Annotated in this window: 53 protein-coding genes; 24 read left to right on the top strand and 29 right to left on the bottom strand. The window is 68.3% G+C overall.

Going from position 1 to position 52,515, the window contains the following annotated elements; translation table 11 throughout:
• From INR38_RS25245 to INR38_RS25235, 3 genes are all read right to left on the bottom strand, one after another.
• On the bottom strand, positions 1 to 719 hold a 719-nt coding region (locus tag INR38_RS25245), incomplete at its 3' end, for an ABC transporter permease (RefSeq protein ID WP_207476003.1).
• Positions 709 to 1,509: an ABC transporter ATP-binding protein gene (locus tag INR38_RS25240; RefSeq protein ID WP_099735002.1), complete on the bottom strand. Its 801-nt coding sequence runs from the start codon at positions 1,507 to 1,509 to the stop codon at positions 709 to 711. The genes INR38_RS25240 and INR38_RS25245, both read right to left, overlap by 11 nt.
• Before the next feature lie 14 nt (positions 1,510 to 1,523).
• Complete coding sequence (locus INR38_RS25235) at positions 1,524 to 2,519, bottom strand: ABC transporter substrate-binding protein (protein ID WP_207444055.1); 996 nt, start codon at positions 2,517 to 2,519, stop codon at positions 1,524 to 1,526.
• An 84-nt stretch (positions 2,520 to 2,603) separates the two neighbouring features.
• On the opposite strand from INR38_RS25235, the gene INR38_RS25230 reads away from it, so the two are divergent.
• The gene (locus tag INR38_RS25230) at positions 2,604 to 3,290 is read left to right on the top strand and encodes a Crp/Fnr family transcriptional regulator (protein WP_013800207.1); all 687 of its coding nucleotides are present in this window, start codon (positions 2,604 to 2,606) and stop codon (positions 3,288 to 3,290) included.
• Between the two features lie 13 nt (positions 3,291 to 3,303).
• On the opposite strand, the gene INR38_RS25225 is transcribed toward INR38_RS25230, so the two are convergent.
• Both INR38_RS25225 and INR38_RS25220 read right to left on the bottom strand, forming a co-directional pair.
• The gene (locus tag INR38_RS25225; RefSeq protein WP_012202273.1) at positions 3,304 to 3,942 is read right to left on the bottom strand and encodes an MBL fold metallo-hydrolase; all 639 of its coding nucleotides are present in this window, start codon (positions 3,940 to 3,942) and stop codon (positions 3,304 to 3,306) included.
• An 86-nt stretch (positions 3,943 to 4,028) separates the two neighbouring features.
• Positions 4,029 to 4,268: a zinc ribbon domain-containing protein gene (locus tag INR38_RS25220; RefSeq protein ID WP_013800208.1), complete on the bottom strand. Its 240-nt coding sequence runs from the start codon at positions 4,266 to 4,268 to the stop codon at positions 4,029 to 4,031.
• Between the two features lie 320 nt (positions 4,269 to 4,588).
• Between INR38_RS25220 and INR38_RS25215 the strand changes: the two genes are divergently transcribed.
• The 3 genes from INR38_RS25215 to INR38_RS25205 are packed head-to-tail and all read left to right on the top strand — an operon-like array spanning position 4,589 to position 7,471.
• Entirely contained in the window at positions 4,589 to 5,704 is a 1,116-nt protein-coding gene (locus INR38_RS25215; RefSeq protein ID WP_012202275.1) for a Re/Si-specific NAD(P)(+) transhydrogenase subunit alpha, read from the top strand.
• Between the two features lies 1 nt (position 5,705).
• On the top strand, positions 5,706 to 6,050 hold the full coding sequence (locus tag INR38_RS25210; RefSeq protein WP_012202276.1) for an NAD(P) transhydrogenase subunit alpha: 345 nt from the start codon (positions 5,706 to 5,708) through the stop codon (positions 6,048 to 6,050).
• A complete protein-coding gene (locus INR38_RS25205; RefSeq protein ID WP_012202277.1) occupies positions 6,047 to 7,471 on the top strand; it encodes an NAD(P)(+) transhydrogenase (Re/Si-specific) subunit beta in 1,425 nt (474 codons plus the stop codon). The genes INR38_RS25210 and INR38_RS25205 overlap by 4 nt, the downstream gene beginning before the upstream one ends.
• Before the next feature lie 70 nt (positions 7,472 to 7,541).
• On the opposite strand, the gene INR38_RS25200 is transcribed toward INR38_RS25205, so the two are convergent.
• The 3 genes from INR38_RS25200 to INR38_RS25190 all read right to left on the bottom strand — a co-directional run bounded on the left by INR38_RS25200 (position 7,542) and on the right by INR38_RS25190 (position 9,015).
• Positions 7,542 to 7,871 (bottom strand): CcdB family protein, encoded by a 330-nt coding sequence (locus INR38_RS25200; protein ID WP_043791081.1) that lies wholly within the window; start codon positions 7,869 to 7,871, stop codon positions 7,542 to 7,544.
• Positions 7,871 to 8,119: a type II toxin-antitoxin system CcdA family antitoxin gene (locus INR38_RS25195; RefSeq protein WP_043791083.1), complete on the bottom strand. Its 249-nt coding sequence runs from the start codon at positions 8,117 to 8,119 to the stop codon at positions 7,871 to 7,873. The genes INR38_RS25200 and INR38_RS25195 overlap by 1 nt, the downstream gene beginning before the upstream one ends.
• Positions 8,120 to 8,211: 92 nt before the next feature.
• Entirely contained in the window at positions 8,212 to 9,015 is an 804-nt protein-coding gene (locus INR38_RS25190) for an exodeoxyribonuclease III (protein ID WP_013800210.1), read from the bottom strand.
• Between the two features lie 10 nt (positions 9,016 to 9,025).
• On the opposite strand from INR38_RS25190, the gene pyrE reads away from it, so the two are divergent.
• The 3 genes from pyrE to INR38_RS25175 all read left to right on the top strand — a co-directional run bounded on the left by pyrE (position 9,026) and on the right by INR38_RS25175 (position 13,221).
• A complete protein-coding gene (gene pyrE, locus INR38_RS25185) occupies positions 9,026 to 9,727 on the top strand; it encodes an orotate phosphoribosyltransferase (protein WP_013800211.1) in 702 nt (233 codons plus the stop codon).
• Positions 9,728 to 9,734: 7 nt separating this feature from the next.
• The gene (locus INR38_RS25180) at positions 9,735 to 10,403 is read left to right on the top strand and encodes a DUF4124 domain-containing protein (RefSeq protein ID WP_088166585.1); all 669 of its coding nucleotides are present in this window, start codon (positions 9,735 to 9,737) and stop codon (positions 10,401 to 10,403) included.
• Between the two features lie 211 nt (positions 10,404 to 10,614).
• A complete protein-coding gene (locus tag INR38_RS25175; RefSeq protein ID WP_207444057.1) occupies positions 10,615 to 13,221 on the top strand; it encodes a membrane-bound PQQ-dependent dehydrogenase, glucose/quinate/shikimate family in 2,607 nt (868 codons plus the stop codon).
• Positions 13,222 to 13,249: 28 nt separating this feature from the next.
• Here the strand turns inward: INR38_RS25175 and INR38_RS25170 are convergent, their stop codons facing one another.
• From INR38_RS25170 to INR38_RS25155, 4 genes are all read right to left on the bottom strand, one after another.
• On the bottom strand, positions 13,250 to 13,603 hold the full coding sequence (locus tag INR38_RS25170; RefSeq protein ID WP_207444059.1) for a hypothetical protein: 354 nt from the start codon (positions 13,601 to 13,603) through the stop codon (positions 13,250 to 13,252).
• Positions 13,604 to 13,679: 76 nt separating this feature from the next.
• The gene (locus INR38_RS25165; protein WP_013800215.1) at positions 13,680 to 13,916 is read right to left on the bottom strand and encodes a hypothetical protein; all 237 of its coding nucleotides are present in this window, start codon (positions 13,914 to 13,916) and stop codon (positions 13,680 to 13,682) included.
• A 122-nt stretch (positions 13,917 to 14,038) separates the two neighbouring features.
• A complete protein-coding gene (locus INR38_RS25160; protein WP_207444061.1) occupies positions 14,039 to 14,602 on the bottom strand; it encodes a nitroreductase family protein in 564 nt (187 codons plus the stop codon).
• A 49-nt stretch (positions 14,603 to 14,651) separates the two neighbouring features.
• On the bottom strand, positions 14,652 to 15,629 hold the full coding sequence (locus INR38_RS25155; protein ID WP_065347695.1) for a hypothetical protein: 978 nt from the start codon (positions 15,627 to 15,629) through the stop codon (positions 14,652 to 14,654).
• Positions 15,630 to 15,987: 358 nt separating this feature from the next.
• Between INR38_RS25155 and serA the strand changes: the two genes are divergently transcribed.
• Entirely contained in the window at positions 15,988 to 17,217 is a 1,230-nt protein-coding gene (gene serA / locus INR38_RS25150; RefSeq protein ID WP_012202286.1) for a phosphoglycerate dehydrogenase, read from the top strand.
• A 64-nt stretch (positions 17,218 to 17,281) separates the two neighbouring features.
• Here serA and INR38_RS25145 read toward each other — a convergent pair whose 3' ends face one another.
• Together INR38_RS25145 and INR38_RS25140 are read right to left on the bottom strand one after the other, a co-directional pair.
• Positions 17,282 to 18,448 carry an HPP family protein gene (locus tag INR38_RS25145; RefSeq protein ID WP_207444063.1) on the bottom strand — a complete coding sequence of 389 codons (1,167 nt, stop codon included), beginning with the start codon at positions 18,446 to 18,448 and terminating at the stop codon, positions 17,282 to 17,284.
• Between the two features lie 131 nt (positions 18,449 to 18,579).
• Positions 18,580 to 19,803: a serine hydrolase domain-containing protein gene (locus INR38_RS25140; RefSeq protein WP_207444065.1), complete on the bottom strand. Its 1,224-nt coding sequence runs from the start codon at positions 19,801 to 19,803 to the stop codon at positions 18,580 to 18,582.
• A 127-nt stretch (positions 19,804 to 19,930) separates the two neighbouring features.
• On the opposite strand from INR38_RS25140, the gene INR38_RS25135 reads away from it, so the two are divergent.
• Positions 19,931 to 20,902: a tripartite tricarboxylate transporter substrate binding protein gene (locus INR38_RS25135; protein ID WP_063327707.1), complete on the top strand. Its 972-nt coding sequence runs from the start codon at positions 19,931 to 19,933 to the stop codon at positions 20,900 to 20,902.
• 44 nt (positions 20,903 to 20,946) lie between these two features.
• Here INR38_RS25135 and gatB read toward each other — a convergent pair whose 3' ends face one another.
• Genes gatB through gatC form a run of 3 tightly spaced genes read right to left on the bottom strand, consistent with a single transcriptional unit; the run spans position 20,947 to position 24,247 of the window.
• Positions 20,947 to 22,392 carry an Asp-tRNA(Asn)/Glu-tRNA(Gln) amidotransferase subunit GatB gene (gene gatB / locus INR38_RS25130; protein WP_012202290.1) on the bottom strand — a complete coding sequence of 482 codons (1,446 nt, stop codon included), beginning with the start codon at positions 22,390 to 22,392 and terminating at the stop codon, positions 20,947 to 20,949.
• 6 nt (positions 22,393 to 22,398) lie between these two features.
• Positions 22,399 to 23,895: an Asp-tRNA(Asn)/Glu-tRNA(Gln) amidotransferase subunit GatA gene (gene gatA, locus INR38_RS25125; RefSeq protein WP_207444067.1), complete on the bottom strand. Its 1,497-nt coding sequence runs from the start codon at positions 23,893 to 23,895 to the stop codon at positions 22,399 to 22,401.
• A gap of 52 nt (positions 23,896 to 23,947) precedes the next feature.
• Positions 23,948 to 24,247 (bottom strand): Asp-tRNA(Asn)/Glu-tRNA(Gln) amidotransferase subunit GatC, encoded by a 300-nt coding sequence (gene gatC, locus INR38_RS25120; RefSeq protein WP_012202292.1) that lies wholly within the window; start codon positions 24,245 to 24,247, stop codon positions 23,948 to 23,950.
• Between the two features lie 212 nt (positions 24,248 to 24,459).
• Here gatC and INR38_RS25115 point away from each other — a divergent pair, with 212 nt between their 5' ends.
• From INR38_RS25115 to mrdA, 4 genes are all read left to right on the top strand, one after another.
• A complete protein-coding gene (locus INR38_RS25115; RefSeq protein WP_012202293.1) occupies positions 24,460 to 25,503 on the top strand; it encodes a rod shape-determining protein in 1,044 nt (347 codons plus the stop codon).
• 184 nt (positions 25,504 to 25,687) lie between these two features.
• Positions 25,688 to 26,761 (top strand): rod shape-determining protein MreC, encoded by a 1,074-nt coding sequence (gene mreC / locus INR38_RS25110; protein ID WP_043821860.1) that lies wholly within the window; start codon positions 25,688 to 25,690, stop codon positions 26,759 to 26,761.
• Positions 26,758 to 27,276, top strand: a complete 519-nt coding sequence (mreD, locus tag INR38_RS25105) for a rod shape-determining protein MreD (protein WP_013800223.1) — start codon at positions 26,758 to 26,760, stop codon at positions 27,274 to 27,276. Before mreC ends, mreD begins: the two co-directional genes overlap by 4 nt.
• A 13-nt stretch (positions 27,277 to 27,289) precedes the next feature.
• Entirely contained in the window at positions 27,290 to 29,335 is a 2,046-nt protein-coding gene (gene mrdA / locus INR38_RS25100) for a penicillin-binding protein 2 (protein ID WP_043821858.1), read from the top strand.
• A 68-nt stretch (positions 29,336 to 29,403) separates the two neighbouring features.
• Here mrdA and INR38_RS25095 read toward each other — a convergent pair whose 3' ends face one another.
• The 5 genes from INR38_RS25095 to INR38_RS25075 form a co-directional block, all read right to left on the bottom strand.
• Complete coding sequence (locus INR38_RS25095) at positions 29,404 to 30,162, bottom strand: amino acid ABC transporter ATP-binding protein (protein WP_012202297.1); 759 nt, start codon at positions 30,160 to 30,162, stop codon at positions 29,404 to 29,406.
• Complete coding sequence (locus INR38_RS25090; protein ID WP_012202298.1) at positions 30,159 to 30,941, bottom strand: amino acid ABC transporter permease; 783 nt, start codon at positions 30,939 to 30,941, stop codon at positions 30,159 to 30,161. Before INR38_RS25090 ends, INR38_RS25095 begins: the two co-directional genes overlap by 4 nt.
• Positions 30,942 to 31,006: 65 nt before the next feature.
• Complete coding sequence (locus INR38_RS25085; RefSeq protein ID WP_202759960.1) at positions 31,007 to 31,777, bottom strand: ABC transporter substrate-binding protein; 771 nt, start codon at positions 31,775 to 31,777, stop codon at positions 31,007 to 31,009.
• A 251-nt stretch (positions 31,778 to 32,028) separates the two neighbouring features.
• Positions 32,029 to 32,787 carry a TSUP family transporter gene (locus tag INR38_RS25080; protein WP_013800226.1) on the bottom strand — a complete coding sequence of 253 codons (759 nt, stop codon included), beginning with the start codon at positions 32,785 to 32,787 and terminating at the stop codon, positions 32,029 to 32,031.
• A gap of 371 nt (positions 32,788 to 33,158) precedes the next feature.
• Positions 33,159 to 34,904 carry a GMC family oxidoreductase N-terminal domain-containing protein gene (locus INR38_RS25075; RefSeq protein ID WP_207444069.1) on the bottom strand — a complete coding sequence of 582 codons (1,746 nt, stop codon included), beginning with the start codon at positions 34,902 to 34,904 and terminating at the stop codon, positions 33,159 to 33,161.
• A gap of 321 nt (positions 34,905 to 35,225) precedes the next feature.
• On the opposite strand from INR38_RS25075, the gene INR38_RS25070 reads away from it, so the two are divergent.
• The 4 genes from INR38_RS25070 (at position 35,226) to INR38_RS25055 (ending at position 39,010) form a co-directional block, all read left to right on the top strand.
• A complete protein-coding gene (locus tag INR38_RS25070; protein ID WP_034397875.1) occupies positions 35,226 to 36,356 on the top strand; it encodes an ABC transporter permease in 1,131 nt (376 codons plus the stop codon).
• Positions 36,356 to 37,159: an ATP-binding cassette domain-containing protein gene (locus tag INR38_RS25065; RefSeq protein ID WP_012202305.1), complete on the top strand. Its 804-nt coding sequence runs from the start codon at positions 36,356 to 36,358 to the stop codon at positions 37,157 to 37,159. Before INR38_RS25070 ends, INR38_RS25065 begins: the two co-directional genes overlap by 1 nt.
• 205 nt (positions 37,160 to 37,364) lie before the next feature.
• The gene (locus tag INR38_RS25060) at positions 37,365 to 38,327 is read left to right on the top strand and encodes an MlaD family protein (protein ID WP_013800229.1); all 963 of its coding nucleotides are present in this window, start codon (positions 37,365 to 37,367) and stop codon (positions 38,325 to 38,327) included.
• A 14-nt stretch (positions 38,328 to 38,341) separates the two neighbouring features.
• Positions 38,342 to 39,010 carry an ABC-type transport auxiliary lipoprotein family protein gene (locus INR38_RS25055; protein ID WP_043825538.1) on the top strand — a complete coding sequence of 223 codons (669 nt, stop codon included), beginning with the start codon at positions 38,342 to 38,344 and terminating at the stop codon, positions 39,008 to 39,010.
• Between the two features lie 240 nt (positions 39,011 to 39,250).
• Here the strand turns inward: INR38_RS25055 and INR38_RS25050 are convergent, their stop codons facing one another.
• Positions 39,251 to 39,424, bottom strand: a complete 174-nt coding sequence (locus INR38_RS25050) for a hypothetical protein (protein ID WP_207444071.1) — start codon at positions 39,422 to 39,424, stop codon at positions 39,251 to 39,253.
• Positions 39,425 to 39,812: 388 nt separating this feature from the next.
• Here INR38_RS25050 and INR38_RS25045 point away from each other — a divergent pair, with 388 nt between their 5' ends.
• The 3 genes from INR38_RS25045 to INR38_RS25035 all read left to right on the top strand — a co-directional run bounded on the left by INR38_RS25045 (position 39,813) and on the right by INR38_RS25035 (position 41,510).
• A complete protein-coding gene (locus INR38_RS25045) occupies positions 39,813 to 40,031 on the top strand; it encodes a CsbD family protein (protein WP_012202308.1) in 219 nt (72 codons plus the stop codon).
• Positions 40,032 to 40,174: 143 nt separating this feature from the next.
• Positions 40,175 to 40,762, top strand: a complete 588-nt coding sequence (locus tag INR38_RS25040; RefSeq protein WP_013800231.1) for a hypothetical protein — start codon at positions 40,175 to 40,177, stop codon at positions 40,760 to 40,762.
• A gap of 247 nt (positions 40,763 to 41,009) precedes the next feature.
• On the top strand, positions 41,010 to 41,510 hold the full coding sequence (locus tag INR38_RS25035; protein WP_013800232.1) for a hemerythrin domain-containing protein: 501 nt from the start codon (positions 41,010 to 41,012) through the stop codon (positions 41,508 to 41,510).
• Positions 41,511 to 41,563: 53 nt separating this feature from the next.
• Here INR38_RS25035 and INR38_RS25030 read toward each other — a convergent pair whose 3' ends face one another.
• Complete coding sequence (locus tag INR38_RS25030; RefSeq protein WP_012202311.1) at positions 41,564 to 42,211, bottom strand: MarC family protein; 648 nt, start codon at positions 42,209 to 42,211, stop codon at positions 41,564 to 41,566.
• 189 nt (positions 42,212 to 42,400) lie between these two features.
• On the opposite strand from INR38_RS25030, the gene INR38_RS25025 reads away from it, so the two are divergent.
• Both INR38_RS25025 and INR38_RS25020 read left to right on the top strand, forming a co-directional pair.
• Complete coding sequence (locus tag INR38_RS25025) at positions 42,401 to 43,093, top strand: dienelactone hydrolase family protein (protein ID WP_013800233.1); 693 nt, start codon at positions 42,401 to 42,403, stop codon at positions 43,091 to 43,093.
• A gap of 122 nt (positions 43,094 to 43,215) precedes the next feature.
• Positions 43,216 to 43,506: a nucleotidyltransferase gene (locus INR38_RS25020; RefSeq protein WP_013800234.1), complete on the top strand. Its 291-nt coding sequence runs from the start codon at positions 43,216 to 43,218 to the stop codon at positions 43,504 to 43,506.
• Positions 43,507 to 43,583: 77 nt separating this feature from the next.
• Here INR38_RS25020 and INR38_RS25015 read toward each other — a convergent pair whose 3' ends face one another.
• The 3 genes from INR38_RS25015 to INR38_RS28930 all read right to left on the bottom strand — a co-directional run bounded on the left by INR38_RS25015 (position 43,584) and on the right by INR38_RS28930 (position 47,457).
• A complete protein-coding gene (locus INR38_RS25015) occupies positions 43,584 to 43,898 on the bottom strand; it encodes a hypothetical protein (protein ID WP_207444073.1) in 315 nt (104 codons plus the stop codon).
• A 296-nt stretch (positions 43,899 to 44,194) separates the two neighbouring features.
• Positions 44,195 to 44,839 (bottom strand): molybdopterin-dependent oxidoreductase, encoded by a 645-nt coding sequence (locus INR38_RS25010; RefSeq protein ID WP_207444075.1) that lies wholly within the window; start codon positions 44,837 to 44,839, stop codon positions 44,195 to 44,197.
• Positions 44,836 to 47,457, bottom strand: a complete 2,622-nt coding sequence (locus INR38_RS28930) for a choice-of-anchor Q domain-containing protein (protein WP_207444077.1) — start codon at positions 47,455 to 47,457, stop codon at positions 44,836 to 44,838. The genes INR38_RS25010 and INR38_RS28930 overlap by 4 nt, the downstream gene beginning before the upstream one ends.
• 218 nt (positions 47,458 to 47,675) lie before the next feature.
• Between INR38_RS28930 and INR38_RS25000 the strand changes: the two genes are divergently transcribed.
• Positions 47,676 to 48,413, top strand: coding sequence for a response regulator transcription factor (locus tag INR38_RS25000; RefSeq protein ID WP_013800239.1), 738 nt, complete (start codon positions 47,676 to 47,678; stop codon positions 48,411 to 48,413).
• A gap of 19 nt (positions 48,414 to 48,432) precedes the next feature.
• Complete coding sequence (locus INR38_RS24995) at positions 48,433 to 50,391, top strand: ATP-binding protein (protein WP_207444079.1); 1,959 nt, start codon at positions 48,433 to 48,435, stop codon at positions 50,389 to 50,391.
• Here INR38_RS24995 and INR38_RS24990 read toward each other — a convergent pair.
• Together INR38_RS24990 and hemB are read right to left on the bottom strand one after the other, a co-directional pair.
• Positions 50,388 to 51,590: a magnesium transporter CorA family protein gene (locus tag INR38_RS24990; protein WP_192368714.1), complete on the bottom strand. Its 1,203-nt coding sequence runs from the start codon at positions 51,588 to 51,590 to the stop codon at positions 50,388 to 50,390. The two genes, INR38_RS24995 and INR38_RS24990, sit on opposite strands and share 4 nt — an antisense overlap.
• 4 nt (positions 51,591 to 51,594) lie before the next feature.
• Positions 51,595 to 52,515, bottom strand: a 921-nt coding sequence (hemB, locus tag INR38_RS24985; protein ID WP_043825525.1) for a porphobilinogen synthase, incomplete at its 5' end; no start/stop codon positions are given.

Below are 52,515 nucleotides of genomic sequence, written 5' to 3'. Positions count from 1 at the left end.
ATGAAGCGCACCATGCCCACGCCCAGCAGGGCCAGCACCAGCAGCAGCGCCATGACGCCATTGATGTCGAAGGTGGAGCCCAGGTAGGCCAGGGTCTGGCCCAGGCCCTTTTCGCTGGCGATGATCTCGGTGCCCACCACGCCCAGCAGGGCATAGATCAATCCCAGGCGCAGGCCCGAGAAGATCACTGGGACGGCGCCGGGCAGCGTGACCTCGAAGAAGGTGGTGGCGGCGCTGGCGCCCAGCGTGCGGCACAGCGTCACATGGTCCTGGCTGACGCCCCGCATGCCTGCCACCGTGGCCGACAGCACGATGAAGAAGGTCAGCGAGCAGCCCACGGCGATCTTGCTGCCCAGCCCCAGCCCGAACCACAGGATGAACAGGGGCGCCAGCGCGATGCGCGGCATCACGTTCAGCGCGTTGAAGTAGGGCTCCGCAAAGCGCTCGATGGCCGGCCAGCGCACGAAGGCCAGCCCCGTGGCAAAGGCGGCCACGCTGCCCAGAACGAAGGAGCAGGCCACGGCCGCCAGCGTCCAGCCCAGGTCGGACCAGAACCGGGCCGTGCCCGCATGGTTCCAGAGATAGGCGGCCACGCCGCTGGGCTGGCCGAAGAAGGTGGGGTCCAGCCAGCGGCGCGCGGCGGCCCATTCGGCCAGTCCCAGCACGAGACAGATGAACAGCGCATGCAGCGCCAGCCATTGCAGACGGTCAGCCTTCATGGTGCACCCATCCCGATTCAAGCTGCGACCACAGGGCCGCGTAGAGTTCATGGAAGCGCGGCGACTTCTGCAGGTCGCGGATGGAGCGCGGGCGCGGCAGGTCTATGGGCAGGTCGGCGATGATGCGGCCCGGGCGCGAGGACATCACCACCACGCGGTCGGAGACGGCCACGGCCTCGGCCAGGTCATGGGTCACGAACAGCACGCTGTGGCGGTGCTGCTGGCACAGGCGCAGCAGCAGGTCCTGCAGCTGCAGCTTGGTCTGCGCGTCCAGGGCGCCGAAGGGCTCGTCCATCAGCAGCAGCTGCGCGTCCAGCGCAAAGGTGCGCGCCAGCGCCGTGCGCTGGCGCATGCCGTGCGACAAGGCCTTGGGCAGGGCCTGCGCATGGTCGGCCAGGCCTACCTCCTGCAGCATGCGCAGTGCGCGCTCCGTGCTGTCGGCCGTGCCGACGCCGCGCACGCGCGCGCCGAAGGCGGCGTTCTCCAGCGCCGTGCACCAGGGCAGCAGGCTGTCGCGCGCCAGCATGTAGCCCACGCGGGAACTGCCCAGGCGCGGTGCCTCGCCCAGCACGCGCAGCGTGCCGGCGCCGGTGTGGGCCACAAGGCCTGCGCAGAGGTTGAGCAGGCTGGTCTTGCCGCAGCCGCTGGGCCCGACCAGCGAGACGAATTCGCCCTCGGCCACCTGCAGCGCAATGTTGTCCAGCACCTGCGTGCGGCCGTCGAAGCTCAGGTGCAGGCCGTCGGCGGCAATGGCCTGCGGGGGCGGAAGGCGTGATCCATTGGGAGTCATGGCGAGCGCCTCCTTCACTGCACCAGCAGGGGCGCGGTGTCGATCAGCCGGCTGATCTGCCCCGTGCGCTGCAGGTAGCGGGCGGCGTGCTGCAATGCCCCGGGGTCCACTGCGAACTGCATGGAAGGAATGGCGTTGCGCAGCGCCACTTCCAGGATCCGGTCGCCGCCGGGCGTGTTGATCCTGAAGCTGTCCTGCGCGACTTTGAGCAATGCATCGAAATGGGCCGGTTCGCGGGCATAGTCAGCCGCCTCGTTCATGGCGCGGCGCAAGCCCTCCACGGCCGGGGCGTTCTTGCGCAGGAAGTCGGCGCGCACCACCTGCAGCACGCCGGCGCCGTTGGTGTCCAACACCTCGGCGGGACCCTGGCCCCTGCGCGGATCGACCACGATGCGACAGGCCTGGCTGACCTCGCAAAAGCCGTCCATGGGCGAGAACAGCATCAGGCCATCGACCTGCTTTTGCGCAATCGCCGGAAAGGCGGTGTTGGGCGAGCCCACGGCGACGATGGTCACATCGTCCGCCTTCATGCCCGCACCCTGCAGCAGGCTCACGAGCTGGAACTCGGCCGCGCTGCCACGCGCCGTCACGCCGATGCGCCGGCCCTTGAAGTCCTGCATCACGGCGGGATAGCCCTGGGCGGCACGCGGGGTGGGCAGGGCCGACGAGGCCATGAGGAAGAACGTCGGCGCGCTCGCGCCGCTGCCGATCACCTTGAGGTCGGCGCCCTTGTTGACCGCCTGAAGCAGCACCTCGGGCGGCGTAAACGCCACTTCGAGGTCACCGGCCAGCAAGGTCTGCAGCGCCAGCGGCGCCTGCGGGATGGGACGCAGTTCGCAGCGTATGCCGTGCTTCTCGCACAGTCCCCGCGCGTTGGCCACGCGCACCAGGAAATTGCCGATGCCGGGGTAGTCCTGGATACGCAGCGTGGGCGTCTGTGCCAGGGCTGCCTGGGTCGAGAGCAGGGCGAACACGAAGGCGGATACCAGGGCGAGCGTGGTGCGGATCATGGGGCGGGCTCCATACGTGTGGGTATGGGGCCGATTACAAGGATGGTGCTATGCGCCAATTGCCGCGAAAGGGACAATGGGCGGGTGAACACCAAGCTCGGTTCCCCCAACACGTCTTTGGCGCAGGCGCGCAGCGAGCGCTATCGCGTGGACCTGCTGGCCGAATTGCCGGCCGCATCGGCACGCGGGCTGCGGGCCATAGGCTCCAGGCGCCGCTACCGCGATGGACAGTTCGTGCAAAAGCGCGGCGATGCGGCCGACCATGCGCTGGTGCTGCTGTCAGGGCGCTTTCGTGTCGTGGCCTTCACCGTGGGCGGCACCGAGCGCATGACGCGCTGGCTGGAGGCCGGGGAGATCACCGGCATCAGCTCGGTGCTGGGCAATGCGCCCGTGCCCGTGGACCTGGTGGCCGATGGCGATGTCGAGGTGCTGGTTCTGCCGCGCCAGCCGCTGCTGGACTTCCTGGAGCGCGATGCACCCGCATGCCTGGCTGTGGCGCGCCTGCTGAGCCTGCGCGTGAACGGGCTGCTGGACACCATCTTCATCAGTTCGGAGGACACGCTGCATGCCCGGGTCTGGGCCACCTTGCAGGTTCTGGCGGCAGAGAACGGCCAGCCCCTGCCCGGCGGCCGCACCCTGCTGCGCATATCGCAGGGTGATCTGTCGCATGTGGTGGGCGCCTCGCGCCAGCGCGTGAACGAGGAGCTGCGCAAGCTGCAGGCGGGCGGCAGCGTGCGTCTGGGCTATCGGTGGATCGAGGTGCTGGGCTGAGACAGCTGCAGGTTCAGGTCCCGCCCACGTAGGGGTTGCTCTTGCGCTCGCGGCCGAAGCTGCTTTCGGGGCCGTGGCCTGGGATGAACACGGTCTGGTCGCCCATGGGCCACAGGCGCTGGACGATGCTGTCGATCAGCTGCTGGTGGTTGCCCTGGGGAAAGTCGGTGCGGCCTATGCTGCCCGCGAACAGCACGTCGCCCACGAAGGCGCGGTCGATCTGCGGCGCATGGAACACCACGTGGCCGGGCGTGTGGCCGGGGCAGTGGCGCACCTGCAGCGTTTCCTGGCCGATGCTCACCGTGTCGCCATCGTGCAGCCAGCGCGTGGGCGTGAAGGGGTCCGAATGCGGGAAGCCGAACATGGCGCCCTGCTGGGGCAGCGCATCGATCCAGAACTGGTCGCCGGGATGGGGGCCGATGATGGGCAGCTGCTGTGCATCGGCCAGCTCGCGCGTGCCGCCTGCGTGGTCTATGTGGGCGTGCGTGAGCCAGATGGCCTTGAGCGCCAGGCCCAGGCGCTCAATCTCCCAGCCGATCTGCTCCAGGTCGCCGCCCGGATCGATGACGGCGGCTTCCATGGTCTGGTCGCACCAGACCAGCGAGCAGTTCTGCTGGAAGGCGGTGACGGGGATGGTGTGGTACTGGAGCATGGGCGGCGTGGGTGCTTCTGGCGAAAGCGCCCATTATTCCCGCTCCTTCCCCTGATGGCAGCGCAGGGCCGCCTCCGCTTGCGCCCTCAGGTGGTCGGCTGGCCGCATTGCCCGCAGAACCGCGCGCCGGCCGGATGGCTGGCGTTGCAGTTCCTGCAGGCCTGCGGCAGCACCGCGCCGCCACACTGCGGGCAAAAGCGCGAGCTGGCGGCAATGGATGCACGGCAGCCGGGGCAGACCGCCGCCACGGCGGCGGCACGGTATGCGCCGCCGCCGTGGTGGCCGCCGCGTGAATGATTTCCGAACAGTCTTTGCAAGAGTCCCATGGTGCATTCCTTCGCACTGCGCGGATGCGCCGCTGCAGTCGTTCAAAGGCGCATTGGGACACGGCAGCGGTCCGCCGGGCCGTGGATGGCGATCATTTAATGTGGCTGTCATCTCGTGGCAATCCAGGCCCTGTGACGGACAGGAGACAGCCTCGCGGGCAGACCCCGTGGCTGCGGCAACGCCGCCGTGTTACAAGCTAGCCGTGCCGCCAAGCCAGCCTGCCCCCGATGCAGGCACGCAAGGATTTTTTCGAGGATGGGCCGGGCCGCCACCTGCGCAATGCAGGGCGGGTACCGGCATCACGCGAGGGAGAACCGGTATGTTGATTGGCGTGCCTGCCGAGACCATGGCAGGAGAAACCCGGGTGGCTGCGACCCCCGAGACCGTCAAGAAGCTGCGTGCGCAAGGCCATGTGCTGCGCGTGCAGGCGGGGGCGGGAGTGGCGGCCAGCGTGCCCGATGCCTTGTACGAGGCAGCGGGCGCGGAGATCGTCGATGTGGCAGGCGCCCTGGGCGCCGACCTGGTGCTCAAGGTCCGTATCCCTTCGGAGGACGAGTTGCCCGGCATCCGCAAGGGCGCAACGCTGGTCGGCATGCTGGACCCGTTCCAGCCCGCAGGCCTGCAGCGCCTGGCCGATGCGGGAGTGACGGCCTATGCGCTGGAGGCGGCTCCGCGCACCACGCGTGCGCAGAGCATGGACGTACTGTCCAGCCAGGCCAATATCGCCGGCTACAAGGCCGTGATGATTGCGGCCAACCAGTACCAGCGCTTCTTTCCCATGCTGATGACGGCGGCCGGCACGGTGAAGGCCGCGCGCGTCGTGGTGCTGGGCGTGGGCGTGGCCGGCCTGCAGGCCATTGCCACGGCCAAGCGCCTGGGCGCCGTGATCGAGGCCAGCGATGTGCGGCCCAGCGTGCGTGAGCAGGTCGAATCCTTGGGCGGCAAGTTCATCGACGTGCCCTACGAGACCGCCGAGGAAAAGGAGGCCGCCGAAGGCGTGGGCGGCTACGCGCGCCCCATGCCGCAAAGCTGGCTGGACCGCCAGAAGGCCGAGGTGGCCAAGCGCGTGGCCCAGGCCGACGTGGTCATCACCACGGCGCTGATCCCGGGCCGGCCCGCTCCCGTGCTGGTCACGGCCGAGATGGTGCAGGCCATGAAGCCCGGCGCCGTCATCGTGGACCTGGCGGCAGAGCGCGGCGGCAACTGCCCGCTGACCCAGGCCGGCATGACCGTGGTCACGCATGGCGTGACCATCGTGGGACTGACCAACCTGCCCGCCATGGTGGCGGCCGATGCCTCGGCCCTGTATGCACGCAATGTGCTCGATTTTCTCAAGCTCATCATCAACAAGGATGGCGCCCTGCATGTGGACATGGAGGACGACATCGTGGCCGCGTGCCTGATGGCCCATGAAGGCCAGCTGCGGAGGAAATGACATGGAAGCCGTATCCCCCACCATCATCCATCTCATCATCTTCGTGCTGGCCATCTACGTGGGCTACCACGTGGTGTGGACCGTCACGCCCGCGCTGCACACGCCGCTGATGGCGGTGACCAATGCCATCTCGGCCATCGTCATCGTCGGCGCCATGCTGGCGGCGGCGCTCACGGAAACGGGCCTGGGCAAGACCATGGGCGTGCTGGCCGTGGCGCTGGCTGCGGTCAACGTATTCGGCGGCTTCCTGGTCACGCGGCGCATGCTGGAGATGTTCCGCAAGAAAGAGCGCAAGAGCGCTCCGGCAAAGGACGGCAAGGACGCCAAGGCGGAGGGCCAGTCATGAGCATGAACCTCGTCACATTGCTCTACCTGGTGGCCAGCGTCTGCTTCATCCAGGCGCTCAAGGGGCTGTCGCATCCCACCACCTCCATACGCGGCAACCTGTTCGGCATGGCCGGCATGGTGATCGCCGTGCTGACCACGGCGGCGCTCATCGTGCAACTGGCCGGCGGCAACGCCCTGGGCCTGGGCTGGGTGCTGCTGGGCCTGCTGGTCGGCGGCACGGCCGGTGCCGTCATGGCCCAGCGCGTGGAGATGACCAAGATGCCCGAGCTGGTGGCCTTCATGCACAGCATGATCGGCCTGGCGGCGGTGTTCATCGCCGTGGCCGCCGTGGCCGAGCCCTGGGCCTTTGCCATCACGGCCAAGGGCGGCGCCATTCCCGGCGGCAACCGCGTGGAGCTGGCGCTGGGCGCCTTCATCGGCGCCGTGACCTTCACGGGCTCGGTGATCGCCTTCGGCAAGCTCAGCGGCAAGTACAAGTTCCGCCTGTTCCAGGGCGCGCCCGTGCAGTTCAAGGGCCAGCATGCGCTCAACGCCGTGCTGGGGCTGGCAGCAGCCTTCTTCGTCTTCGGCTTCTGGCACAGCCAAAGCTGGATGGACATCGTGCTGGTCATCGCCCTGGGCCTGCTGCTGGGCGTGCTGCTGATCATTCCGATTGGCGGCGCGGACATGCCGGTGGTCGTGTCCATGCTCAACAGCTACTCGGGCTGGGCGGCGGCGGGCATCGGCTTCTCGCTGAACAACAGCATGCTGATCATTGCGGGTTCGCTGGTGGGCAGCTCGGGCGCCATCCTGAGCTACATCATGTGCAAGGCCATGAACCGCTCGTTCTTCAGCGTGATCCTGGGCGGCTTCGGCGGCGAGGCCACCAGCGCGGCGGCAGGCTCCCAGCAGCAGCGCAACGTGAAAAGCGGCAGCGCCGACGATGCAGCCTTCGTCCTGGGCAATGCCGAGACCGTGGTCATCGTGCCCGGCTACGGCCTGGCCGTGGCGCGTGCCCAGCACGCGGTCAAGGAGCTGGCCGACAAGCTCACCGAACGGGGCGTGACCGTGAAGTACGCCATCCACCCGGTGGCGGGCCGCATGCCCGGCCACATGAACGTGCTGCTGGCCGAGGCCGAGGTGCCCTACGACCAGGTCTTCGAGATGGAGGACATCAACAGCGAGTTCGGCCAGGCCGACGTGGCCATCATCCTGGGCGCCAACGACGTGGTGAACCCCGCCGCACACGTCAAGGGCAGCCCCATCTACGGCATGCCCATCCTGGAGGCCTACAAGGCCAAGACGGTGATCGTCAACAAGCGCTCCATGGCGGCCGGCTATGCGGGCCTGGACAACGAGCTGTTCTACATGGACAAGACCATGATGGTCTTCGGCGACGCCAAGAAGGTGGTGGAGGACATGGGCAAGGCGCTGGAGTGAGGCGTGCGCCCGGGCTGAAGTCCGAGGAGGGCAGGGCCCAAGCCCTGGCCTCCTTGAAAACGATCTTGGGTCAGCCCCCGGACCGGGTCAGCAATTCGTCCAGCGCATCGGCGATGGCTTGGCCTTCATGCTCCAGTGAGGCCACCACTTCACCCAATTGATCCAGGGCGACTGAAACCATGTCCAGGGCATGCAGGACGACCGGCACGCCTTCAATGACAAACACAGGATTCATCCTCGCACCCACGGTTGGAGTGCCGCGCGGCAGCAGATTCTGCCGAACCAGTGGAACCACGACGCGACGGCGGTAGCGGTCAAACAGCGAGGACTGGACCACGACGACGTAGGGAATCGAGTCGCGCAAGGCTCCCTTGTTGCGATGAACGTCGAATTGCGCCACTAGAGCGTCGAGTGCTCGTCTGCGAACGAACCCACCGCGATGTTGACCGCGTTCCAGTCGCTGGCGCAGGCGTCGGCAAGCCGTTGGCGCTCACGCTGTGCGCCCTCCTGCCTGGCAACGTATTCGGCCAGCAGGGATTCCATGGTGGCCGAGAGATTGTCGGTATAGGCCTTGGCCTGCGTCACCAGATCTGCATTGATCGTGAGATGGATTGGCCGCTTGGCGCTGGAGACAGCAATGGATTTCATCTCGGAACCCTCAGATAAAGATCATGCGCAAAGTGTCTGTATGAGAGCGCGACGAGTCAAACCGCCGCGACCCAAGGCCCTGCTTGAACGTCTCACACCTTCATGTCATAGCCGATGGTGACCGGCGCATGGTCCGAGAACTTCACATCCTTGTAGATGTGCTCGGTGCGCGCCAGTGCGGCGGTGGCCGGGGTGGCCAGGTGGTAGTCCAGGCGCCATCCCACGTTGTTGGCATAGGCCTGGCCGCGGTTGCTCCACCATGTGTAGCAGGCGTCCGTGGTGTCCGGCTGGAGCAGGCGATAAACGTCCACAAGACCGCCCGTGGGATCAGTTTTGTGTAACAACTTTGTCATCCACTCGCGCTCTTCGGGCGTGAAACCGCTGTTTTTCTGGTTGCTGCGCCAGTTCTTGAGGTCGATCTGCTGGTGGGCGATGTTGATGTCGCCGCACAGGATGAACTCGCGCTCGCCCTTCATGCGCATCAGGTGATCGTGCATTTCGGCCAGGAAGCGGAACTTGGCCGTCTGGCGCAGTTCGCCCGAGCTGCCGCTGGGAAAGTAGGCGCTGATGATGGACAGCTTGCGCGCGGGCGTGTCGAAGCGCGCCTCCACGTAGCGGCCCTCGGCGTCGAATTCGTGCGAGCCGAAGCCGACCACGACATCGCTGGGCTCGTGGCGGCTGTAGACGCCCACGCCCGAGTAGCCCTTCTTCTCGGCGTAGTGGAAGTGGCCGCGCAGGCCGGCCAGCAGCTCGAAGCGTCCGGTCATGTCGGCGGCCTGGGCCTTGATTTCCTGCACGCAAATACAATCCGGCGCAGTGGCCTCGATCCAGGCTTCGACGCCCTTGGTCGAGGCCGAGCGGATGCCGTTGAGGTTGAGGCTGGTCAATTTGAACAAGGATGAATCCATGGTGGTGAGTAATCTGCAGGCCGATGACACAGGCCGTCTGGCGCAGGAATTTGTGCAATTCGCCGTTGACGCAGGGGTGCTGCGTTTCGGCGAGTTCAAGACCAAGGCCGGGCGCATGAGCCCGTACTTCTTCAATGCCGGCCTGTTCGATGACGGCGGCAAGATGGGCCGTCTCGCCGAATTCTATGCAAAAGCCATCGCGGCCAGCGGCATCGAGTTCGACATGATCTTCGGCCCCGCCTACAAGGGCATCCCGCTGGCCGCCACCGTGGCCGTGGAACTGGCCCGCATGGGCCTGAACAAGCCCTTTGCGTACAACCGCAAGGAAGCGAAGGACCACGGCGAGGGCGGCACCCTGGTGGGCGCGCCCCTCAAGGGCCGCGTGCTGATCGTGGACGACGTGATGAGCGCCGGCACGGCAGCGCGCGAGTCCATCGCCATCATCCGCGCCGCAGGCGCCACGCCACATGCCGTGGCGATCGCGCTGGACCGCCAGGAAATGGCCACCGAGAATGGCCAGGACGTGCCGCACAGCGCCGTGCAGTACGTGCGCAATCAGCTGGGCATGCAGGTCTGCACCATTGCAAAGTTGGCAGATTTATTGCTTTATCTTGAGATTCAAGGTGGCAGCGAAGGCAGCGGCCACCATGAGCGCGTGCTGGCCTACCGCCAGCGTTACGGAGTCAACGACAAGGAATAAGGGTTTGATGAACAAGGCGTTGCATGCACGGTTCCTGTGGTGCGCCCTGGCTGGTGCCACGGCTGGCCCTGCCTGCGCCCTGGATGCCGGCGTGCCGGCCGGCATCTATGCATGCACCGACGCCAAGGGCCGGCGCCTGACGGCAGACCGCCCGATTGCCGAATGCGTGGACCGCGACCAGCGTGTGCTGGGCAGCTCCGGCGTGGAGCTGCGCCGCGTCGGCCCCACGCTGACCGACAACGAGCGCGCCGAGCTCGATGCCCAGCGCCGCCGCGAGCAGGCCGAACAGCGCCGTGTGCGCGAGGAGCGCTCGCGCGAGCGCGCGCTGATTGCGCGCTATCCCAACCAGGCCGCGCACGACGCCGAACGCGCCGAGGCCCTGTCGCAGACCGACCAGGTCGCCAACCTGGCGCGCCAGCGCATACAGGAGCTGCAGGCCCAGCGCGTCAAGATCGATGGCGAGATGGAGTTCTACCGCAAGGACCCGTCCAAGGCCCCCGCCTCCCTGCGCCGCCAGCTCGATGAAAACCGCAGCAGTCAGGAAGAGCAGCAGCGCTTCATCCAGCAGCAGGAGCAGGAAAAAAGCCGCATCAACCAGCGCTTCGATGCCGAGCTCGTGCCGCTGCGTGCGCTGTGGAGCGCGGCCGCCGCCGCTGCGGCTCCCACGGGCCGCTGAACGGCCCTTGCCCCCTGTCTTTCCCGTCTGGCGCGAACGGCCTGCCGCACGCCCGGCGCGCGTGAATCGGATTCGTCCTGCAAGCGCTGCCATTGCGGCGGTCTAGGCTGTCACTACATTCCCGGCCACGGATTTTCCCGGGCCCTCAGGGCCTGGCTGCTGGTGTGCGCTGCAGCCACAGGTGCCGGGCCGCCGCGAGAAGGGAGCATGCATGACGGCATGGCGATGGTTGACGGTGCTGTGGCTGTGGGCCGCCGGTGCCTGGCTGGCCTGGGGAGGCGCGCAGCTGCTGTGGGCCGGGGGCAGCGGCTACTACGTGGTGGCAGGTGTGCTGCTGTTGGCCGTGGGCCTGGGTGTGGCGCGCCGTTCGGCTGCGGCGCTGTGGCTGTTTGCGCTGTGGCTGCTGGGCACCGCGCTGTGGGCGGTCTGGGAGATAGGGCTGGACTGGTGGCCGCTGGCGGGGCGCCTGGGGGTGCCCTGGTTGATGGGCCTGCTGCTGGTGCTGCCCTGGTCGGTGCGTGCGCTGCGCCATGAGCCCGACATGGGCCAGAACCGGGGCCTGGCACCGGCCCATGCGGCGCTGGCGCTGGTGGTGCTGGGCACGGCCATTCTTGCGGGCCTGTCATTCGGGCGGCAGCGCGATGCCCATGAAACCCAGGGCCAGTTTGCGGGTGCGGCCGCCGCTGCGTCGGACCTGCCGGCCGACGGCCAGGTCACGGCCGTGCAGAACATGTCCATGGTGGCCTCCGATGCCGGTGGCCTGCGCAGCCCGCCGGTGCTGCAGGGCGATGCCACCGATGCCGTGCCCGAGGGCGAATGGCATGCCTATGGCCGCACCGGAGCGGGCCAGCGCTATTCGCCGCTGCGCCAGATCGGCCCGCACAACGTGCGGCTGCTGCAATTGGCCTGGGAGTTCCGCACGGGCGATGTGCGCGGCAAACCCGGCGATCCCGAAGAAACCACGTTCGAGGTCACGCCGCTGAAGATCGGCGAGCGCCTGTTCCTGTGCACGCCCCACCAGTCGGTGATTGCACTCGATGCCACCACGGGCAAGCAGCTGTGGCGGCGCGACCTGCCCATGCCCAAGGGGCTGGCGCTGCAGCACCTGACCTGCCGGGGCCTGTCCTACCAGTCGGCGCAGGCGGCCGCGCAGTTCGATGCGGCGGCAGGGCAGACGCATTCGGCGGTGGCGCCGGCTGCAAGGAAGCCCGGCGCGCAGGCCATGCCTGCACCCACCGCCGCATCCACGGCTTCGGCTTCTGCAGCCCCTGGCGATGACGGCCGCTGCACCGCCAAGCTGTTCATGGCCACGGCCGACGGCAAGGTGGTCGCGCTCAATCCCGCAGATGGCCAGACCTGCAGCAATGTGGCGGGCGGCCAGGGCCAGATCGACCTCTGGCAGGGCATGCCCGAGCGCAAGCCGGGCTCGTACTACTCGACCTCGCCGGTGGTGGTGGCGCGCGACCGCATCATCGTGGGCGGCACGGTGCTGGACAACCATTCCACGCGCGAGCCTTCGGGCGTGATCCGTGCGTTCGACATCCGCTCGGGTGCGCTGCTGTGGGCCTGGGACCCGGGGCGGCCGGGCAACAGCACGCCGCTGCCCCCGGGGCAGACCTATGTGCCCAGCTCGCCCAACAGCTGGTCCATCTCCAGCGTGGACGAGACGCTGGGCCTCGTCTTCGTGCCCATGGGCAATGCGCCGCCCGACCAGTGGGGCGGGCGGCGCAGCGCCGAGGCCGAGCAGTATTCGTCCTCGGTGGTGGCGCTGGACATTGCCACGGGCGCCGTGCGCTGGGTTTTCCAGACCGTGCACCACGATCTCTGGGACTACGACGTGCCCTCGCAGCCCAGCCTGATCGACCTGGAGATCGGCGGCCACAGCGTGCCCGCCCTGGTGCAGCCCACCAAGCAGGGTGAGCTGTTCGTGCTGGACCGGCGCACGGGCCAGCCGCTGCTGCCCGTCACCGAGGTGGCTGCGCCGCAGGGCGCGGCACGCGGCGACCGCACGGCGCCCACGCAGCCGCATTCGCAACTGAGCTTCAACCCCCCGGCCCTGACCGAGCGCGACATGTGGGGCGCCAGCCCCTTCGAGCAACTGTGGTGCCGGCTGGCCTTTCGCCGCCTGCGCTACGAGGGACGCTTCACGCCGCCCTCGGAGCAGGGCTCGCTGATCTATCCGGGCAACTTCGGCGTTTTCAACTGGGGCGGCGTGGCCGTGGACCCGCGCCGGCAGGTGGTGTTTGCCACGCCCACGCGGCTGGCCTTCGTCTCCACCCTGGTGCCGCGTGCGGACGATACCTCGCTGCTGGTGCAGGATGGCGGCCCGCCCAAGGACGGCCTGCCCGCGCTCAACGAAAACTTTGGCGCACCGTTTGCGGTGCGGCTCAAGCCCTTTGTCTCGCCGCTGGGCATTCCCTGCCAGGCGCCGCCCTGGGGCTTTGTGGCGGGTGCCGACCTGCGCACGGGCCAGATCGTCTGGCAGCGCCGCAACGGCACGCCGCGTGACCTGAGCCCGCTGCCGCTGGGCTTTCGCATGGGCGTGCCCGGCATTGGCGGCCCGGTGATGACCGCTGGCGGCGTGGCCTTCTACTCGGGGGCACTGGACAACTATGTGCGCGCCTACGACGTGGACAGCGGCCGCCAGCTCTGGCAGGACCGCCTGCCCGCAGGCGGCCAGGCCACGCCCATGACCTACCTGGGCACGGACCAGCGCCAGTACCTGGTGGTGGTGGCGGGTGGGCATGGTTCGACCGGAACCAAGGCCGGGGACAGCGTGCGCGCCTATGTGCTGCCCAAGGAGGTGGCGGCGCCCTGAGCGCTCGCACCGTGGGGTCAGCGCCGGCTCATGCCGATCCGGCCCGGCCCAGCATGCGCAGCACGCGCGTGACCAGCAGCGCGGCCACCCAAGTCAGTCCGCCGATCAGAAACGGCAGGCGCAGCAGCGCGCCTTGCTGGGCGAACAGCATCAGCGCGTCGGCCTTCCACAGCACGGCATAGCCCGTGTACAGGCCGTAGGCCAGCCAGGCCAGGGCGCCCAGGGCGAACAGGGCCGCCATGCGCCGGGCGCTGCGGCCATCGCGCGAATCCGCGGGCAGGGCGCGCGTGCCGTGCCAGACCCAGCCGATCGAGGCGAGCACCAGCAAGGCACTGGCTGCCACGGACAGCTGCAGCCAGGTATGGGGAGAGAGTGAGGACATCAAAAGGAAACTGCGCGCCGGCACCGTGCCGGCCGCAGCGAGTGTAGCGGCGCCGTGCTTTGCGCCGCCTGCGCGCTCAGGCTGGCTGCCAGACGGTGGCGCCGTGGCCCTGGCCGCCGCTTCCGGGCACGGCATGGATGCCCAGCACGGCCGCGTGGCGCTGCAGCAGGGCGTCGAATTGCTCGGTGCTTTCCGCCGTGGCCGGGGCGTCGTCGTATTCGCTGGCCACCTGGTCCGTGGTGAAGGAGCTGGCGCCGAACTTCTGGACGATGTTGCGCAGCTTGTCGAGATTGGGGCTGGTGGATGGGGTCATGGCAACTCCTTGGGGTCATGGACGCCTGCTGCGCCGCAGGCCTGTGGGCCAGTGTAGCCCCGGGGCCTGGGCAGGCCATCCGGGGCATCCCCGCAAAGCGGCGTAGGACTTGGAACCCGCCGTCAGCCGCCCGTGGCCACGGGGCCGGCGCTCAGCACTTCGGCCAGCGGCTTGCGGGGCGAGGGCACCTCGCGCTCGCGCAGATCGTCGGGCAGGGTGGCCGCATCGCCACGCCAGCCCACGGCGATCACCACCTCGGGCTCCAGGTGCTCGGGCAGGCGCAGCACCTCGCGTGCGGCGTCGGCCGAGAAGCCGCCCATGGCGTGCGTGGCCAGGCCCATGGCATGGGCTTCCAGCGCCAGGTAGCCCCAGGCGCAGCCCGCGTCAAAGCTGTGCTTGCCGGGCGAGGCCAGGCGGTCGGACATCAGCACGATCAGCGCGCCCGCCTCCAGGCACCAGCGGCGGTTGAATTCGTTGGGAATGGTGCTGAAGGCCTGCCAGTTCGCATCGCCGCGCAGCGCATAGGCAAAGTGCCAGGGCTGCTTGTTGCTGGCCGAAGGGGCCCAGCGCGCGGCGTCGGCCAGTTGCTCGATCTGGGCCTTGCTCAGTGCCTCCGGCTTGAAGGCGCGCGGCGACATGCGGCCCAGGAACTGGGGATGGATGGGGGTGGTGGTGTTGCGTGTCATGCGGATAGGCGGCAAGCAGAAAGGAAAGCGGCAACGATAGCGCAAGGCCTCAGGGCTGGCGCGGTGCCTGGCCATGCTGCTGGCTGATCACGCGCAGGTGGCGCTCCATGCGGATGAAGACCAGCACCATCACCACCAGCACGAGGAATGACATCAGCATGCTCCAGAAGGCCGTCTCCACGGCGCCGAAGCGCTCCTTCCAGGAGCTGCTGCCGTGGCTGTCCTCGCCGCGCAGCGCGCGCGCCGCATTGTCCAGGGACAGCGTGTAGTTCAGCAGCACCGTGGACAGGATCTGCTGGGCCGTCTGCGCCTGCAGCCGCGGCTCCAGGGCGGCATTGCCGAAGACCTGCTCCAGCGCGGCGGGCAGGCCCTGCACATAGGCCGCATAGGCGCCCTTGCCATGTTCCAGCTCGGCGGCCTGGGCACGCTCATGGATGGCGGCGGCGGTATCCACGGGCTCGACCATCCAGCCGTCTTCCTCGTCGGTGGAGGCGGCTGCGGCAGCCGCTGCATCTGCAGCCGCTGCGTCGGCCGCCGCATCCACGGCACCGGCATCGCCTTCGCGCTGCCCGCGTTCCTGGATGCGGCGCTGCACATCGGCCTCGGATGGCAGGGCGTCGCCTTGCAGCAGCGGGTGCAGCGGCGCCAGGCCCCGGGCCTGGTTGTCCCGCTCGGTGCGCTCGCGCCGCGCAGGATCCTTGTTCACGTAGGCGCGCACCAGGGCGTCGGCCTTCTGGAAGGCGGGGCGCAGCGCCGGATCGGCCAGGCGCTTTTCCATGGCGGGTTCGCCGCCGCCCGCGCCCAGGTCGCGGCTGGTTTCGTCCACGACGAACTGCAGGTCGGGCCTGGCGTCCTTCCAGTTCAATTCCTGGGCCACGGCCTGGGGCGCCTCGGCCTTGCCGGGCCTGAAGCTCTCCCAGGTCCACAGTGCCATGCCCACCAGCACGAGCAGGGAGAACACCAGCAGCACCACGCGCACCACCTGCACCAGCAGGTCCTCGATCCTGCGCAGCATGTTTGTAATCATCGGATTCCTCGGTTGGTTCGTAAAACAAGGGCGTGTCCGGCCCGCCTGCAGGCCTGTTCTGTTGCTATTGATTTGAAAGCGCCGGACACAGACGCGCGAATTCTAGGAAGGCTGCCGCGCACGGGCGCACCGGTTCTCAATGTTTTACATTTCGCGCCAATCTCGAAGTGTGCATGTGCTCCCGTGGCATGCACCGTCCTGCAATGAGCGCCTGCTGGATGGCGGGGCGTTCATGGCCGCAGGGCGCATGGTTCTCCCGCTTGCGGGCGCGCAGGCTTTGGGCCTACCGGCTGTAGCGGCTTCCCGAATCCGCTGTAATGCTCGCTCTGATTTCTGACTGACTAGAGAGGGCTCGCCCATGACCAAAACGTCGCTGGATAAATCGAAGATCAAGTTCCTGCTGCTCGAAGGCATCCATCCTTCCGCACTCGAAGTGCTGCGCAATGCGGGCTACACCAATGTGGAGACCGTGACGGGCGCGCTGGAAGGCGAGGAGCTCAAGCGCAAGATCGCCGACGTGCACTTCGTCGGCATCCGTTCGCGCACGCAGCTGACGGCCGACGTGTTCGCCGCCGCGCAAAAGCTCGTGGCCGTGGGCTGCTTTTGCATCGGCACCAACCAGGTGGACCTGGACGCGGCGCGCGAGCGTGGCGTGGTGGTCTTCAACGCGCCTTACTCCAACACGCGCTCGGTGGCCGAACTGGTGCTGGCCGAGGCCATCCTGCTGCTGCGCGGCGTGCCCGCCAAGAACGCCTCCGCCCACCGCGGCGGCTGGCTCAAGAGCGCCGAGAATTCCTACGAAATCCGCGGCAAGACGCTGGGCATCGTGGGCTACGGCTCCATCGGCACCCAGCTGTCGGTGATGGCCGAGTCGGTGGGCATGCAGGTGCTGTTCCATGACGTGTCCACCAAGCTGCCGCTGGGCAATGCGCGCCAGGCCGCATCGCTGGCCGATCTGCTGGCCGGAAGCGACATCGTCACCCTGCACGTGCCCGAGCTGCCCTCCACCCAGTGGATGATCGGCGCCAAGGAAATCGCGGCCATGAAGCCCGGCGCCATCCTGATCAATGCCTCGCGCGGCACCGTGGTGGAAATCGAGCCGCTGGCCGAGGCCCTGAAGGCCGGCAAGCTGCTGGGCGCCGCCATCGATGTGTTCCCCACCGAGCCGCGCAGCAACAAGGATGAATTCGTCTCGCCCCTGCGCGGCCTGGACAACGTCATCCTGACCCCGCACGTGGGCGGCTCCACCATGGAAGCCCAGGCCAACATCGGCCTGGAAGTGGCCGAGAAGCTGGTCAAGTACAGCGACAACGGCACCACCACCTCGGCGGTGAACTTCCCCGAAGTGGCCCTGCCCGCCCACCCCGGCCAGAACCGCATCCTGCACGTGCACCACAATCAGCCCGGCGTGCTGTCGGCCATCAACCAGGTGTTTGCCGAGAACGGCATCAACATCGCCGGCCAGTACCTGCGCACCGACGAGAAGGTGGGCTATGTGGTGATCGACCTGGCAGCCCAGTCCTCGGGTCTGGCCGTGGAAAAGCTGACCCAGGTTCCGGGCACCATCCGCTGCCGCGTGCTGTTCTGATGGCCAGGTTTCAGGATGCTGCGCTTGGGCGCACTTCCTGAAACTGGCGAATTGCCGGGTCGCCCTATCTGCCCGGCTGCAGCAGCAGCCGCATCAGATCCGTGCGCGTGATCAGGCCGGTCAGCCGGCCTTCGCGCATCACGGGAATGCAGGGCACGCTGTGCCGGGCCAGGGCGTCCAGCAACTGGCCCACGGGCGTGTCTTCGTCCACGCTGAGTTCAGGCGCATGAACCAGCTGGGGCAGCTCCGACAGGCGGGGCGCGGCCCGGGTCTTGCCGGGCAGGCGCTGGCCCAGCCAGTTCAACAAAGAAGGTTTTGCCGCAGATTCGGCCGGGCGCACGGGGCTCATCCACAGCCACTCGTACAGCTCGGCACGGGAGACCGTGCCGGCCAGGCCGCCATCGGCGTCCAGCACCGGCAGGCTCTTGGCCGGGTGCGCGCGAAAGCGTGCGGCCACGGCGTGCACGTCGTCGTCCATGGAGCAGCTCACGGGATCGCGCGTCATCAGCTGGGCGCAGCGCACGCCGCCCAGGCGGTGCTCGATGGCGGTTTCCTCGGCGGCGGCCAGCAGCTCGGCCAGGTCGTCGGCTTCCAGGTTGTTTTCCTGGCCGAAGCGCAGCAGCAGCCCTTCCAGATCGGCATGGGACAGGCCCAGGCGCGAGGCATGGCGATGGGCCGCATCGGCGGGCGCGGCCTTGGGCGCCGTGTCGGCATGGTGGGGATAGCGCCGGCCCGTGGCGCGGTGGAGCGCCGTGGCCGCCAGGACCAGCCCCAGTGTCAGCGCGCCCACGGGCAGAAAGGGCAGCATCCAGCCGGCGGCCAGCGAGGCCTTGGCGTTGAGCACCGTCAGCAGGGCCATGGCGCCCCCTGGCGGGTGCAGCGAGCGCGTCAGCAGCATGCAGCCTATGGCGCCACCCACGGCCAGTGCAGGGGCCAGCTGGGGCGGGCACCACTGCAGCACGAACAGGGCCCAGAGCGCCGACACCGTATTGCCCACCACGCAGGACCAGGGCTGGGCCAGCGGGCTGGTGGGCACGGCGAACAGCAGCACGGCCGTGGCGCCCAGCGGCGCGAACAGGCGCAGGGGAAGATCCCAGGTGCCCGCATGCGCCAGCCAGACCAGGGCCGTGGCCAGCCCCATGCCCACGATGGAGCCCATGGCCACGCGCCACATGTCCGCAGGCGCGGGGCGTGGCACCACCGGCCCCCATGCTTTTCTGTTCCAGCCCATGGCCTTGTTGTCTTTTTGTCTTTGCCTGCGCGGCCCCGGGGGAGGGCTGCAAAAGCGCGTCATTTTAGGAAGGGACGCCGCTCTTGCTGGCAGCATGGGCTTTGCACTGCCTTGGTGCAAATCTGGAAGATTCAGTCCACCACGGACTGGTACACGCCCTCGCGCATAACCCAGCGGTAGGGAATGCGCTGGGCCATGGACTGCATCATGAGGATGGCGAACAAATCCTCCTTCGGATCCACCCAGAAGAAGGTGCCGTAGATGCCGCTCCATGAAAAGTCGCCCACGCTGCCCGGCAGCGGGTTGAGGCCGGGCGCCGTGCGCACCGCAAAGCCCAGGCCGAAGCCCTGGCCCACCTCGGGCGAGGGCAGCTGGGCGCCGAAATACGCCATGTCCGGCCCCATGCGCACGCTGGCGGGCAGGTGGTTGGTGGTCATCAGCTCCACGGTCTTGCGAGAGACCAGGCGCACGCCGTCCAGCGTGCCGCCGTTGCACCAGAACAGGCACAGCCGCGCATAGTCGGCCATGGTCGAGACCATGCCCCCGCCGCCCGACTCGAACATCATGGCGCGCGTGACCGGGGGGATGGGCGGCATCTGTTTCTGCGGCCCTTCGGGCTGGGGCCGGGCGGCCCGTGCGATCTCGCTGTCGGGCGCATGAAAGCCCGTGTCGGCCATGCCCAGCGGCCCGGTGATGTGCTCGCGCACGAAGGCGGCCAGCGTCTGGCCGCTGACCACCTCGACCACGCGGCCCAGCACGTCGGTAGACATGCCGTATTCCCAGGTCTCGCCGGGCTGGGCCACCAGCGGCAGCTGCGCGAGTTTGGTGATGAACTGCGCATTGGTGAACTTGCCGCTGAACAGGCCCGCATCCAGGTACATCTTCTTGATGGGGTGCTCGGTGCCGGCGAATCCATAGGGAATGCCGGAGGTGTGGCGCAGCAGGTCCTGCAGCGTGATGGGCCGCGCCAGCGGCGCGCGCTCCAGGCCCACGCGCAGCGCGGCCAGCTCGGGCAGGTACTGCTCCACGGGCTCGATGATGGACAGCCGACCCTGCTCGGCCAGCATCATGATGGCCAGCGAGGTGATGGGCTTGCTCATGGAGGCGATGCGGAAGATGGCATCGGGCCGCATGGCCGTGCCGGCCTCGGGGTCCAGCAGGCCGAAGCTCTCCAGGTAGGCCAGCTTGCCGCGCCGCGCCACCAGGGCCACGGCGCCCGGGATCTCGCCGGTGTCCACGCCGCGCTGCAGCCGGGCCGACAGGCGTGCCAGGCGTGCGCTGCCCAGGCCCACGGTTTCAGGGGAGTCGGCCCAGGGCAGGCCGGGGATGTGCAGGCGGTCGGTGCTGGCGGTCATGAAGTCTCCTGTGGTGTGCGTCGATTGTTCCGGCAGATGGCCTGGTGCGCTGTTGGCTGCGGGACAGCGGCGTGCGGGTGCAGCGGGCATGCCGCCGCTAAACTGGCCCGCAGGAGACAACGACACCATGAAGCAGATCATTCTGGCCGCCGCAGCCTGCGCGGCCGCCGCCTTGGCCATGCCGGCCAGCGCCGCCTATCCCGACAAGCCCATCCGCCTGGTCGTTCCCTTCCCGCCCGGGCAGGCCACGGACATCTTTGCGCGCGCGCTGGCTGAAAAGCTCGCCCAGAAGCTGGGCCAGCCGCTGGTGGTGGAGAACAAGGCCGGGGCCGGCAGCAACATCGGCAGCGAGCAGGTGGTGCGCAGCCCGGCCGACGGCTACACGCTGCTCGTGGCCGGCAGTGCCATGGCCGTGAACCAGACGCTGTACAAGAAGGTGAATTTCGACCCGCGCACCGACCTGGTGGGCATCACGCTGATCGCCAAGGTGCCGCTGGTGTTCCTGGCGCACCCGGGTGCTGGCATCCAATCCATGAAAGATCTGGTGGACAAGGCGCGTGCCGAGCCGGGCCGCTGGAACTACGCCAGCGCCGGCATCGGCGGCACCCAGCACCTGAGCGCCGAGATGGTCAAGGCGCGCGCCAAGATACAGATAGAGCACATCCCCTACAAGGGCAGCGGCCCCGCGCAGGCGGATTTCGTGGGCGGCCAGGTGCCGCTGATGGTGGATTCGGTGACGGCCGCCTTGCCCAATATCCAGGCGGGCAAGGCCGTGCCGTTGGGAGTGACGTCCAGCGCCCGCTCCAGCCAGCTGCCCGAGGTGCCGGCCATTGCCGAATCGGGCCTGCCCGAGTTCCGGGGCTTCGAGGCCGTGGGCTGGCTGGGCCTGATGGCGCCCAAGGGCACGCCGCAGGAAGTGATCGACCGTCTCAACCGCGAGGCCGTGGCCATCCTGCGCAGCCCCGAGATGCGCAAGTTCATCAGTGACCGTGGCTCGGAGGCTGCGCCCACCACGCCCCGCGAGATGGATGCCTTCGTGGCCTCGGAGATCACGCAGTGGGGCCAGGCCGTGCGGCAATCAGGCGCCTCGGTGGATTGAGGCAGGCGCCCCCCGGAGCGCGTGGGGGCGCCCGCTGCGGCCGGTCAGGCCAGCTTGGCCTTGAGCAGCTCGTTGACCTGCGCCGGGTTGGCCTTGCCCTTGGAAGCCTTCATGACCTGGCCGACCAGGGCGTTGAAGGCCTTGTCCTTGCCTGCGCGGTACTGCTCCACGTTGGCCGGATTGGCGGCGATCACCTCGTCGATGATCTTCTCCATGGCGCCCGTGTCGTTCATCTGCTTGAGGCCCTTGGCCTCGATGATGGCATCGACATCGCTGCCTTCACCGCTCCACAGCGCCTCGAAGACCTGCTTGGCGGCGTTGTTGGAGATGGTGCCGTCGCCGATGCGCTGGATCAGCGCGGCCAGCTGGGCGCTGGAGACCTTGGCGGCCTCCATGCCGATTTCCTCGGTGTTCAGGCGGCGCGAGATCTCGCCCATGATCCAGTTGCTGGCCAGCTTGGGCGCATTGCAGGCCCGGGCCGTGTCCTCGAAGTAGGCGGCCATGGCCTGGCTTTGCGTCAGCGTGGTGGCGTCGTACTCGGGCAGGGCGTACTGCTCGACAAAGCGCGCGGCCATGGCGCGCGGCAGTTCGGGCATGTCGGCCCTGACCTGTTCCACCCACTCGGGCGCGACCACCAGCGGCGGCAGGTCCGGGTCGGGGAAGTAGCGGTAGTCGGCCGCGTCTTCCTTGGTGCGCATGGAGCGCGTCTCGCCCGTGTCGGGGTCGAACAGCACGGTGGCCTGCTGGATGCGGCGGCCGTCCTCGATTTCCTCGATCTGCCAGCGGATCTCGTAGTCGATGGCCAGCTGCATGTTCTTGAAGCTGTTGAGGTTCTTGATCTCGCGGCGCGTGCCCAGCGGCTGGCCGGGCTTGCGCACGGAGACGTTGGCGTCGCAGCGGAAGCTCCCTTCCTGCATGTTGCCGTCGCAGATGCCGATCCAGGTCACGATCTGGTGCAGCGTCTTGGCGTAGGCCACGGCTTCTTCCGTGCTGCGGATGTCGGGCTCGGTCACGATCTCCAGCAGCGGCGTGCCGGCGCGGTTCAGATCGATGCCCGACTGGCCGATGAAGTCCTCGTGCAGCGACTTGCCGGCGTCTTCCTCCAGGTGGGCGCGCACCAGGCGGATGGTCTTCTTCTCGTCGCCGAGGAAGAAGGACACTTCGCCGCCCTGGACCACGGGAATCTCGAACTGCGAGATCTGGTAGCCCTTGGGCAGGTCGGGGTAGAAGTAGTTCTTGCGCGCGAAGATGCTGCGCGGCGCAATGTGCGAGCCCAGCGCCAGGCCGAGCCGGATGGCGCACTCGACGGCCTTTTTGTTCATCACCGGCAGCGTGCCGGGCAGCGCCATGTCCACGGCGCAGGCCTGGGTGTTGGGCTCGGCGCCGAAGGCGGTGCTGGCGCGGCTGAAGATCTTGGACTGGGTGGCCAGCTGGGCGTGGGTCTCGAAGCCGATGACGACTTCATAGCCCTGGATGAGTTTCGCGGTCATGGGGTCTCAGATGCCCTTCGGAGCTTGAAGGTGAAAGTCGGTGGCCTGCTGGAAGCGGTGGGCGGCGTTGAGCAACTGGCCTTCCTTGAAGTAGTTGCCGATCAGCTGCAGGCCCACGGGCATGCCGGCCTCGCCAAAGCCTGCGGGCACGCTCATGCCGGGCAGGCCGGCCAGCGATGCGGGCAGCGTGAAGATGTCGGCCAGGTAGTTGGCCAGCGGGTCGCTCTTTCCGCCCAGCTGCCAGGCCACGGTGGGCGCGGCGGGGCCGGCGATCACGTCGCACTGCTGGAAGGCGGTCTGGAAGTCGTCGGCGATCATGCGGCGGATCTTCTGCGCCTGCAGGTAGTAGGCGTCGTAGTAGCCCTCGGACAGCACATAGGCGCCGATCATGATGCGGCGCTTGACCTCGTCGCCGAAGCCTTCTGCGCGGGTCTTCTTGTACATGTCCACCAGGTCCGTGTAGTTCTTGGCGCGGTGGCCGAACTTCACGCCATCGAAGCGCGAGAGGTTGGACGATGCCTCGGCCGGGGCCAGGATGTAGTACACGGGAATCGACAGCTCGGTGCGGGGCAGCGAGATGGGCACCAGGCGGGCGCCCAGCTTCTCGTATTCCTTGAGCGCGCCATCCACGGCGGCGCGCACGTCGGCCGACAGGCCTTCGCCGAAGAACTCGGCGGGGATGCCGATGCACAGGCCTTCGATGCCGTCGTTCAGGCGGGCCGTGAAGTCCTCGGCGGGCACGTCCAGGCTGGTGGAGTCGCGGTCCAGGTCGGGGCCGCACATCTCGGACAGCAGCAGGGCGCAGTCCTCGGCGCTCTTGCCCATGGGACCGGCCTGATCCAGGCTGGAGGCGAAGGCGATCATGCCGTAGCGGCTGGCGCGGCCATAGGTGGGCTTGATGCCCGTGATGCCGCAAAACGATGCGGGCTGGCGGATGGAGCCGCCCGTGTCGGTGCCGGTGACGGCGGGCGCCAGGCCGGCGGCCACGGCCACGGCCGAGCCGCCCGAGGAGCCGCCGGGCACGCGGTCCGTGTTCCAGGGGTTGCGCACGGGCGCGGGGGCATCGAAGCCCACGGGCGCGATGGCCGAGTTCTCGTTGGCCGAGCCCATGGCGAATTCATCGCAGTTGAGCTTGCCCAGCGTCACGGCGCCGGCCTCGGCCAGGCGCGTCACCACGGTGGCGTCGAAGGGCGAGCGGTAGCCGGCCAGCATCTTGCTGGAGGCCGTGGTCGGGAAGTCGCGCGTGACGAAGATGTCCTTGTGCGCAATGGGCACGCCAGCCAGGCGGCCGCCCTTGCCCTGGGCAATCAGGGCGTCGGCAGCGCGGGCCTGGGCCAGGGTGGCCTCTTCGTCGATGCTGACGAAGGCGCCCAGGTTCTGGTGCGCCTGGGCGCGGGCCAGGAAGTGCTGGGCGGCTTCGACGGCGCCGAGCTTGCGCTCGCGCAGCAGGGCCGACAGGGCCGACACGCCGAGCGTGTGCAGATCAGTGGTTTGCTGGGTCATGTATGGAGTGCGGAAAACGGGGACGGATGCCAGTGACGAGGGCGCGCGGCGCTTACTCGATCACCTTGGGGACCAGGAACAGGCCGCGCTCGACGGCCGGTGCGCTGCGCTGGTTGGCGTCGCGCTGGTCGGGCTCGCTGGCAATGTCCTCGCGAAGACGCAGGGCAATGTCCTGGATGGCGGCGACCGGATGTGACAGCGGGCTGACGCCTGAAGTATCCACAGCCTGCATCTTCTCCACGATGCCGAAAAAATCATTGAGCTGGCCTAGCATGCGCTCACTCTCGGTGGAGGAGAGCTCAAGTCGTGCCAGGTTCGCGATGCGTGCGATGTCTTGTGCGTTCAGTGCCATAGGATTTTTGAAGGGGGCAACGGGATGTAAACCCGTATTTCAAGCCCCGGCAGTAGAAGTTATTCACAGGGGATACGGTATTATCTCGGCTTTGCCGCAATACCCTCTCCGAGCCGGTCATTGTGCGAAAAGCCAACCCCATCCAGACTCCCTAACTTTCATCCCGGCGATGGCAGGCCGACGAGCATGCCGTGCCTGAGAGGACTCTCGTAATGTTCGGAGCTTTCCGTCGGTATTTCTCCACCGACCTTGCCATTGATCTTGGCACAGCCAACACCCTGATTTTCGCCCGCGACAAGGGCATTGTTCTGGACGAACCCTCCGTTGTCGCCATCCGCCACGAAGGCGGGCCGCACGGCAAGAAGGTGATCCAGGCGGTGGGCCGCGAGGCCAAGGCCATGCTGGGCAAGGTGCCCGGCAACATCGAGGCCATCCGCCCGATGAAGGACGGCGTGATTGCCGACTTCGTCATCACGGAGCAGATGATCAAGCAGTTCATCAAGATGGTGCATCCGCGCTCGGTGCTCACGCCCAGCCCGCGCATCATCATCTGCGTGCCCTGCGGCTCCACCCAGGTCGAGCGCCGCGCCATCAAGGACGCGGCCGAGGCGGCAGGCGCCACCTCCGTCTACCTGATCGAGGAACCCATGGCTGCCGGCATCGGCGCCGGCCTGCCGGTGTCCGAGGCTTCGGGCTCCATGGTGGTGGACATCGGTGGCGGCACCACCGAAGTCGGCGTGATCTCGCTGGGCGGCATGGTCTACAAGGGTTCCGTGCGCGTGGGCGGCGACAAGTTCGACGAAGCCATCATCAGCTACATCCGCCGCAACTACGGCATGCTGATCGGCGAGCCCACGGCCGAGTCCATCAAGAAGAACATCGGCTCGGCCTTCCCCGGCTCCGAAGTCAAGGAGATGGAAGTCAAGGGCCGCAACCTCTCCGAAGGCGTGCCGCGCAGCTTCACCATCTCGTCCAACGAGGTGCTGGAAGCCCTGACCGATCCGCTCAACCAGATCGTCAGCGCCGTCAAGAACGCGCTGGAGCAGACACCGCCCGAGCTGGGCGCCGACATTGCCGAGCGCGGCATGATGCTCACCGGCGGCGGCGCGCTGCTGCGTGACCTGGACCGCCTGCTGGCCGAAGAAACCGGCCTGCCCGTGCTGGTGGCCGAAGAGCCGCTGACCTGCGTGGTGCGCGGCTGCGGCATGGCGCTGGAGACCATGGACCGCCAGGGCAGCATCTTCACCAGCGACTGATGCGGCGCAGGCCGGGGCCCGTTGTCGCGGGCCCGGGGCCGCAGCCGTCTGACTGCAACGACTTTTCTCCCCCTTCCGTGGTGACCTGCATGCTTGCCCTGCCTTCCTTCGCACCGGGACCGGCCCGTGCTTTCCAGGCTGCAGCAAGTGCGGCAGGGCAGGCCCTGCCACGCGGGAGGGCAGCATGAATCCCAATACCCTGGACCACTCGGCGCCCTCGCTGTTCAAGCGGCGGCCCTCGCGGGTCTCGCAACTGGCCCTGTACAGCGCCCTGGCGCTGTTCCTGATGGTGGCCGACGCGCGTTTCAGGATCACCGATCCCGTGCGCGTGGCCGTGGCCACCGTGCTGTACCCCGTGCAATGGGTGATGCTCAAGCCGGTGCAGGCCGTGCACGACGCCAGCCGCTACCTGGGCTCGCTGGACGATGCCCAGGCCCGCGAACAGGCCGCGCGCAAGGAACTGGTGGCCATGGCCCAGCGTGCATCGCTGGCCGACGAGCTGATCCAGGAAAACGACCACCTGCGCGAGCTGCTGCAGCTGCGCGATCGCCTCACCACGCCCGGCACCGCTGCCGAGGTGGTCTACGACAGCCCCGACCTCTATACGCGCCGCGTGGTCATCGACCGCGGCCAGGTGGATGGCATCGACCAGGGCTCGCCCGTGCTCGATGAAAAGGGCGTGGTCGGCCAGGTCACGCGCGTGTATCCGCTGCGTGCCGAGGTCACCCTGCTCATCGACCGCGACCAGGCCATTCCCGTCTTCAACCCGCGCACCGGCGCGCGCAGCGTGGCCTATGGCGATCCGTCGCCGCTGCGCACCGGCGGCATCGAGCTGCGCTTCATGCCCAGCAATGCCGATGTCCAGGAAGGCGACCTGCTGACCACCAGCGGCGTCGATGGCCTGTACCCGCCGGGCCTGCCCGTGGCCAAGGTGGTCTCGGTGGAGCGCCGCGCCGACTCGGCCTTCTCGCGCATCTACTGCGAGCCCGTGGGCCGCGTGCAGGGCGTGCGCCACGTGGTGGTGCTCAAGCCGCTGGACCGCGCCACCCACCCCGAGGCCGAAGGCGCCGCAGAACCCCTGCGCGCCGGCAAGGGCAAGGAAAAAGACAAGGGCAAGGAAAAAGACAAGGCCAAGGACGGCAAGGGCAAGGAAGCCTCCAAGGACGGCGGCAAGGCCGGCAAGACAGATGCACCGGCCACGCCTGCCGCACCCGCTGCTCCCGCCGCACCCGCCTCCGCCAGGAAGGAGCCCGCATGATCATGCCGCGCGGCCAGCAGCTGCTGCTGCCGGTCAACCCCCTGTTCATCGTCGTCAGCCTGCTGGCGGCGCTGGCACTCAACATGCTGCCGCTGGGTCGCCAGGCCTGGCAGCCCGACCTGCTGATGGTGCTGCTGGCCTTCTGGGCGCTGAACCAGCCCCAGCGCGTGGGCATGGGCGTGGCCTTTTTGCTGGGCCTGTGCATGGATGTGGACCGCTCCTCCCTGCTGGGCCAGCATGCTCTGGCCTATGCGCTGCTGGTGTTCGCGGCCGGCGCCATGGGCCGGCGCCTGTCCTGGTTCTCCACGCCCGTGCAGGCGCTGCACCTGCTGCCCCTGTTCGCCGTCGTGCACGGCCTGCAGGTGCTGCTGCGCATGGTGGCCGGCGGCATCGTGCCCGGCCCGCTGGTGGTGGTGGCTCCCTTGATCGAGGCCCTGCTGTGGCCCCTGGTCAGCGGCCTGCTGCTGGCGCCGCAGCGCCGCCCGCCGGACAGTGACGAGAACCGTCCCCTGTGAGGCTTGACGCGTGATGGAAATCCGCAATACAGAAGCCGAGCTGCAGCGATTCAGGTTGCGCGCATGGGTGATGAGCGTGGTGGTGCTGCTGGCCTTCGGGCTGGTGGTGGCGCGGCTGCTGGTGCTGCAGGTGCAGCGCCATGAGGAACTGGCAGAGCGCGCCGAAAGCAATCGCACGGCCGTGGTGCCCATCGTGCCCAACCGGGGCCAGATCCTGGACCGCAACGGCGTGGTGCTGGCCACCAACTACTCGGCCTATACGCTGGAGATCATGCCCTCGCGCGCGGGCAATCTTGAAGAGACCATCGACGGCCTGGCCGAGATCGTCGAGATCACGCCACGCGACCGGCGCAAGTTCAAGCGCCTGGTGGATGATTCCCGCAGCTTCGACTCCCTGCCCATCCGCACGCGCCTGACCGATGACGAGGTCGCGCGCTTCGCCGCGCAGCGCTACCGCTTCCCGGGCGTGGACATCAAGGCGCGGCTGTTCCGCACCTACCCCATGCAGGACACGGCCAGCCATGTCATCGGCTACATAGGCCGCATCAACCAGCGCGAGAAGGAAGCGCTGGAAGACTCCGACGACGCCGCCAACTACCGGGGCACCGACGTCATCGGCAAGCTGGGCGTGGAGCAGAGCTACGAAACCGACCTGCACGGCCAGACCGGCTGGGAAGAGATGGAAACCTCGGCCGGCGGCCATGCCGTGCGCAAGCTCGGCAGCCGTCCCGCCACGCCCGGCGACAGCCTGGTGCTGTCGCTGGACATCAAGCTGCAGCGCATGGTGGAGGAGCTGTACGGCGACCGCCGTGGCGCCCTGGTGGCCATCGATCCGCGCAGCGGCGAACTGCTGGCCATGGTCAGCCGCCCGACCTTCGACCTGAATCTCTTCGTCGATGGCATCGACCAGGAAAGCTGGGCCGCGCTCAACGAATCCATCAACCGCCCGCTGCTCAACCGCGCGCTGCGGGGCACCTATCCGCCGGGCTCCACCTACAAGCCCTTCATGGCGATTGCCGCGCTGGAGTCGGGCAAGCGCCGCCCCGACACCACCATCATGGACAACGGCAGCTGGACCTTCGGCGGCCACACCTTCCGCTCGGGCCACCCCAACGGGCCGACCAACCTGCGCCGCTCCATCATCAAGTCGTCCAACGTGTACTACTACATGCTGGCCAACGACATGGGCGTGGACATGATCCACGACTACATGAAGCCGCTGGGCTTCGGCCAGATCACCGGCATCGACGTGCGCGGCGAGGCGCGCGGCGTGCTGCCCAGCACCGAGTGGAAGCGCAACACCTACAAGCGGCCCGAGCAGAAGAAGTGGTACGCGGGCGAGACCATCTCGCTGGGCATCGGCCAGGGCTACAACAACTTCACCATCCTGCAGCTGGCCAACGCCATGTCCACGCTGGCGGCCAAGGGCGTCAAGCACCGGCCCCACCTGGCCGTGGGACGTGTCGATGCCGTGACGCAGCAGTTCTCGGCCATCAACAAGGACCCCGGCACCAGCATGGGCTACAAGCCCGAGAACGTGGAAGCCGTGCGCGCCGCCGTGGCCGCCGTGACGGTGGAGGGCACCTCGCGCGGCATCTTCGGCAACGCGCCCTACACCTCCACCGGCAAGACCGGCACGGCCCAGGCCGTGGGCGTGCGCCAGAACGAGAAGTACAACGCCTCGCGCCTGTCCGAGTTCCAGCGCGACCACTCGCTGTACATCGCCTATGCGCCGGCCGACAACCCCACCATCGCCGTCGCCGTCATCGTGGAGAACGCCGGCTTCGGTGCCGCCGCTGCCGCGCCGCTGGCACGCCGCGTGTTCGACTACTGGCTGCTGGGCCGCTACCCCAGCCTGGAGGACATGGCCGCCATGCGCAAGGGCCAGGCCGGCGTGCCCATAGGCGCCCCGCGCCGCGTCTCCGAAATCACGCTGGACGCAGAAACCGTGAACCTGCCCGGCCTGCCGCGCTACGAGCCGCCCGAGGCATCGGTGCCCGTGGCATCCAACCGCGCTGCCGCGCTGCCGCCGCCGTCTGCTGGCGAGCTGGAGGATTGAGAAAGCAAAAGAGCCGGCATTGCCGGCTCTTTGTTTTCTTGAGCAGCCTGCGTTCGCAGGCCCAGGCCTCAATGCCCCATGCGCCCGATGAACGCCGCGATCCGCTCGCTGGCCGGGTTGCCGAAGAACTCGGCCGGTGGGGCCTCGTGGGCGATGCAGCCCTGGTCGAAGAACATCACGCGGTCGGCGACCTCGCGGGCGAAGCCCATTTCGTGGGTGACCACGATCATGGTCATGCCGCCGCGTGCCAGCTCGCGCATCACGTCCAGCACTTCCTGCACCATCTCCGGGTCCAGCGCGCTGGTGGGCTCGTCGAACAGCATCACCTGCGGCTCCATGGCCAGGGCGCGGGCAATGGCCACGCGCTGCTGCTGGCCGCCCGACAGCTGCCACGGGTACTTGTGGGCATGGGCCTGCATGCCCACGCGCTCCAGCAGGGCCATGGCCTTGGCATTGGCCTGGGCGCGCGGCGTCTTGTGGATGCGGCGCGGCGCCAGGGTCACGTTGTCCAGCACCGTCATGTGGCCGAACAGGTTGAACTGCTGGAACACCATGCCCACTTCGCAGCGCTGCTTTTGCAGCGTGGCTTCGTTGTCGGTGACTTCGACGCCATCGATGGTGATGCGCCCGCCGTCGTGCGGCTCCAGCCGGTTGATGGCGCGCAGCAGCGTGGACTTGCCCGAGCCCGAGGCGCCGATGATCACCGTCACCTCTCCCGTGCAGAACTGCGTGGAAACGCCCTTGAGCACCTGGTGGCTGCCGAAGGACTTGGTGACCTTCTCGGCCACGATGTAGGGCATGCCCCGTGCCAGCTTGTCGGCGCTCATTTGTGGCGGCCCTCCACGTCGAAGCGGTACTCCACGGCAGCCGTGACCTGGGTCACCAGCGTGGTCAGCACCAGGTAGGTCACGCCCACGGTGACCAGGGTCTCCACGGGCTGGAAGGTGGCCGACTGGATGCGGTTGCCCACATTGGTCAGCTCCACCACGCCGATGGCGTACGCCAGCGACGAATCCTTGAGCAGGGCCACGAAGTTGCTCACCAGCGGCGGCAGCGAGATCTTGAAGGCCTGCGGGAACACCACGTCCATGAAGACGCAGATGCGCGGCAGGCCCAGGGCGCGTGCGGCCTCGGCCTGGCCGCGCGGCACGGCCTGCAGGCCGGCGCGCACGGCTTCGGCGTTGTAGGCGCCCACGTTCAGCGCCAGTGCAATGCAGGCGGCTGCGAAGTCGGGCAGGTTCAGGCCCGGGATCAGCACCGGCAGCGCGAAGTAGATGAACAGGATCTGCACCAGCAGCGGCGTGCCGCGGATCGCCCAGACGTAGAAGCCCGCGGCCCAGCGCAGGGCGGCCGTGCGCGAGGTGCGCGCCAGCGCGGCGGCGATGCCCAGCACCAGGCCGGCGGCGCCGCTGACCAGCGTCAGGTACAGCGTGGTGCGCGCGCCTTCGGCGAAGGTGTCGGCATTGGAGCCTATGGGCTCGGGCAGCAGGGACAGCAGCTGCCCCAGCAGCGAAACCACGAGCACCATCAGCAGCAGGGCCGTGACCAGGGTGGCGTTGCTGCGCTGCGAGCGGCTCCAGTGGGCGGGCCAGAGGACGGTAAGCATAGGTGGGCTAGAAACAAAAAGGCGCCCTGCAAGTGGGCGCCGGTCGGGCAGATCTGCCCGGGGCCTCAGTCAGGGCAGCGGATGTCTTCGTGGAAATATTTCTGCGACAGCTTGGCGTAGCTGCCGTCGGCCAGGGCTTCCTTGAAGGCCTTGTTCCAGGCATCGGCCAGCGACTTGTTGTCCTTGGCCACGGCGGCGGCAATGCGCTCGACCAGCAGCAACTCGCCCTGCTTGAGCTGGGCATTGGGGTTCTTTTGCTGCAGTTCCTTGGCGATGAAGCGTTCGGTCACCCAGGCGTCCACCCGCTTGGACAGCAGCGCATTGCGGGCCGCCTCGTTGGTGGGGAAGTTGACCAGGCGCTTGATGCCGGGCAGGTTCTTCTCCATGTACTGCATATAGGTGGTGCCGGTCTGCACCGACACCGTCTTGCCTGTCAGGTCCTTGCCCGAGCGGATGGCCGGGTCCAGCGACATCACGATGGCGCCAGAGCAGTAGTGGGGCTGGGTGAAGGTCACGGCCTTCTCGCGCTCGGGCGTGATGCCGTGCGAGGAGATCACCAGATCCCAGCGGTCCTGCTGCAGGCCGGTGAGCAGGGCGTCGAAGCTGATGGTCTTCCACTCGTACTTCACGCCCATCTTGGCGGCCATCATCTGGGCCAGCTCGACTTCGAAGCCGGTCAGCTGCTTGCCCTCGAAATGGGCGAAGGGCGCGTAGTAGCCCTCGGTGGCCAGGCGAAGCGTGCCTTCCTTCTGGATGGCGTCGAAGGGGCGGGCCTGAACGCCGGCGGCGGTCCACAGGGCCAGCGCGGCGGCGGCGATGACGGTAAAGCGTTTCATGGAACTCCTGGGCTGTCGCTCAAGACCTGACCCCGGCGCCGCAGCATGAAGAAAGCGCCAAGGCACGCATCAGTGCATGGGCCATGGACGGCGGGGCCGGTTTTTTGCGGCTGGTCGGCTGGTCGGGTACGGCCGCTGGCAGGGGTGCGACATGCACCAGCCGCCGCAGCTCAAGGCGAAAAGTCGGCAATTATAGAAGGTTGCCGTCGCCAACGCCGATGGCAGGTGTTGCGAACGCCGCTGGCCCGTGCTCAGGCGATGAAGGCGTCGTAGCCGGTCTTGAGGATCAGCAGGCTCACCACGCCGATGAAAATGCCGCGCACAAAGCCCGTTCCATGGCGCAGGGCCATGTGCGTGCCCAGCATGGCGCCCAGCACATTGGCCACCGCCATGGGCACGGCCAGGTGCCACCAGATATGGCCCTTGAGCGCGAACAGCGCCAGCGCAGCCAGGTTGGTGGCCATGTTCAGCAGCTTGGCCGAGGCCGACGCGTTCAGGAAGTCATAGCCCATCAGCCGCACGAACAGGAACACGAAGAAGCTGCCCGTGCCGGGGCCGAAGAAACCGTCGTAGAAGCCAATCACCAGGCCGATGGCGCAGGCGATCAGCGTCTCGGCGCGGCCCGAATAGTGCGGCGTGTGGTGGCGGCCCATGTCCTTGCGCGCCAGCGTGTAGACCAGCACGCCCAGCAGCACCAGCGGCAGCAGCCGGCGCAGGAAATCGGGGGAGATCTGCGTGACGGCCCAGGCGCCCGCAAAAGAGCCCGCCATGCCCACGCAGGCCGCCGGCATCATCGCGCGCCAGGGCAACTGCACCTTGCGGCCGTACTGCCAGGTGGACATGGCCGTGCCCCAGACCGAGGCGCTCTTGTTGGTGCCCAGCAGCGTAGCGGGCGGTGCGGTGGGGAAGGTGGCGAACAGCGCGGGCAGCAAGATGAGGCCCCCGCCGCCCACGATGGCGTCCACGAAGCCGGCCAGCATCGAGGCCAGCGAGACGATGATCCATTCCATAGGGCGGCGATTGTCGCACCGCCCAGGTGCCGCAGCAGGCTGGCCGCAGGCATAAAAAAAGCGCCGGACTTGCCGGCGCTCTGGGAAATGCATCTTGAGATGCTATTTATGAATGTTGATCTGGTTGTGTACGAGTTGTCTCCTCGGCCCCTCTTGTGCAGCACTGTGGTGCCGCGAGAGTGGGTGGACTTTAATGGTCGCACCTGGGTGGTGCATCGGGGATTTCCCGCAGTTACCGCAAAAGTGCGGGATTGCACCAGCAAAGGGCCCTGAACACCGGGCGCCGCGGCTTTGACGCCAGGGCGACCATTCGTTCCCCATCGATCCGTTTCTGCCCACAACAACCCTGGTCCGCCCGGGCTTGCCGCCCCTCAGGCGGCCATCGCCACCGCTGCGTCGGCTGGTGCCGCCGTCGCTGTGGTTGTCGCTGTCGTTATCCCTGCCTGTCCCTGCCGGTCCGCAAGAATCCAGCCGGCGGCCTTCTCCGCCATCATCAGCGTCGGGCTGTTGGTGTTGCCGCTGGTGATGCGCGGCATGGCGCCTGCATCGATCACGCGCAGGCCCTGTACGCCGCGCACGCGCAGGCGGCTGTCCAGTACGGCCATGGGGTCGTCGGCGCGGCCCATCTTCGTCGTGCCCACGGGGTGGAAGATGGTGGTGGCGATGTCGCCGGCCAGGCGCGCCAGATCCTCGTCGCTCTGGTACTGCACGCCGGGCTTCCATTCCTCGGGGGCGAAGCGCGCCAGTGCGCTCTGGCCGACGATGCGGCGCGTCACGCGCAGGCTGTCGGCGGCCACCTGCCGGTCCTCGGGTGTGGACAGGTAGTGCGGCGCGATGGCAGGCGCCTGGCGGAAGTCCCCGCTGTGGATGCGCACCGTGCCCCGGCTCGTGGGATTGAGGTTGCAGACGCTGGCCGTGAAGGCCGGAAAACCGTGCAGCGGCTCGCCGAAGGCGTCCAGCGACAGCGGCTGCACGTGGTACTGGATATTGGGGTGCGCCTGCTGCGGGCTGCTGCGCGTGAAGGCCCCCAGCTGGGAGGGCGCCATGCTCATCGGCCCGCTGCGGCGCAGCAGGTATTCCAGGCCGATGCCGGCCTTGCCCCACAGCGAATTGGCCATGGTGTTCAGCGTGCGCGCGCCCTTGATCTTGTAGACCGAGCGGATCTGCAGATGGTCCTGCAGGTTCTCGCCCACGCCGGGCAGGTCGTGGCGCACGGCAATGCCGTGGTTCTGCAGCAGCGCGCCCGGGCCGATGCCCGACAGCTGCAGGATCTGCGGGGAGTTGACGGCGCCCGCGCACAGCAGCACCTCCTGGCTTGCCTGCACGTTGACCATTTCCGAGCCGGTCCAGACCTGGGCGCCGCTGCAGCGCAGGCCGCCGGCGGGCAGCTGTTCAAACAGCAGCTGGCTGACCTGGGCATGGGTCCACAGCTCGAAATTGGGGCGGCCATAGCAGGTGGGCCGCAGGAAGGCCTTGGCGGTGTTCCAGCGCAGGCCGCCCTTTTGATTGACCTCGAAGTAGCCCACTCCCTCGTTGCTGCCGCCATTGAAGTCCTCGGTGGCCGGAATGCCGGCCTGCTGCGCGGCTTCGGCAAAGGCGTCCAGGATGTCCCAGCGCAGGCGCTGCCGCTCCACGCGCCATTCAGCGCTGCCGCCTGTGCCCGTGCCGCCGTGCAGGGCACGAAAGCCTGCATCGGCGTTGCCGCCGGCATCAAGCCGCCAATGGCTTTCATGCTGGCGGAAGGCCGGCAGCACCTGGTCCCAGCGCCAGGCGTCGTCCCCGGTCAGCTCGGCCCAGCCGTCGTAGTCGCGGGCCTGGCCGCGCATGTAGATCATGCCGTTGATGCTGGAGCAGCCGCCCAGCGTCTTGCCGCGCGGATAGCGCAGGCTGCGGCCGTTGAGCCCTGCGTCGGGCTCGGTCTGGTAGAGCCAGTCGGTGCGCGGATTGCCGATGCAGTACAGGTAGCCCACGGGGATGTGGATCCAGTGGTAGTCGTCCTTGGCGCCCGCCTCGATCAGCAGCACGCGGCTGCGGCCATCGCGCGAAAGCCTGTTGGCCAGGAGGGCGCCCGCCGTGCCGGCGCCGATGACGATGTAGTCGAAGGTGGTGTTGCTCATGGAGATGGGCGGGCGTCCGCTGCAGGCCGGAACGTCCTTGGGAGCCGGGGTTGGTGCTTCGGCCCATTGTGCGGACGGCATGCGCACTGTCGAGAGGGAAAGCGCGCTGGACTCCTTTTTTTGCAGCATCGCATGCAGCAGTCATGGCTGTCGCGCTGGTTTTTTGATAAAAATTGCACGCGTAGGGCAAAGCTGTCGTGCGCACGGCGCCGCCAGGCAATCTGCGGCCCGTGCCGCTCGGTTATCCTGCGGTCTTGGCTGCAATGCCGCCCGGCCCTGCCTGCGCGCCCCGCCTTCGCAACCCCCAAGGACTTTCCGCACTTGTCTGCCCTCAACAATCCCCCCCAATGCAGCCTGCGCCGCGACAACGACGGCCAGTGGGCGTTGCTGACCGGCTCCTGGGGCGCGGCCGAGCTGGGCCGGCGGGCGCAATGGCGCAGGCTGCGTGCACAGCTGGCCGATGCCAAGGGCGATGACCTGGGCTGGAACCTCGAAGGGCTGGACTGGCTGGACCACGTGGGCGCGCAGCTGCTGTGGAACCACTGGGGCCGTCGCCTGCCCGCGCGTCTTGCGGCCAGCGATGCGCAGCGTGCCATGCTCGAACGCGTGGGCCGTTTCTCCAAGGAGCCTGCGCCGCCGCCCCCGCGCCCGAACCTGCTGGAGCGCATCGACAGCCTGGGCTGCCTGGTGATCAACGCCTGCGGCCATTTCGCGCAGATGACGCGGCTCATCGGCCAGTTGCTGATCGACCTGCTGCGCTTTGCGCGTGCCCCGCACCGGGGCCCCTGGCGCGACATCTCCGGCCATCTTTACTCCATGGGCGCCACGGCCCTGCCCATCACGGCCCTGGTGGGCTTTCTGATCGGCGTGGTGCTGGCCTACCTGATGGCGCTGCAGCTGCGCCAGTTCGGGGCTGAATCCTTCATCGTCAACATCCTGGGCATCTCGCTGATCCGCGAGCTGGGTCCGCTGCTGGCGGCCATTTTGGTGGCGGGCCGCACGGGCTCGGCCATCACCGCCCAGATCGGCGTCATGCGCGTGACCGAGGAATTGGATGCCATGCAGGTCATGGGCATACCGCACGGCTTTCGCCTGGTGCTGCCGCGCGCGCTGGCGCTGGCCATCGCCATGCCCCTGGTCTCGCTGTGGACCACGCTGGCCGCGCTGGCCGGTGGCATGCTCGCGGCCGACCTCACCATGGGCGTCACGGGTGCCTACTTTGCCGAGGCGCTGCCTGCCGCCGTGAAGATCGGCAACCTCTGGATCGCCATGGGCAAATCCGTGGTCTTCGGCGCCCTCATTGCCCTCATCGGCTGCCACTGGGGCCTGCGCGTGGAGCCCAATACGCAGAGCCTGGGCAAGGGCACGACGGCCTCGGTGGTGACGGCCATCACCATGGTGATCGTGGTGGATGCGATCTTCGCAATCCTTTTCAAAGATGTCGGAATCTGATGGCCATGGACACCGAAACCTCCTCCACGCCCGCAGCCGACGAGCCCATCGTGCGCATCGCCGGGCTGTGGAGCGTGTTCGGCGAAGGCGAGAACGCCTTTGCCGTGCACCAGGACCTGGACCTGGATGTGCAGCGCGGCGAGATGCTGTCCATCGTCGGCGGCTCGGGCACGGGCAAGACCGTGCTGCTGCGCCAGATGCTGGGGCTGCTGGAGCCCACCAAGGGCCGTGTCGAAGTGCTGGGCCGCCCGGCCAGTGAAATGGGCCGCGAGGGCGCCGCCAGCCGCGTGGGCATGCTGTTCCAGCATGGGGCGCTGTACTCGGCCTTCAGCGTGCTGGACAACGTGGCCTTCGCGCTGCGCGAGCAGGGCACGCTGCCCGACGACCTGGTGCGCGACGCGGCCCTGGTCAAGCTGCAGATGGTGGGCCTCAAGCCCGAGCATGCCTCGCGCATGCCGGCCGATCTTTCGGGCGGCATGATCAAGCGCGTGGCGCTGGCGCGGGCGCTGATCATGGACCCGCCCCTGCTGCTGCTGGACGAGCCCACGGCCGGCCTGGACCCCACCAGCTCCGACGAATTCTGCGAACTGCTGCGCGAGCTGCGTGCAGAGTTGGGCCTGACCGTCATCATGGTCACGCACGACCTGGACACGCTGTTCGCCCTGTCCTCGCGCGTGGCCGTGCTGGCCGAGAAGAAGGTGCTGGTCAGCGGCCCGCCGCGCGAGGTGGCCGAGTTCAAGCATCCGTTCATCGAGCATTTCTTCCAGGGGGAGCGCGGCAGGCGCGCGATGAGCACGGTATGAGACACCCCCTGAGTCGCTTCGCGCCTTCCCCCTCTCTACCCGCTTCGCGGGGGAGGGGGACGACACCCTCACTGCGGGGCGGCCCTTGCTCGGTGTCCCTCGCCTTCGGGCACGCCGGTTTTCAAGGCCTCGCCCTGAGTTGTGGATTGACTGGGGGCCGCGGCCCCATGCCTTGTTTGCTGGGCTAACGTTATGGACCATTGATATGGAAAACAAATCACATGCCATGGCGGCCGGCATTTTCGTGCTGGTCGTGGCGGCCCTGCTGGCGGGGCTGGCGATCTGGTTGACGCGCGATACGCGGCAGTACAACGAGTACGAGCTGTCCACCAAGGATGGCATCAGCGGGCTGCAGGCCCAGGCTGCCGTGCGCTACAAGGGCGTGGCGGTGGGCAAGGTCACGCGGATCGGATTCGATCCGCAGACCAATGGCAATGTGCTGATCCGCATCGCCATCGGGGTGAACACGCCCATCACGCCCACCACGTTCGCCGTGCTGGGCTACCAGGGCGTCACGGGCCTGGCCCATGTGCAGCTCGATGATGCGGACCAGCCGCAGCCCCAGCTGCCGCCCGGCCCCAGCGGCCTGCCGCGCCTGCCGCTGCGCTCGTCGCCGCTGAGCATGCTGGCCGACCAGGGGCAGGTGCTGCTGGAGCGCGCCGATGAGATCTCGCGCCGCCTCAGCGACATGCTGGACACCGACAACCAAAAGCGCGTGAGCCAGGCGCTGGAGAACATTGCAGCCGCTGCCGCAGGCGTGCAGCAGCTCACGCAGAACCTGGACCGCACGCTGTCCACCCAGGTGCCGCAGCTCGCCGCCGACGCCCACAACACCCTGCAGTCGCTGGAGAAGGCCAGCAACGGCGCCTCTGCCGTGGCCTCCGAACTGCAGCAGACCGTGCGCCGCGTGAACGCGCAGGACGGGCCGCTGGAGCAGATCGCCCAGAGCACGCGCGCACTGACCCGCATGGCCGACTCCCTGGGCCGCAGCACGGTGCCGCACGCCAACCGCGCGGCCGATGATGTCTCGCGCGCCGCGCGCCAGATGGGCACGGCGGCCAGCCGCTTCAGCGACAACCCGCAGGCCGTGATCTACGGGCCGGGCCAGGCCCGCCCTGGGCCGGGCGAGCCCGGCTTCGTCGCCCCGTCCGCAGCCACCCAGCCCTGACCCAAGGAACCCGCATGCCCCTATCTCGCAAGACCGCCGTGGCCAGCGCTGGACTGGCCGCCGCCCTGATCCTGCTGGCCGGCTGCTCGGCCCTGCCGCAGCCCCCCGCCCAGCCCGCGCGCTATGACTTCGGCCTGGCGCCGCTGTCCGCGCCCGCGCAGGCCGCCACATCCGCCGCCCCGCAGGCACGCACGCCGCTGGCGCTGGCCGATGTGGAGGCTCCCGCCCTGTCCGACGGCAGCACCGCCATGTTCTACCGCCTGGCCTATGCCAACGGCCAGGAACTGCGCCCCTACCAGCTGGCGCGCTGGAGCCAGCCTCCGGCACTGCTGCTGCAGCAGCGCCTGCGCAGCCAGCTGGGCGTGCAGCGCCCCGTGCTTGCCAGCAGCGAAAGCGTGGCCCAGCCGCGCCTGCAGGGCGCCGTGCCCACGCTGCTGCGTGTGGACATCGAAGAGTTCAGTCAGGTCTTTGACGCGCCCGGCTCCAGTGCCGGCGTCGTGCGCCTGCGCGCCACCCTGGTCGAGCAAAGCGGTGCCGTGGACCGCCTGCTGGGTCAGAAGCTGTTCGAGGTGCGCAGTCCTGCCGCCTCGGGCGATGCCGCAGGCGGCGCGAAGGCGCTGGCGACGGCGGCCGATGCCGCCATTGCGCAGATCGATGCGTGGCTGGGGCAGCAGGGGCACTGAGCGGTAGCTTTGGCCGCCAGCCCGCCGTTTTTCCTTTCTTCCCCTCTCAACAACAGCCGATTGGTGCACTGCACTGTTCGGCTGTTTCTTCGTGGAGTGGACTCAGGTTCGAGCCGCTTTGGCGAGGCCACGTCGGGGCGATTGCAGCGCTTGTGAGCCTGACCGCGCTCCTTCAAGCAAAAAGCCCAGCAGAGCTGGGCTTTGGCAGGGCGAAGGCCTTACGCCTGAGTTACGCCTGAATCAGGAGGATTTGACCCTCAACTCCCTTGTGTAGGCCACCTTGCTGGAGCTGCTACGCGAGCGGAGCAGGCCGGTGTTCACTGCCTTGCGGGCAGCCATCAGTGCACGCGACATGCTGGCCTGTTTCAGGCTGAGCACTTCGGTGTTGATGTCGGCACGTTCTTTGGTAGGCATGGCAGGCTCCTGTTGAATGAATCTTAGCGACGATGCTTTGCGATGGGGCCTTAAGCATCTTTGCTCGGCAATGCTTCATCGAACGGCCCACTCTCCGGCTGCATTGCAACCGCCACGGCGCAGGGGCGGACATACGGGGAAAAGGCTGGGTACTCAGGGCAGGGGCGGGCCGCGCCTGACCCAGCGCTTCCCGCGCGTCCGTCAGGGGCTGTAGTCCCGATCCCACCGTCTCGGCTGCCCCTGGGACGACCGTCAACACTAGGTCCAGACTACGACGCGCAGCCCCCAGGTTTTTTACAGTGGAACCGTCGCTGATGCAGATCGCGGCTTTGAAAAAACAAGGCCTGATTGCACAGCGCTACTTCAACATCACTGAAAGGACCAAGCCATGAATGAAGACCGCATCAAGGGCAACTGGAAGCAATTCACCGGCAAGATCCGTGAGCAATGGGGCAAGCTCACCGATGACGATCTGGATGTGATCGCCGGCAAGCGCGAGCAATTCCTGGGCAAGCTGCAGGAGCGCCAGGGCCTGGCCCGCGACGCTGCCGAAAAGCAGCTGACCGACTGGCAAAAGCGCAACCCCGACTTCCGCTTCGAAGACTGATGAGGGTGGACTGCGGATGGGCTGGACGCCCTGGCCGGCGCCGCCATCCGCTCCTCGACAGCCAGCGTGCCTGAGGCACGCACCAATGGCCCGCCGCCGCAGGCAACAAGGGCCGCTTCAGTACAAATACAAGGAGTTCCATCATGCAAACACCGCAACGCTTTCGCCACATGCTTTCCGCTGTCGCCCTGGGCCTGATGGCCTCCGGCGCCATGGCCATGACCAATGCGGAGCACACGGCCGCCAAGAACCAGATCGAGGCCGATTACAAGGCTGCCAAGGAACAGTGCAAGCCGCTCAAGGACAACGCCAAGGACGTCTGCGAGAAGCAGGCCAAGGGCCAGGAAAACGTGGCCAAGGCCGAACTGGAATCGCGCCGCAATCCTTCGCCCAAGAACAGCGAAAAGGCACTCAAGGCCAAGGCCGATGCGGACTACGACATCGCCAAGGAAAAGTGTGACGACCTCAAGGGCGACGCCAAGGATGTCTGCGTGAAGGATGCCAAGGCCGCCCACGTGCACGCCGTGGAAGCCGCCAAGGTGAACAAGGCCCAGGCCGAGCCCGCTTCCAACTCCGCAGCCAAGGCTGCCAACGTGGCAGAAACCCGCAAGGACGCTGCCGAGGAAACCCGCGAAGCCGACTACAAGGCTGCCAAGGCCCGTTGCGACACCATGAGCGGCGCTGCCAAGGACACCTGCGTGGCTGATGCCAAGCGGAAGTTTGGACAGTAAGCTCCCCCTGAGCGGCTGACGCCGCTTCCCCCTCTCTACTCGCTTCGCGAGGGAGGGGGACGGCACCTTCGCCGCGAGGCGGCTCTTGCTCGGTGCCCCTGGCCTTTTGGCCGCGCCAGTTTTATCCGCCTTGACCAAGCCCCGTTCGCGGGGCTTTGCTGTTTTCGGGTTGGCTGATGTGGGTCAAACGGGTTGGGCGGTGCTGTTCCTAAGCTGCAGGCTTTCACGATGAAGGCAGGAGAAGCATATGGCCGTGCTGGAATGGAGCGGAGCGCTGGCATTGGAGTTGCCGGCCATGGACGAGGTGCATCAGGAGTTCGTCCTGCTGCTGGCCGAGGTGGAGGCGGCCGATGATGCGCAGCTGTGCGCGCGCTGGGATGAGCTGATCGCGCATACGCAGGTGCATTTCGACCAGGAAGACCGCTGGATGCAGTCCACGCGGTTCACCAGCACCAACTGCCACAGCCTGCAGCACAAGGTGGTGCTGCAGGTGATGCGCGAGGGGGCGAGCAAGGCGGCGGCCGGTGATCTGGCCGTGATCCGCAGCATGGCGGGCGAGCTGGCGGCCTGGTTCGTGCACCATGCGCAGACCATGGATGCGGCGCTGGCCCTGCATCTGCGCAGTGCGGGCTTCGATCCCGCCACGGGCTCCCTGGCGCACCCTGAGGCCTTGCCCGAGCAGCCCATCACGGGCTGCGGCGGTGCCTGCGACGGCAGCGCCGACCGCGCGCGGACCGTGCCGGCCTGATCCGGCCTGAACCGATCTGAACCGGCAGTAAGGCCACCAGTCAGCCAGCCCGCTCAGGGCACGATCGCGGGCGAGGCCAGGATGGGGAAGATCTTCACCAGCCCGCCCGCCATCACCTCCACGGCCAGGGCCGCGAGGATCAGGCCCATGAGCCGCGTCATCACGTTGATGCCGGTCTTGCCCAGCACGCGGGCGATCGGGTCCGCCAGCGAAAAACAGACCATCACCACCAGCGCCACCACCACGCCATAGCCCACCAGGGCCAGGTGCTGCCAGATGGTGCGTGCCTGGTCGGCGTAGATCACCACGGTGGACATGGAGGCCGGCCCCGTCAGCAGCGGAATCGTCAGCGGCACCACGGCAATGCTGTTGCCCATGGCGGCCTTTTCCGCGCCAGCGACCAGCGTGGGCGCGTTGGGCCGTTCCTCGGCCGGGCGGGCGTTGAGCATGTTCATCGCGCTGATCAGCAGCAGCAGGCCACCGCCCACCTGAAAGCTCTGCAGCGAGATGTTGAAGAAGTCCAGCACCTGCAGCCCGATGATGGCGCAGGCCGCGATCACGCAGAACGAGGCCAGCGCCGCCGTGCGAATGGTCTGCTGGCGCTGCTGGGCGCTGAATCCCTCGGTGTAGTGGATGAAGAAGGGGACGATGGCCAGCGGGTTGATGATGGCCACCAGCGTGATCAGCGGTTTGAGGTCCATCGCATTCCCTGTAGGTTGCCGCCGCCCACCTGTGCCCGGAGCTTGCCGGTACGCACGACTTTTCGTTCCATCGAATGTCTCCTGTGAAAGAATTGCCGCACGGGCCGGCCCGCCGCCATTACAGCATTGCGGGGCGCGTCCGCCCACCGGGAAATCACAACAGGTTCTCAGACAGAAAGGAACGCGGACATGGGCAGTTTTGTGCAGTTGACTTCGTTGGATGGCACGGCTTCGCCGGCCTGGGTGGCGCGGCCCGATGTGCCCGCGCGCGGTGCCGTCGTGGTGCTGCAGGAGATCTTCGGCGTCAACGCCCATATCCGCGCCGTGGCCGACCGCCTGGCAGCCCGCGGCTATGTGGCCGTGGCGCCGTCGCTGTTCACGCGTGTCGAGGCCGGTGTGGACCTGGGCTATGGCGACGCCGACCGTGCCAAGGGCATGGCGCTGAAATCCGCCGCCGAGGCGCTGCCCCAGCCCGGTGTGCTGCCCGAGATCGAGGCCGCCATCGCCCATGCCGCCACGCTGGTGCCCGGCGGCAAGGTGGGCATCGTGGGCTTTTGCTGGGGCGGCCTGTGGGCCTGGCGCGCGGCCTGCAACCTGCCCAGCCTGTCGGCTGCGGCCTGCTACTACGGCGGCGGCATGACCACGCCGCTGGAGATGGGCCGCGAGCCGCTGTGCCCCGTGATTGCCCACTTCGGCCGGCGCGATACGCACATTCCCGTGGACGCCGTGCAGGCCTTCGCCCAGGCGCAAAAGCATGTGCAGGTGCACCTGTACGACGCAGACCACGGCTTCAACTGCGACCAGCGCAGCGCCTACGACGAGGCCAGCGCCCTGCAGGCGCGCGATCGCACGCTGGCCTTCTTCGACCAGCACCTTGCCTGATCTGCCGTGCCGGGCGTGGCCCGGCATGGAAAATCCAGGCATCGGGATTTCCGGGAGTGCTGCTTGAAACCCGGTGCCTGATGCAATAGGCTTTCCAGAAGTCTCAACAGGAAAGGATGTCCATGCGACCGTCCGTGGTGCTCGACATGAATCGCAGCGCAGTGCGTGAAATGGCCAGCCGTTTCCGCACTGCGAACCCGCGCGTCTTCGGCTCCGTGCTGCATGGCACCGACCGGGACGGCAGCGACCTCGACCTGCTGGTCGATGCATTGCCGGGCGCGACGCTGTTCGACCTGGGCGGCCTGCAGGACGAGCTGGAATCGCTGCTCGGCCTTCGCGTTGATCTGCTGACGCCCGGAGACCTGCCGCTGAAGTTCCGGGCCCAGGTGCTTGCGGAGGCGCAGCCGATATGAACGGGCATCGCCTTCCCGATTACCTCGGCGACAAGCTGTGCTGATCGGTGCTGCGCGAGTGTCCGCAACTGGCCTGATCAGTCCCCGGGGTCAGGATCACAGGCCGGCCCCGGCGTCGCCTTGCGCGCCTGCACGGTCTGCAGCGTGCCCCGCAGCGCGCGCTGCTGCGCGGTCAGGAAGCTCATCAGCCCGCCCAGGTCGTTCAGTTGTTGGTCGGGGCCGGCCATGCAGCACAGGTCGATCACCAGGCCCATCTGGTGCATGCAGTCCTTGATGCGATAGACCTCGTATTCGGAAATGGGGTAGTACAGGCCGGTCTCTTCCCCGGGCGGGCCTAGGGTGGAAGAGGGAGGGGTGGCAACTGATTCGCCGGATGGAGTGATGTCAGCCATGGCAGCTCCTACGTGACATAAAGAGCCTGCCGCCACTCCGCCAAGAGAGGTGGCAGGACTGTGCAGGTTGGCGGACCGGACGTAGGACCGGCACCCCCTTGCGGAGGTCCCGCACAGCCCCGCCAAAACGGAACCGTGCCCGGCGCAGCACCGGGAAGATGAAAAAAGCCGCTGCCTCGTGAAAAAGGCGTGCGGCTGCTGCGCCTACGTTGTTTCGGGCCGCCAAGCCCGCATCCCCCGAGGGGATCGCGAAATGGTACTCCAAATGCGCGCCCTGCCGCGCTCTGAAGCCAGGTTCAGCCCTGCGGCTGCTGCGCGTGCAGCCCCATGTGGTACAGCCCCCAGGGCGCCTGCGCAAAACGTTCCTTGAGCGGCTTGCCTGCCAGCTCCGCAATGCGGTCGGCGTCGTACATGGCCCATTGCGGGCCCAGGCCGCCCAGGCCCAGGCGCCGGCCGTCCATGTGCGTGGCCAGCAGCATGCGCCATTGCAGGGCCTGCGCCAGCGGCAGCTGGGCGCGGTAGCCGTCGATGGCCTGCAGGGTGATCCACTGGCCCTTGGCCGCTGCGGCGGCGCTGTCCACTCCGGCCGCCTGCAGCACGGTGGCCAGCAGGGGGCCGCGCAGCCGGTGGGGCTGGCCGTCGTATTCGATATGGGGCGTGATCTCCACCGTGGGCAGGCGCTCCAGCGCATGGGCCCCTGTGGTCCAGGCCGAGTCGAAGGCCAGGCCATGGTTTTTCAGCAGCAGGTCGGCCACCGGGTCCAGCGGCCCCCGGTTGCCGCGCACGCCGGGGCCGCTGATGGTGAGCACGGCGGCTTCGGTGCTTTTTCCGGGGGCGGCGGGGGCGGCCAGGGCGCTTTCACACAGGGCCAGGCTGGTGGCTGCGCTGGCGGCCAGCAGGCTGCGGCGTGAAAGCGGGCTCCGGCTTGCGGATGCGGTCATGGGGAACTCCTGGGGGTGCGTGGCGATGTGCCAGCGCCGATTTTCCGTGAAGTGCCCATCCTGCGCGACAACGCCGCGCCCGCTGCGGTCAGCAGGCCCAGCAGCGCCAGCCCCCCGGCGCCCAGCCCGGGAACGGGCGCCGCAGATGGTGCGGGGGCCGCCGTGACGGTCACGGTGTTGCTGTCCGAGCCGGAGGTATTGCCATCACCGGGCACATAGCGCGCCTGCACCGTGGCCGTGCCCGGTGGCAGCCGGGGCACGCTGCAGCTGGCCTGCCCGCCGGTCACCGGAACGCTGGCGCACAGCACCTGCGTTCCGTTCAAGAAATCCACGGTGCCGCTGGCGCCGGCAGGCAGCGTGACCTGGGCGCTGAAAGTCACGCTCTGGCCAGGGCCTGGCGCAGCGGGGGAGGCCGACAGGTGGGCGCTGGTGGCTGCCGGGCCGATCACCACGGTCACGGCTGCGGGTTCGGTGGTGGCGCCGTTGGCATCGGTGGCAGTCAGCGTGAAGCTGTAGCTGCCTGCCGCCTGCGTGGCTGGAGCCGAGAGCGTGCCGGCGGCCTGGCTGAAGCCAGCGGGCAAACCGCTCACGCTGTAGCTGAACGGCCCCACGCCGCCGCCGGGCACGGGCGCCAGCGGTTGGCTGTAGGCCGTGCCGTAGGTGCCGGAGGGCAGGCTTGCCGTGAGGCTGAAGGCCGTGAAGCTGGCCTGTGCGCTCCTGGCGGCGTCGATGGTGACGCTGCAGGTGGACGTGCTGCCGCTGCAGGCATCACCCCAGGTGGAAAAGGCATGGCCAGGGTCGGGGGTGGCGGCCAGGGTCACCAGGGTGGGCGCGCCTTCGAAGTAGCCATAGCCGGCCTGGCACAGGCCGCCTGGGCGGCCGCAGTCCTGTACGGCACCCGTGGCCGCAGGCGGGGAGGGCTGCGCCGATACGCCGCCCGCGCCGCTGGCCAGAACGGTCAATGCTGCCTGGAAGACGTTCGCCTCCACGGCACCGATGTCGCACCGCGCACCCTGGGGCCGGGCCACGCCGCGCTGGTCCGTGCCGGGTGCGGCCGTGCAGGCCACCCCGTCCAGTGCCGGGCTGCCGGTGCTGTTCAACATGGTCTGGGTGGGGCCGCCGTGGTTGGCCAGGGGGCCGAGCTGCGGGTTGCCTGTGGTGAAGGCCAGGGCGCTGATGTCGGCATTGTTCAGGGCCTGCGCCAGGCCCAGCAGGTTGTCGCTGCCGCTGGCATCGCTGGTGCCGCCATTGCGCAGGTCCAGCACCACGTCCCTGCCAGCGGGCTGTTTGGTGGCCGGTTCGAACACGCTGCCCTGGGCAATGCTGGCCTGCATCTCCAGCGAGGCACCGCTGCGGGTGCAACTGGTGTTGCCACCCGCACTGCAGGCGGCCTGGGACTCGCCCAGGCTGTAGATGGCGCCGCCTTGCGCGGCAGGGTTGTCGTCGCCATTGGCCTGCACGGTATTGCCGGCCAGGGTGGAGAAACGGATGGTGAGCACGCCGTTGTAGTTGAAAACGGCGCCACCCAGGCCGGCGCCGCCGCCGCTGCTGTTGCCCAGCCCGCCGTGTGCACCGTTGCCAGCCAGGGTGACCTGGTTCAGCGTCAAGGTGCCTGCGTTGTTGAAAATGGCCCCTCCCATGCCGCCTGCGCCACCGCCAGCGTCGAAGGCGCCGCCCCCACCGTTGCCGGCGCCGAAGCCGCCACCGCTGCCACGACGGCCACCACCACCGCCAAATCCGCCACCGCCGGAGCCGCCGCCGCCACCACCGAAGCCGCCGTTCTTGCCGCTGGCGCTGCCACTGCCACCGCCCAGGCCGCCATCGTCCGGGCCGCCAGCGTTCGGCCCTCCCCCCGGGGAAAAAGTCGCATCCTCGCCCACGCCGGCACCTGCAAAGGAGTTCAAGGAAAGCCTGCCTCCTTGCCCCCCTTGTGCGTGATTGCGCGTGAGCGTGCTGCGTTCGATGGTGAGTTGGCCCCGATTGAAGATGGCACCGCCCGCACCCAGCGCGCCGCCGCCAAAGCGGCTGGAGCCGCCTGTGGCCTGCCCCCCGGCCAGGGTCAGGCCGCGCAGGACCAGGCCACCCTGTGCATCGATGTCGAACAGCCGGAAACCGGGTGCGGTACCGAGGCGCTGCACGCTCACGCCCTGGGGCGTCAGGCCATTGGCGGTGGCATCGATGGTGATGCGCTTGCCGCTGATGAAGAAGGCGCTGGGGCCGAACTGCGAGACGTAGCCGGGCCAGCTGGCCAGCGGCAGGCAGGTGGCGCCGGCGGCCTGCCCGGTGTCCAGGCAGTTGGTAAAGCGGGTCAGCGAGATGGTCTGCCCATCCAGGGCCGCGCCGAAGACGATGGTGTCGCCATCGGCGGCATGGTTGATGGCGTCGCGCAGGGTGTTGCAGTTGCGGTCGCCTGCGGCAGGCGAGCATTGCGCACGAGACAGCGGCTCGGTGTCTGCAATCTCGCCGGCGGTGGTGACGGTGAGTGTGGCGGCCTGGGCCGCGGCGCCGGCAAGGGCCAGTGCCAACCCGCCCGCCAGGCCCGGCAATGTCCGGCCCCAGGGGCTCGGCGTGGGTATGGGTGGTACGTCGGCTGCAGCAGACGGATGGATGATGGACATGGCGGACCCCCTCGGTAGGCACAGCATCTCGGTGATGTGCTGAAGAGGGCAAATCTATGGGGTGTCCGGCTTTCTGTATGTCCCCCGTTCGGGCTACATGGCCGATGAGAGGGGGCGGGGCGCCATGCCGCTCATGTCGCCCATGTCGCCTATCCGGGCGACATGACAGCGGTCTTGTTCCATGTGAACATGCGGCCCTCGCCATGCACTCCACCTCCATGGACACGCACACAGACCCTTACTCTGCCGCCGCGACGGGTGGCGCCACAGTCATCCGCGTGGCCGTGGTGGAGGACGACGCCGCCTGCCGCCACGCCCTGGTGGGCGTGATCAATGCCGCGAAGGACATGGTCCTGTGCTGGGCGGCAGCCAGCCGCGCGGAGGCCCTGCACCAGCTCGGCCGGGCCGATGGGGCCGGTGCCATGGACGTGATGCTGGTGGACCTGGGCCTGCCCGACGGCAGCGGCCTGGAGGTGATTGCTGCCGTACGCACCCGCCATCCCGGGGCGGCGGTGATGGTCAGCACCATCTTTGGCGACGAGCAGCATGTGCTGGCCGCCATCGAGGCCGGCGCCATGGGCTATCTGCTCAAGGACCTGGCCGCCGACGCGGTGCTGGAGGAAGTGCGCAGCCTGCACGCGGGCGGCAGCCCCATCAATCCCATGGTGGCGCGCAAGCTGCTGCTGCGCCAGCAGCGGGCCGGGGCGGTGGCCGGGCTGCAGCCGCCTGCCGAGCCCCAGGCCGCCGCGCAGGCGCTGTCTGCGCGCGAGCTGGAGGTGCTGCGCCTGGTGGCGCGTGGCCATACGCTGGACGAGGTGGCGCGCCAGCTGGGCGTGTCGCGCCATACGGTGCGCACCTTCGTGCGGCGCATCTACGGCAAGCTGCAGGTGTCCAGCCGCACGCAGATGATGCATGTGGCCTTGCAGCGCGGCTGGCTGGCCGAGGGGCGGCAATGAGCGCCGCCAGGGTGGGCCGATGACGCAGCCGCTGCTGCAGGGGAGGGTCTTGCTGGTTTCGGCGGGGCTGGTGGCGCTGGCGATGCTGCTGGCGGGGGCGTTCGGGCTGCGTGGCCCCGCCGCAGGCGAAGCGGTGCAACTGCGCCAGGCGCAGCTGTGGCGGTCGTACAGCCCGCACTGGGCGCCGCCTGCGGCGCTTGCGTCGGCCGACGACGAGGTGCTGGATGCATCGACGCCGTGGAGCGATGTGGACCTGCCCTATGGGGGCGACAGGGCCGTGTCGGGCAGCGGCGACCTGGCCGCGGCGCCGCCCGAGGTGCGCTGGTTCCGCGCCGTGGTGCCGCCTGAAGCCCTGGCGCCCACGCCCCAGGGCGCGCGCCTGTACATCCCGCGCTGGCAGACGGTGGGCACGGTGGCGGTGTATGTGGACGGGGCGCTGGCCTGGCAGACGCGCGGCAGCCGGGTGTGGAACAGTTTCAACCGGCCGGTGTGGCTGGACCTGGGCGGGCTGGCGCAGCCGGGCAGGCCGCTGCAGGTGCATGTGCGCATGGCCAGCCAGCAGGGCGTGGGCGGGGCGCTGTCCAGCCTGTGGGCGGGGCCGGCCGAGTCGCTGCGCCTGTCCTGGCGGCTGCGCAGCCTGCTCCAGGCCGATCTGGTGGTCTACACGGCGGGCTCCTACCTGGTGCTGGGCCTGTTCGCGCTGGCGCTGTGGACGCTGCAGCGGCGGCGCGGGGATGTGGTGTTCCTGCTGTTCTTCCTGATGTCGCTGTGCCAGTTGCTGGGCTCGCTGCAGTTCATGGTGGACGGCGAGGGGCTGGCCCTGTCGGACGGCTGGTTCTCCTGGCTGACGCTGGCCGGCCTCATGGGCGCCACGGTGGCGGCCTTCCATTTCCTGTGCCTGATGCAGCGCAGGCGCCGGCCATGGCTGGCCCGAGTGCTGCAGGGCTATGTGGGCACGGTGCTGCTGGTGGCGGTGCCGCTGTGGGGGCCGGCGCACGAGACCATCCTGCCGCTGCTGCGGCTGCTGATGGTGCCGCCGGAGATCCTGGTGCTGTGCATGGCCGTGGCGGGCGCCTGGCGCATGCGCGATGGCGGCAGCACCATGCTGGCGGTGTGGATGCTGCTGTCGTTTCCCATCGGCTTCCATGATCTGGCGCTGCAGAGCTACCTGATCAGCATAGAGAGCATCTACCTCACGCCCTATGTGTACCTGGGGCTGTTCACGCTGTTCCTGCTGGTGGCCTACCGGCGCTACAACGGCGCGCTGGCCGTGGCCGAGAACGCCAACCTGCATCTGGCGGAACGGCTCAAGGCCCAGGAGGCGGAGCTGGCCCAGGCCCATGAACGCCTGCTGGCCGTGGAGCGCGAGCAGACGCTGATGCAGGAACGCCAGCGCCTGATGCGCGAGATGCACGACGGCGTGGGCTCCTCGCTGATGAGCGCGCTGCGCGTGGTGGAGTTCAACCAGGCCGGCACGGTGGACCTGGTGCAGCTGCTGCAGGAGTGCATCGATGACCTGAAGCTGTCCATCGATTCGCTGGAGCCGCTGGACTGCGACCTGCTGGCGCTGCTGGCCGGGCTGCGCTATCGGCTGGGGCCGCGCCTGGAGGGGGCGGGGCTGCGGCTGCACTGGGAGGTGAGCGACCTGCCCGCGCTGCCCTGGCTGGACGCGCAGGCCGCCCTGCATGTGCTGCGCATCCTGCAGGAGGTGCTGACCAACATCATCAAGCACAGCGGCGCGCGCGAGATCACGGTGCGCACGGCCCAGGCCCCGCTGGACGGCCGGGCCGGCGTGCAGGTGCTGGTGGAGGACGACGGCCACCCCTTCGACCGCGCCCAGGCACCCACCGAGGGCCGCAAGGGACTGGCGAACATGCGCACGCGCGCGCTGGCGCTGCAGGCGCGGCTGGACTGGGCGCCGCTGGCCGGCGGCAATCGCTTCACGCTGTGGATGCCGCTGGAGCGGGCGGGGCCCTAGTCCTGCGCCGTGCGCGCCATGTAGCGCTTGCGCCAGAAGAACACGGTCAGGCCCACGGCAATCGTCGTCATCGAGCCCATGGCCCACCAGAAGCCGTCCTGCTTGTGCACCAGGGGGATGAATTCGAAATTCATGCCGAAGATGCCGGCAATCAGGTTCAGCGGCAGGAAGACGGCCGTCAGCGCGGTGAGCGTGCGCATGATGTCGTTGGTGCGGTTGCTCTGCACCGAAAAATGCATCTGCACCACGGTCTCGGTGCTTTGCTCCAGCCGCCGCACGTGGTGGACCACGCGCTCTATGTGTTCCAGTACGTCGCGGCTGCGCACCTTGAGCAGGTCCAGCTCGCGCAGCGCCGCCGCATCTTCAGGCGGCGCCCAGGTCTCCAGCGCGTCCGTCCAGTCCTGCACGGCGGCGCGCTGGTCTTCGCAGACCTCGTCCAGCTCGTGCAGGGCCAGCCGTGCGTCCAATAGCGCGCTCCAGTTGGCAAAGCGCGTGCGCGGGCGCAGCAGCTCGGTCTGCCAGTGGTCCAGCTGGCGCGACAGTTCGCGGCGCAGGTCCAGGAAGCCGTCCACGATGAGGTTGACCACGCGCAGCATGAGGTCGGGCGGGCTGGCAGGCAGCCGCGTGCCGGAGGTGGGGTTCAGCCGCCCCTCGCGGGGGTCATTGGGCACGGCGGCCAGCAGCCGCGCGGCATAGGCATCGCGCACGGTGCAGTCGTCGGGGTGCACGGACAGCAGCACCTGGTCGAACATGGCAAAGCCCACGGGGCTGGTGTCGATGTTGCGCAGCACGGGCGGACCTGTGCGGCGCACGGGAGGTGAGGGGGGCAGCGCCTGCGCCGCAGGCGAAGAGGCCGTGCCGGCCTGTGGGGCGGCACGTGCCTGCCCGCTGGCCAGGCGGCGAAAGACCAGCAGGTCGTACTGCGAGGTGTAGTCGTAGCGCGAGGGCAGCTGGGCGTTGAGCAGGTCCGAGACATGCAGGTCCACCAGCTGCTGGCCCGACAGCAGCTGCAGCGTGCGCTGCACCTCGGCCAGCCGCTCCTGCAAGGTGGCGCGGGTGCAGGAGATCCAGACGAATCCCTGCGCGGGCGCCTGGTCGGGCAGGGCGGCCAGTTCGGTGGCGCCGCCCGGCTGCAGGTGGAAGATGCGCATGTTCCTGGCGGCGGGAGCGGCTCCCGCGGGCGGCGGCACCGGCTGCATGCGCTCAGCCGCGCAGCTTGCGCGCGGCGTCGATGGCGAAGTAGGTCAGGATGCCGTCGGCACCCGCGCGCTTGAAGGCCAGCAGCGATTCCATCATCACCTGGTCATGGTCCAGCCAGCCGTTGGCGGCGGCGGCCTTGAGCATGGCGTACTCGCCGCTGACCTGGTAGGCGAAGGTGGGCACGCCGAACTCGTCCTTGACGCGGCGCACCACGTCCAGGTACGGCATGCCGGGCTTGACCATGACCATGTCGGCGCCTTCGGCCAGGTCCTGGGCGACTTCGCGCAGGGCCTCGTCGGTGTTGGCGGGGTCCATCTGGTAGACGTTCTTGTCGGCCTTGCCCAGCGCGCCGCGCGTGCCCACGGCGTCGCGGAACGGGCCGTAGAAGGCGCTGGCGTACTTGGCGCTGTAGGCCATGATGCGGGTGTGGATGTGGCCGTGGGCCTCCAGCGCCTCGCGGATGGCGCCGATGCGGCCGTCCATCATGTCGCTGGGCGCCACCATGTCCACGCCGGCCTCGGCATGGTTCAGGGCCTGGCCCACCAGGACCTGCACGGTCTCGTCGTTGATGATGTAGCCGGACTCATCCAGGATGCCGTCCTGGCCGTGGCTGGTGTAGGGGTCCAGGGCCACGTCGGTCATCACGCCCAGTTGCGGGAATTCCTTCTTGAGCGCACGCACCACGCGCGGGATCAGGCCGTCGGGGTTGAGTGCCTCCTTGCCGTCGGGCGTCTTCAGCGAGGTCTCGATGGCGGGGAACAGCGCCAGGAACGGGATCTCCAGCTGCACGCACTGCTCGGCCACGGGCAGCAGCAGGTCCAGGCTCAGGCGGTCCACGCCGGGCATGGAGGGCACGGCCTCGCGCTGGTTTGTGCCTTCGTGCACGAACACGGGGTAGATGAAGTCATGGGCCGTGAGCACGTT

Origin of the sequence: Delftia sp. SD018, assembly GCF_017355445.1 — a bacterium.
Classification (GTDB): Bacteria; Pseudomonadota; Gammaproteobacteria; order Burkholderiales; family Burkholderiaceae_C; genus Comamonas; species Comamonas acidovorans.
Note: the sequence above shows the minus strand (reverse complement) of the source record. Positions and strands in the feature narration are given on the sequence as shown.

Bases quoted from the DNA above. Each gene is read 5' to 3' on its own strand.
- INR38_RS25240 (WP_099735002.1), bottom strand. From the start codon at position 1,509: ATGACTCCCAATGGATCACGCCTTCCGCCCCCGCAGGCCATTGCCGCC.
- INR38_RS25205 (WP_012202277.1), top strand. From the start codon at position 6,047: ATGAGCATGAACCTCGTCACATTGCTCTACCTGGTGGCCAGCGTCTGC.
- INR38_RS25165 (WP_013800215.1), bottom strand. From the start codon at position 13,916: ATGACCCCATCCACCAGCCCCAATCTCGACAAGCTGCGCAACATCGTC.
- mreD (WP_013800223.1), top strand. From the start codon at position 26,758: ATGATCATGCCGCGCGGCCAGCAGCTGCTGCTGCCGGTCAACCCCCTG.
- gatC (WP_012202292.1), bottom strand. From the start codon at position 24,247: ATGGCACTGAACGCACAAGACATCGCACGCATCGCGAACCTGGCACGA.
- gatA (WP_207444067.1), bottom strand. From the start codon at position 23,895: ATGACCCAGCAAACCACTGATCTGCACACGCTCGGCGTGTCGGCCCTG.
- INR38_RS25075 (WP_207444069.1), bottom strand. From the start codon at position 34,904: ATGAGCAACACCACCTTCGACTACATCGTCATCGGCGCCGGCACGGCG.
- gatB (WP_012202290.1), bottom strand. From the start codon at position 22,392: ATGACCGCGAAACTCATCCAGGGCTATGAAGTCGTCATCGGCTTCGAG.
- INR38_RS25080 (WP_013800226.1), bottom strand. From the start codon at position 32,787: ATGGAATGGATCATCGTCTCGCTGGCCTCGATGCTGGCCGGCTTCGTG.
- pyrE (WP_013800211.1), top strand. From the start codon at position 9,026: ATGGTGGTGAGTAATCTGCAGGCCGATGACACAGGCCGTCTGGCGCAG.
- INR38_RS25175 (WP_207444057.1), top strand. From the start codon at position 10,615: ATGACGGCATGGCGATGGTTGACGGTGCTGTGGCTGTGGGCCGCCGGT.
- INR38_RS25215 (WP_012202275.1), top strand. From the start codon at position 4,589: ATGTTGATTGGCGTGCCTGCCGAGACCATGGCAGGAGAAACCCGGGTG.
- INR38_RS25035 (WP_013800232.1), top strand. From the start codon at position 41,010: ATGGCCGTGCTGGAATGGAGCGGAGCGCTGGCATTGGAGTTGCCGGCC.
- INR38_RS25055 (WP_043825538.1), top strand. From the start codon at position 38,342: ATGCCCCTATCTCGCAAGACCGCCGTGGCCAGCGCTGGACTGGCCGCC.
- serA (WP_012202286.1), top strand. From the start codon at position 15,988: ATGACCAAAACGTCGCTGGATAAATCGAAGATCAAGTTCCTGCTGCTC.
- INR38_RS25235 (WP_207444055.1), bottom strand. From the start codon at position 2,519: ATGATCCGCACCACGCTCGCCCTGGTATCCGCCTTCGTGTTCGCCCTG.
- INR38_RS25225 (WP_012202273.1), bottom strand. From the start codon at position 3,942: ATGCTCCAGTACCACACCATCCCCGTCACCGCCTTCCAGCAGAACTGC.
- INR38_RS25115 (WP_012202293.1), top strand. From the start codon at position 24,460: ATGTTCGGAGCTTTCCGTCGGTATTTCTCCACCGACCTTGCCATTGAT.
- INR38_RS25155 (WP_065347695.1), bottom strand. From the start codon at position 15,629: ATGATTACAAACATGCTGCGCAGGATCGAGGACCTGCTGGTGCAGGTG.
- INR38_RS25050 (WP_207444071.1), bottom strand. From the start codon at position 39,424: ATGCCTACCAAAGAACGTGCCGACATCAACACCGAAGTGCTCAGCCTG.
- INR38_RS25025 (WP_013800233.1), top strand. From the start codon at position 42,401: ATGGGCAGTTTTGTGCAGTTGACTTCGTTGGATGGCACGGCTTCGCCG.
- INR38_RS25170 (WP_207444059.1), bottom strand. From the start codon at position 13,603: ATGTCCTCACTCTCTCCCCATACCTGGCTGCAGCTGTCCGTGGCAGCC.
- INR38_RS25140 (WP_207444065.1), bottom strand. From the start codon at position 19,803: ATGACCGCCAGCACCGACCGCCTGCACATCCCCGGCCTGCCCTGGGCC.
- INR38_RS25030 (WP_012202311.1), bottom strand. From the start codon at position 42,211: ATGGACCTCAAACCGCTGATCACGCTGGTGGCCATCATCAACCCGCTG.
- INR38_RS25065 (WP_012202305.1), top strand. From the start codon at position 36,356: ATGGCCATGGACACCGAAACCTCCTCCACGCCCGCAGCCGACGAGCCC.
- INR38_RS25095 (WP_012202297.1), bottom strand. From the start codon at position 30,162: ATGAGCGCCGACAAGCTGGCACGGGGCATGCCCTACATCGTGGCCGAG.
- INR38_RS24995 (WP_207444079.1), top strand. From the start codon at position 48,433: ATGACGCAGCCGCTGCTGCAGGGGAGGGTCTTGCTGGTTTCGGCGGGG.
- INR38_RS25145 (WP_207444063.1), bottom strand. From the start codon at position 18,448: ATGGGCTGGAACAGAAAAGCATGGGGGCCGGTGGTGCCACGCCCCGCG.
- INR38_RS25220 (WP_013800208.1), bottom strand. From the start codon at position 4,268: ATGGGACTCTTGCAAAGACTGTTCGGAAATCATTCACGCGGCGGCCAC.
- INR38_RS25045 (WP_012202308.1), top strand. From the start codon at position 39,813: ATGAATGAAGACCGCATCAAGGGCAACTGGAAGCAATTCACCGGCAAG.
- INR38_RS25000 (WP_013800239.1), top strand. From the start codon at position 47,676: ATGGACACGCACACAGACCCTTACTCTGCCGCCGCGACGGGTGGCGCC.
- INR38_RS25090 (WP_012202298.1), bottom strand. From the start codon at position 30,941: ATGCTTACCGTCCTCTGGCCCGCCCACTGGAGCCGCTCGCAGCGCAGC.
- INR38_RS25010 (WP_207444075.1), bottom strand. From the start codon at position 44,839: ATGACCGCATCCGCAAGCCGGAGCCCGCTTTCACGCCGCAGCCTGCTG.
- INR38_RS25135 (WP_063327707.1), top strand. From the start codon at position 19,931: ATGAAGCAGATCATTCTGGCCGCCGCAGCCTGCGCGGCCGCCGCCTTG.
- INR38_RS25085 (WP_202759960.1), bottom strand. From the start codon at position 31,777: ATGAAACGCTTTACCGTCATCGCCGCCGCCGCGCTGGCCCTGTGGACC.
- mreC (WP_043821860.1), top strand. From the start codon at position 25,688: ATGAATCCCAATACCCTGGACCACTCGGCGCCCTCGCTGTTCAAGCGG.
- INR38_RS25040 (WP_013800231.1), top strand. From the start codon at position 40,175: ATGCAAACACCGCAACGCTTTCGCCACATGCTTTCCGCTGTCGCCCTG.
- INR38_RS28930 (WP_207444077.1), bottom strand. From the start codon at position 47,457: ATGTCCATCATCCATCCGTCTGCTGCAGCCGACGTACCACCCATACCC.
- INR38_RS25160 (WP_207444061.1), bottom strand. From the start codon at position 14,602: ATGACACGCAACACCACCACCCCCATCCATCCCCAGTTCCTGGGCCGC.
- INR38_RS25180 (WP_088166585.1), top strand. From the start codon at position 9,735: ATGAACAAGGCGTTGCATGCACGGTTCCTGTGGTGCGCCCTGGCTGGT.
- INR38_RS25020 (WP_013800234.1), top strand. From the start codon at position 43,216: ATGCGACCGTCCGTGGTGCTCGACATGAATCGCAGCGCAGTGCGTGAA.
- INR38_RS24990 (WP_192368714.1), bottom strand. From the start codon at position 51,590: ATGCAGCCGGTGCCGCCGCCCGCGGGAGCCGCTCCCGCCGCCAGGAAC.
- INR38_RS25015 (WP_207444073.1), bottom strand. From the start codon at position 43,898: ATGGCTGACATCACTCCATCCGGCGAATCAGTTGCCACCCCTCCCTCT.
- mrdA (WP_043821858.1), top strand. From the start codon at position 27,290: ATGGAAATCCGCAATACAGAAGCCGAGCTGCAGCGATTCAGGTTGCGC.
- INR38_RS25210 (WP_012202276.1), top strand. From the start codon at position 5,706: ATGGAAGCCGTATCCCCCACCATCATCCATCTCATCATCTTCGTGCTG.
- INR38_RS25195 (WP_043791083.1), bottom strand. From the start codon at position 8,119: ATGAAATCCATTGCTGTCTCCAGCGCCAAGCGGCCAATCCATCTCACG.
- INR38_RS25060 (WP_013800229.1), top strand. From the start codon at position 37,365: ATGGAAAACAAATCACATGCCATGGCGGCCGGCATTTTCGTGCTGGTC.